Here is a 48,967-nt window from a genome sequence, read left to right as displayed (position 1 = left end):
AAAAGCGGCGCGCCCGTCGGGACGCGCCGCCAATCTGTCGGCAATGTGACGATGAGATCAGTTACGAACCGGAATTGTCCGTTTCGGTTTCCTCGTCCGTTTCGTCGTCATTGTAGTCGTCGTCGCTGAGCGGATATTCGCTCGCCGCGTCTTCATTGAAGTCCGGAAGGGCTTCAAATTCGGCCAGGGTGTAGCCCAGTTCCAGGCGGGTTTCGCCATCGACTTCGGCGACCATATAGTCACCGGCCTCGATCAGGACTTCACGGCCGCCAATATCGAGCGTGCCGCCATGTTCGACGACAATGGCCTCGACCTCTCCCTCGGCAGTCAGGCGCACGCGCTCGACTTCACCGAGGTCCGAACCGTCCGCGCCATAGACGCTGGTTTCGATCCAGGCGTGGTCGTCGGTGTAGGGCGAGCGGTCCAAATCGGCATTGTCGACCGTCTCGGTGATCGAGTCGCCAAGATCGCTGCCGTCGGACATCCCGGCACCATCGGTCATGGCGAGGTCACCGGAATGATCGACTTCGACGATACGGGAGTCGGCAACAACGCCGGTTTCCGCATCCGGCTCGAATTCAACCGCCGTCATAGCGACGTCACCGGTCTCCGGCTTGTCGGTCATGCCGGTCTCGATTTCGTCGTCCATTTCGTCGTCATTGTAGTCATCGTCGCTGAGCGGATATTCGCTTGCCGCGTCTTCATTGAAGTCCGGAAGGGCTTCAAATTCGGCCAGCGAATAGGTCAGTTCCAGGCGGTTCTCGCCCTCGACCGTGGCGACCATGTAGTCACCAGCTTCGATCAGGACTTCGCGGCCGCCAATGTCGAGCGTGCCGCCATGTTCAACGACGATGGCCTCAACCTCGCCGTCCGCCGACAGGCGAACGCGTTCGACTTCACCCAGCTCGGCACCATCAGAGCCATAGACCGAGGTTTCGATCCAGGCGTGGTCGTCCGTGTAGGGCGAACGGTCCAGATCGGCATTGTCATAGGTATCGGTCAGGGCCTGGCCGAGCGTTTCGTCATCGGTCGTCTGCACCGGGTCATCCGCCCAGGCGGACGAAGCAGCGACCAGCATGGTGGTGGCAATCAGGAAGCGTTTCATTGGATCATCTCCAGTGATCTACTAAAGGTATCCCCGTCCGAATGTCCGTGACATTCAATCGATAAACGCGGCGGTGCCTGCGCCGGTTCCAAAAACAAACGCATTAAAATCAGTGGCTTGTAGAAATTCGTCAGTCGCAGGCCACTTTGGGCCGCGAACAGGTCAGCCGACGACCAGGCGTTCCAGGTCACGCGTCTCGGCCGATTCCCGGCGCATCTGGAGCAGCGGCTCGGCAATGGCATGAAGAGCCAGATCCGGGGCATCGGTCGAGTCCGGATTGATCCGCAAATCGACCCGCATCCGGAAATGCTCGTGCCGGACCGTCCGGCGCGGCGTGAAGTCCATCAAATCGGCGCAGCCGATCTTTTCCAGGGTCGCGCTCAGGGCATCCTGCTCCGGACCGTCAGGCTCGCCCTGAAGCGGCACAAGAAGACGCTGAAGCAGGAACTGGCTTTGGGGACCCAGCTCGCTGGAGGTCTCGGTGCCGTCCGCCCGGGACTGGCCGACGACTTTCGGCAGATTGATCCGGCCCGGATTGGAATCCGCCCAGTCGGCGACGGCATCACAGGTTTCAAGGCCGCGCGGAATGAAATGGGCCGCCGCGATCCGCAACAGGTCGATCATCGTGTCAGGCAGGCCATAGGCCCGGCGGTATCCGCCGTGTTCAGGGCTGCCCGGTCCATTCACCGCACTCAGCCAGGAATAGACGCGGGGGCTATCGAAGATCTTCCGGGCATGGTCAGGCGTGGAATCGCGCAAGGCAGTCAGTGCGGCCGCGATGGCAAAATCGGCGATGCAGGGCCGGTCGCCCAACAGGAAGATTGACCGTTCCAGGTGCCGTTCCAGACCGGACAGGAAAATCGCCAGCTGCCGTTCGGTATCCTCACGGGCTTCCTTGGAGAAACCGCGGCGGGCCAGCTTGGCCCGGACCCGCGTGCCGAGCGTGCGGGCGATCCGTTCGCTCTGCTCGCCGCCGAGTTCGGGATAGAGCGTGCGCGCCATGCGGCTCGCGGCCGACGTATCGGCACTGGTCCAGATCAACTGCGACACCGCCGATGACAGCCATTCGTCGGCATAGGCTTCCAGGAGCCGGCTGGCGAAAGTCAGCTCGGCGCGTTCCGGGACCAGCGCTTCGCCCCGCTCGCGGGTTTCGAGAAAGTCGATGATCGAGCGGGTATCCTGATAGGTTTCGTTTGAGGGTGTGACCAGCAGAGGCACGTCAACGCCCTTAATGCGCGGCGTGATTTCACTCTTGATCACCTGACGCGTGGCGACAGTTTCCCGGAAGGGAATGTTCTTCCAGCGCAGATAGAGGCGCAGTTTCGAACTCGCGATGGAATCCGGTGCAGCGATCAAACGGTAATTGCGCATGGCAGCAGCCTTTGTCAGTCCGTACTTCGTCAGTGCGGAGCCCCCTCCGCACACCGTTATCCTTCGGCTTCGAGTTCGATCGTCTGGTCGCCGATCGAGAATTCCACCCGTTCGGTCCGCGATTCCTGCCACAGCAGGACGCCCAGGATGATCACGGCGACAGCCAGAACGCCGATTACGACGTGTTGGGGTTTGATGCGGCTTGTCTGTGTCATACTGAAATCCTCCGGATAAGGTTCAGCGGGAACGCGCGGGGTCTTCATTCGTTCCCGTGGTGATATCAAAGCGGGATCGGCCTGTGGCCCCGATGCCACGGACACGGAAATCGGGCGGCAGGAAACCGGGAGGGACGCGGGATGGATGCTTTCTTCAATCGGCTGGAACACTATGCCCGCCTGTCAGCCCCGGCGCGGAGCCGGATCGAGAATGCCGTCCATCAGACGCGCCATTATCAGCCGCGCACGGCCCTGATCCGGCAGGGCGACCGGCTGGGGCGCATTTTCGTCCTGGAGCAGGGGTGGGCGATCCGGAAGAAGGAACTCGAAGACGGCCGCCGGCAAATTCTCAATTTTCTGGTGCCGGGCGATATCTTCGACCTTCAGGCCCTCATCAATTCGCCTGCCGACCATGGTGTCGAGACCATTACACCCTGTCAGGTCAGGTCGTTCGAGACCGCCGCCTTTATTGACGCCGCCGGAACCGATTTCACCATACTGTCTTCGCTCTGGTGGGCGACGGTACAGGAAGAAGCCATCCTGCGCGAGCAGATTGTCAGGGTCGGCCGGATGACGGCGATCGAACGGATTGCCCACCTGATCCTCGAATTGCAACGCCGCACCCGTATTGCCGGGCTGGGGCATGCCCGGGGCGGTGCGGCCCTGCCGATTACCCGCGGCCAGATTGCCGATGCGCTCGGCCTCTCGCCTGTTCACGTGTCGCGAACCATCACGGTGATGCGCAGAATGGGGCTCATCGCCACCGACCACGTGCTGGAAATCCTCGATCCTGAAAGCCTGGTCAGTGTGGCCGGTTTTGACGACCATTATCTGCACCTGGACGCCTCGCCCCTGCCGGCCGATCTGTTCTCTCGGCAAAAACCAATGACAGCCGGACTCTAACATAGGTTAGGGCCGGTCTGCGCCTGGAGGCCTATTGCGTCTGTCCTCGATAACGACAGACGGGTGACACCATTCTTTCATATGCCATTGCACTGATACCGCGCCTGCGCCGTTTCGGTCGCCTCATGATTGCGGACGCCGACAGGGCCGATGCCTTGCTGCTGGAGGCGCTGAAGACCTGCCGCGACCGCTTGTTCGAATGCGGCAATGATCCCGATTGCACGTCGCGCATTTTGTTCGGTGCCGCGATCTGCAGCCTGGAATCCGATGCGCGCACCTATCGTGGCATGGGAATTCTGCCCAAGGCCCCTGATCACGCCATTCCGCTGCTGCCGGCCTTCTGGGCTCTGCCCTACGACGAGCGTCTCGCGATCAACCTGTTGCATGTCGAGTGCCTTCCACCGGACCTCGCCGCGGTCATCCGCGGAGTGACGCCCGACAGGATGAGGTGCCTCGCTGACGCCGGCGTCAGCCGCCTGGCGGGGCAATGCGCCTTTCACTCGCCAAACTGATCCCCTCACCGGAACCAAGAGACAATGAGCAACGACAAGACTGACGGCCAAAGACCGGCCGCGACGCCCGTTCGCGGACGCATTCGCAAGGACATCAGAAAAATGGCGCGTGATCTGCTCGGCGGCCTTCCGCCGGACGATCGCATGATCGACGTCCTGAAGGGGCGTAAGGGCGGCAAATCTGAAGAGGATAAGTCCGGCTGACGAGGCAGGACGGAGGGATCCTAAGGGGAGGGAAGGACGCCCCGTCAGCCGGATGCCAGAAGAACGCCCGGTATTCCGCTTCGGTTCCCGCCCGTCGCAAAAAAAATTCAGCAACGCGAAAAAAACGCCCGGCAGCTGGGCTGCCGGGCGCGTTCGCGCGTGTTTACCAGGCGCGGCTCAGAGCGGGGCACGTCCGCGCACTGCATCCATGACGCCGCGAGCGACGATGAAGATGAGGGCGAGGACAAACAGCACTTTGGCGATCAGGGCAGCGGTCCCGGCCAGGGCAAAGAAGCCGAAATAGCCGGCGACCAGGGCAATGAGGATGAACAACAGCATATAGCCAAGCATGGGATGTCCTTTCGAGGATCAGTCGGGCATGGACCGCTAGAACGGTTGCCGGCCTTGGCCGGTTCCCCCGCCCCGCGCGGGCTCGCGTCATTGTTCAACGGGCCATGTATGAGCTCGTGGCCGCCTCAGATGAAATTCATGGAACCGGATCTCGTAGTGGGGCGTTGTCCCCTGCAAATGCAACCGGAGTGAATTTCCCATGGAACGCCTTGGTCTTGCGAGTGCCGCACTGGTTTCCGCCGCCCTTCTGGGTGCGTCCGCCCCGTCCATTAGCGGGAATGACGATGCGGCCCAGGTTTCGGCCCACGCCCTGACTGGCAATCAGCTGGTTGAAGCCCGCCTGACCGATGTGAACGGCCGTGCGTCGGGCCATATCGAACGGGTGTTTCTCGACGAGTCCGGCGATGTCGCCGCTCTGCGTGTCCGCTGGCGGGCCGGTCTGACCGAAGACACGGTCCTGCTTGAACAACCCATTGAACGTTTTTCCTACAATCCCGCCGCCAATCACCTGGTGACCGACGCCGGTTTCGAGACGCTGCGCCGCTGGTCCCATGAGGACCGGACGGGTGGCCGCGCCGCGGATGGCGTTGCTGTGGCGGCGGTGGGACCCGGCCTCCTGAACGGAGCCGTTGTGAATTCCCGGAATGGCGAGCGGCTGGGCCGCGTCGTCGAAGTGATCGAGTCTGAAGCGGGTGAGCCCGCTACGCTCGTCATCGCCAGCCGTTCCGGGTGGCTAGATCAGCGCGTGACCCGACGTGCTGTACCGGCGAACGGAGCCATGTGGATCGCGGCGGAACGCGCCGTGACCATCTCCGACAATGCCGGTGCCTGAGTTTCCGGGCTGTCTTTCACCCTCCCTCCCACCCCAACAGGAGATTTCCAATGCTTAGCTGGGCCCTTCTCTTTTTGATCCTTGCGCTGGTCGCCGCCGTCTTCGGCTTCGGTGGCATCGCGTCCGCTTTTGGCGGCATCGCGCAGATCCTTTTCGTCCTCTTCCTCGTCCTGTTCGTGGTTTCGCTGATCTTCCGGCTGGTCCGGGGCGGCTCACCGCGAGTGTGACGCCACACGCTTCTGCGACCCACACCGACCCGAAAGGATATTCGACATGAAACGTCTGTTTATGCTCTTCCCGGCCGCTTTCCTCGCCCTGGCGGCTTGTGACACCAATGATGGCCCCGCCGAGGAACTCGGCGAGGAAGTCGATGAAGTCACCGATGAGGCCGAAGACGCGGTGGACTAGGCTCCCCGCGCCATCGACCGGCAACATAAGGCCCCGTCCGGAATTCCCGGGCGGGGCTTTTTGCTGTGCGTTGACCGTACATGACGAAAAACCCCGTCCCGGAATTCCGGGACGGGGTTTCATCATTTCGCGTGCGGTAGTTGCCGGCTAGTTGGCGGCGTCCTGAACCGTCTCGCCCGCGTCCTCGATGTCCTGGCCGGCACCGCGAACGGTATTGCAGGCCGTTACCGAAAGCGCCATCAGGGCAATGATCAGGCCATTGATCAGGGTCTTCATGTCCGTCTCCATTCTACATCCAGACCCCGCATAAACGCGCCCGCACCGTCCCGGTTCCATCTCACGGTCTATTCAGCGGGGTCGTCCTGCTCGTAGGGGAAGACCAGAGAGATCCGCATGCCCTCTCCGGGTGCCGAGACGACCTCGCTTTCACCATCGAGCTGCATGGCAAACGCTTCAAACAGGGAGGATCCAACGCCGCGGCGGCGCGGAGCCGACATGTCGAAGCCCGGTCCGTTGTCGGCGATGGCGGCCTCGATCCAGGTCTTGCCATCGCGCTCCACGGCATTGACCGAAACGGTCAGCGTGTGGCCGTCCTTCAGGTCGTTGAAGGCGTGCTTGTAGGCATTGGTCATCGCCTCGGTCACGAACATGGCAAGCGGTACCGCCTGATCGGTCGAGATCACCTCGTCGCCAAGATTGGTCTGGAAGTCGAGCTTGATCCCGCCATCCTCGCCCGGACCGGCCTGGTGGGTCAGGCGGCACAGCTCGCTGAAGAAGGGCGCGATAACGATGTATCGAAGGTCTTCGGCCTCATAGAGATTGCGGTGGACCATCGCCAGGGCGTTGATACGCGACTGGGCTTCCTTCAGCGCCCGGACCGCCTGCTCCTCTTTGACATTGCCGAGCTGCAGATTGAGCAGGCTGGTGATAATCTGGAGATTGTTCTTCACCCGGTGATGGACTTCACGGATCAGGATCTGCTGGTGTTCGACCGCGTCAGTCAGCTCCTCGTCGCGTTCCGCAATCCGTTCGGCCATCCACTGGAAGGAATCGGCCAGTTCGCGCAGTTCGCGCGGCGCATTCTGTGCGCGCATCGGGACGACATCATAGCGTCCATGGCCGTACAGGCGGGCTATCCGTGTGAGATAAGAGACCCAGCGAAGGACGAGGAAATCTGCTGCAATCCAGATGGCGATCAGGGCAATTGCCCACATCAGGAGCGGCAGGACGATCGTGCCCCAGACACTGATGGATCGCCAGGACAGGAATGACGGGCGCGGTGCCGACAGAAGGACAAACACATCGTCTTCGATGAGGGAGGCCAGGGCAAGGATGCGTCGTCCCGAGCGAGGGTTTTCCCGTTCAAAGACATGCACTTCACCTTCGGCGGCGGCTCGAAGGTGTTGCGGGCTGATGATATCGACACTGAGCTCGCGCCGCTCGGTGACGACCTGCCCGGCACTGTCGACAATACCCGCTATCAGCCCCGAACGGTCATCCTCGTCGATCCCCAATTGTTGAATGACCGAGACGCGGATACCGGTAATCATGGCACCGGCCAGCTCGCCATTCTGGTAAAAGGGCACGGCTGCGGTAATGACGGATTCCCCGGTCACGACACCAATCTGGGAACGACCGATGACGAAGCGCTCCTCGGCAATGACCTGTTGAAACCACTCCCGATTGGACACGTTCAGCGTGTCGGTAACCGGTATGCCCGAACACAGTGTCCGGCCGTCGAGGCCCATAATCGCGAAATTGGTGTAGGCCCGGTTTTGCGCCGGCAAGAGCCGCATCACGGCCGGACAGTCCGATGTCAGGTTTGCGACCGCCGGGACTCCGGACAGTACGCGCATGATGTCAGCCGAACTTCGCAGCAGGACTTCCTGGTCATGGGCCAGAAGCCGCGCGGTGGCCACCAGTTCCAGTTCGAGATTCTCACGTTCCTCGCCCACATCGATCCAGGTCTGGATGCCGGCCAGAATGAAAATTGGCGAGAGCGATAGCGCGACGAGAACGAGCAACCGCAGACGCAGGCCGAACCTGCGCCGGGGCAACTCGGAAACGTCAATCACGCGTGCTCGCCAAAGCGTGAGCTTCGGCGATAATGTCTTCCGCAGCCGTCAGCGCTTCTTCCCGGTTGCTCTTCGGGGTGGTCTGGCGCTCCATCAGCCGGGCCAGCGCAATACGCGCCCGGTTCACCCGGCTCTTGATGGTTCCTACTGCACAGCCGCAGACATCAGCGGCTTCCTCGTAGGAAAACCCGCCGGCACCGACCAGGATCAGCGCTTCGCGTTGCTCATCGGGCAGTTCGGACAGGGCGTGCTTGATGTCGGCCAGTTCGATCATCGAATCCTGACCGGCCGCCATCGGGGACATCTCGTCGATATGCTCGCCGCTGGTCTCGTTCTTCCGCCAGGCCTTGCGCCGCTCCGAATAGAAATGGTTGCGCAGGATCATGAAGACCCACGCTTTCAAATTGGTGCCGGGTTCAAAGCGGTCACGCGCGCGCCAGGCCTTGACCAGGGCTTCCTGGGCCAGGTCGTCCGCTTCGCTGGCGTCATTGCACAGGCTGCGCGCGAACGCCCGCAGGTGCGGAATGAGCTTGGTCAGTTCGGAGCGGAATTCGGCGCTGTCGGCATCCTTGCCCTGCGCACTAGCGGCTGTCATCTCCGCCATCCTCCGGCTTGTCGTCCAGTTTTGCGAGAAGGTCCATGAACTCGTCGGGCACGGGTTCGTTGACGACATCATCATACATGTCGCGCAACCGGCGCCCGATGGCCTCGGGGGCGTCCTTGTCGTTCAAAACGGCGAGATTTTTCGCCTTCGAGGGCCTGAAAGATGAACCCAATTTCGTCATGTCCTACTCGCTGCAAACTCTCGGACGGACACAGTTATACACTGGTCGCGTTCGGATGATAAACGGGCCGTTCCCAATTAGGTTCCATAAAAACTCACATTTTTCCCTTACAACCGGATCGGGTGGAACTAAATTGGCGGTGAAGCGTTTATCGCGCCCGGACACACCGTCTGTTAGTGAAATCCTTTTGGGGAAAAATTATATGAGCTATGTCGACGAACTGGCGCCGCACCTTGCCTTCCTGCGGCGCTATGCACGGGCCCTGACCGGATCACAGTCCAGCGGCGACGCACATGTGCGTGCCGCGCTGGAAGCCGCGATCGCGGATCGCAGCGCGCTTGACTCCGGCTTGCCCAGCCGAGTCGCCCTCTACAAGCTGTTTCACACCGTCTGGGGATCGTCCTCGGCAACGCTGGAAACACCCGATGACGGATCCGGGGGGGACGGTGCCGAAGCGCGGTTGCGCCGGCTGTCGCCGAAAAGCCGTCAGGCCCTTCTGCTGACGTCGATGGAAGGATTTACCCCGACCGAGGCGGCCGCTGTCCTGGGTGTCGAGCCGGAAGAAGTCGGCGGTCTGGTCGCGGAAGCGCGGACCGAAATTGATGCCGTGCTGAAAACCGGGGTCTTCATCATCGAGGACGAGCCTATCATTTCCGCAGACCTTCAGAATATCGTCCGCAGTCTCGGCCACGACGTTGTCGGGCTGGCGCGGACCCGTACCGAAGCGCTGGAACGGGCACCGGACGCCAAGCCGGGCCTGATCCTGGCGGACATTCAACTCGCCGATAACAGCTCGGGCATCGACGCGGTCCACGACATCATGAAGGTGCACAACTGTCCGGTGATTTTCATTACGGCCTTCCCGGAGCGCCTTCTGACCGGCGAGCGCCCGGAGCCGACCTACCTGATCACCAAGCCCTTCCTATCGGAAGCCGTGAAGGCCGCGATCGGTCAGGCGCTATTCTTCGCCTGACCGACCTGTCGGGGCCGTAGCCCTACAGATATTTGGAGACACGCTCGATCAGCAGCGCGGCGGCCCCGGGCCGCCGCGCGGCCAGGAAACCGAGCGTGCTGACCAGTGCCATGGCCTGAACCGGGTTTTCCCTTATGGCGGTTCGCGCGAGTGTCAGAGCGGTGCCGGCCGCGTCGTTCGCGGGCGACTCTTCTTCTTGCGTATCGGTCTTCGCCACAATGCGCTCGGCGATGACCAGGGCAAAGGCGACCAGCAGCAACACGCCGGCAATCAGGCCGGCTGCGGCCAGCGGGCCCACGGCATCAGCGGCGGCGATATATCCCGCCGCCGCCGCAAAACCGAGCCCCGTTACGGCGATCAGAACCGCCGTAACGATGAGGATGGCTCGCGTTGCCATGACTAGCGCTTCATCAGCAGGCCGGCCAGGAAGCCGACGCCAAGCGCCGCACCGCAGGCGGTCAGCGGGTTCTCGCGGACATAGTCCTTCGAGCGGTCGAACACTTCTTCGCCGCGTTCGATCGCATAGTCCGCGCTGGCCTTGGTGGCGTCAACGCCGACCTTGGCTTCGGCACGCGCAAGCTTGCCGATATCGCTCAGCAGCTTGTCGACATCCTCGCGCAGCGCCTTGATATCATCTCCAACGCTTTCCGCGGTCGTCTCGACTTTCGAGGCGGCCTTGGACGCACGGGCTTTGGTGGTCGTCGCCATGTGTAAAATCTCCATCGGGTTATCCTGCGGGGACAACGCGGCACACGGCGAAAAGTTCAATGAGCCCGGGGGATTCCCCGATTGGGACCGGCAGTGGTGTTGCAGTGCAACACCAGGCCCGTCAGCCGTCCTGCCGCGGGCGGCGCGGCTTGCGGCGGAACTTCACCCCGTCAGCGCCAGCTTCGGGCTTGCGCGGTTTTGCCTTGCGCGCGTCACCCTGTCTCCGTTCGGTCTTGAAGGGTCTTTCCCGCCGCTTCGGAGGTTTTCCGCCCATGCCCGGCTTGAACCGTCCGCCTTTCGCCCCGTCCCCTTTGCCGTCCCCTTTGCCGTGTGCGCGGGCCGGTGAGGCCGGCTCACTTGGCGCTATTGGAGACGTGTCACCGTCGGCAGAGACGCGGATCGAACCCTCGCCCCCGCCATTGGCCTTCACGGCGGACAGGAAGCGGCCTGCCGCGGCGGAGTCGATCTCGAAGCGGGTTTCTTCGTCCTCAATGCGGATCGACCCGACTTCGCGGCGGGTGACATCACCCAGGCGGCAGATCAGCGGCAACAGCCAGCGCGGTTCGGCGCGCTGATTGCGGCCTGCGGTCAGGCGGAACCATGTGCCACCATTAAACGCATCGCGCGGTGTGGGCTTGCGGTCCCGCGGTGCGTCGACATTTGCCAACTCCTCTGCCGGCGGGGCTTCTGCGGCGAGATGGGCGAGAAAGGCCGCCGCCACCTGTTCGGCACCATAGCGACCGATCAGGCCGCGCGCTTCAGCGAGGTCTGCGCTGCCGTAAGTAGCTGACAAAGCAGGCAAGGAGAGCAGGCGTTCCCGGTCGCGAGCCTTGATCTCATCAGGGCCCGGCGCTTCGCCCCATTCGGCTTCGACATGGGCAAAGCGCAACAGGCGCTGGGCCTTTCCGCGCTGGTTGGCGGGTACAATCAGCACGCATACGCCGCGCTGACCGGCGCGCCCGGTTCGGCCCGAGCGGTGTTTCAGCGTATCGCCATTGACTGGCAGATCGGCGTGGATGACGAGTTCGAGGCCCGGCAGGTCGATCCCGCGAGCCGCGACATCGGTCGCGATACAGATGCGGGCGCGGCCATCACGCAGCGACTGCAGCGCGTGGGTGCGTTCCTTCTGACTGAGTTCACCCGACAGGGCGACGACCGAGAATCCGCGATTGCCGAACCGGCTCGCCATGCGGTTCACGCCTTCGCGCGTGGCGCAAAAGACGATGGCGCGTTCGGCCTCGTAATAGCGCAGCACGTTGATGATGGCATTTTCCCGGTCGCTCGGCGCGACGGTCAGCGCCCGGTAATCGATATCGGCATGCTGGGACCGTTCGCCCGCCGTCGACAGGCGCAGGGCGTCGTTCTGATACCGCCGGGCGATATCGGCGATAGCCTTCGGAACGGTCGCGGAGAAGAGAAGGGTGCGCTGGCTGCCTGGGGCACCGTCGAGGATGAATTCAAGGTCTTCCCGGAATCCGAAATCGAGCATCTCGTCAGCCTCGTCGAGGACGACAGCCTTCAGCTCCGACAGGTCGAGCGCGCCGCGCTCGATATGGTCTCGCAGCCGGCCCGGCGTCCCGACCGCGATGTGACAGCCGCGCTCCAGCGCCCGGCGCTCTGCGCGCGGGTCCATCCCGCCGACGCAGGAGGCAAGGCGCGCCCCGGTCTCGGCGTAAAGCCAGGTCAGTTCACGCTGGACCTGCAGGGCCAGTTCGCGCGTCGGCGCGACGATCAGCGCCAGCGGCGCGGCAGCGTGTTCGAAACGCTCTTTATCGCCGAGCAGTGTCGGCGCGATGGCCATGCCGAAGGCGACAGTCTTGCCCGAGCCGGTCTGGGCGGAAACCAGGAGATCTCGGCCCCTTGCCTCCGGGGCGATCACCGCCTCCTGGACTTCGGTCAGCGTGTCATAGCCTTTCGCGGCGAGGGCGCGCGCCAGGGCTGGCGCGATACGGGTATCGGTGGTCATGGAAGGTAAATAGTCCAATAGCGCGCGAGGCCGGGATCAGGGGTGATCCGGGCTCCGGCAGGTTTCATCAGGTGCGCTGTCGAAGCGTCACCCCATACCGAAGCTCTCTCGCGCGGCGCGGCATGTAGCACACCTGATCTGAAAGCGCGATGGACTTGTATCACCTAGCCAGACCGTCTTTTGCCGCGTTAGGCTGCTGGACAAGAACCGGCGATGTCCGGTCGATCAGACGAGGTGGGGCTTGTTCTTCGACGAAATGCTCGACGAGAATGGCGAGGCGCGCGAGCCCTACACGGCCTATTGCGACTGGCTGAAGGACATGGATAGCACGGCCTTGCGCCGCAAGGCGCGTGAGGCCGACGCCTTCTTCCGGCGCACAGGAATTACGTTCAACGTTTACTCGGACGCCAAGGCTGACGAGCGACTCATTCCATTCGACCAGATCCCCCGCATTATCTCGGCGCGCGAATGGGCAAAGCTGACCAAGGGCATCGAGCAACGCGTTCAGGCGCTCAATGCCTTCCTGCACGACATCTATCACGATCAGGACATCATCCGGGCTGGCAAGGTCCCTCAAAGCCTGATCGCCCGCAACGCGGCGCTGTTGCCGAAAATGTTCGGTGTCGAACCGCCCGGCGGGGTCTATACCCATATCGTCGGGGTCGACCTGGTCCGTACCGGCAAGGACGAGTTCTTTGTCCTGGAAGACAATGCCCGCACGCCGTCCGGCGTCTCCTACATGCTGGAAAACCGGGAAACCATGCTCAACATGTTTCCCGAGCTCTTCTCAGGAATAAGGGTCGAAGCGGTCAGCGACTATCCGCTTAAACTGCGCCGGTCATTGTCGGCGAGTGCGCCGCCAGCCTGCGACGGCCGGCCTGTGATCGGCGTGTTGACGCCGGGCCTGCACAATTCGGCATATTACGAGCACGCTTTCCTGGCTGAACAGATGGGTGCCGAACTCGTTGAGGGCCACGATCTCAGGGTCGCCGACGGGCGTGTGGCGATGCGAACGACTCAAGGCTACACGCCGATCGATGTCCTCTACCGGCGCGTCGACGACGATTATCTCGATCCCCTGAATTTCAAGCCAGAGTCCATGTTGGGCGTGCCAGGCATTTTCGACGTCTACCGCGCAGGCGGCATCACCATCGCCAACGCGCCCGGCACAGGCATCGCCGACGACAAGGCGCTCTACTCCTACATGCCGGACATCGTCGAGTTCTACACCGGCAAGACCGCGATCCTGCAGAACGTGCCGACCTGGCGTTGTGCGGACGCGGACTCGCTTTCCCACGTGCTCGACAATCTCGCCGATCTCGTCGTCAAGGAGGTTCATGGTTCGGGCGGTTACGGCATGTTGGTCGGTCCCGCCGCCAGCAAAAAGGAAATCGCCGCCTTCCGCGAAAAGCTGAAGGCCAATCCGGAAGGCTATATCGCCCAGCCGACGCTGGCGCTGTCGACCGTGCCGGTGCTCGCCAAATCGGGCCTCGCGCCGCGCCATGTCGACTTGCGGCCTTTCGTTCTCGTTTCGCCAGACGGGATCGACATCACGCCGGGCGGGCTGACGCGCGTGGCGATGAAGGAAGGCTCGCTGGTCGTCAATTCCAGCCAGGGCGGCGGCACCAAAGACACCTGGGTGCTGGAGGACTGATGCTTGGACGCACTGCCAGTGGCCTATTCTGGATGTTTCGCCAGCTAGAGCGGAGCGAGAATACCGCGCGCCTTGTCGAGGCCGGTATGCGCATGGCGCTGACCCGCGCCGCCTCTGGCGAGAACGAATGGGCATCCGTGGTGACGACGGCCGGGGCCGGCGATGCCTATCGCGAAACCCATGACGGGTATGACGCCGACCGTGTGATCGACTTCCTCCTGCGCGACAAGCGCAATCCTTCGAGCGTGCTCAACCTGTTTGAAGCCGCGCGGAACAATGCCCGCATGGTGCGCACCGCCCTGACCCGCGAGGTCTGGGAAAACGTTAATGAAGGCTGGCTGATCTTGAAGGACGCGCTGGCGCGTCCGGTGCCAAGCAGTCACCTGCCTGACGTGCTCAGCCTGATCCGCCGCCGCAGCGCGCTGGTGAGGGGCTCGTGGAATGGCACGGCGCTGCGCAACGACATCTATTGCTTCGCACGCCTCGGGACCCGGATCGAGCGGGCCGACAACACGGCGCGGATTCTCGACGTGAAATACTATGTCCTGTTGCCTTCGACCTCGAATGTCGGGTCCTCGCTCGACAATGTGCAGTGGGAGTCCATCCTGCGGTCCGCGTCTGCGGCGCGGTCCTTCAACTGGCTCTTCGGCGGCGAGACGACACCGATGAAGATCGCCGAGTTCCTCACGCTCAACGCACAGATGCCGCGCTCGCTGCGCTTCTGTACGTCGGACTATGTCCGCGCCCTCGACACGCTGTGCGAGCTTTACGGTGAGCGATCCGACAGCCGCTTGTTGGCGCACGCGCTGAACGAGGACCTGGCCGGGCAGACGATCGAGGCCGTTTTCAAGACGGGCCTGCACGAATTCCTCGGCGGCTTCATCATGCGCAACAACGCGCTCAGCCTGCAGATTGAAAACGATTACAGGTTCAATGCGTGACGGATATGCGGCTCACCATTTCCCACAACACCGGCTACGCCTACGACCATCCGGTCACCGACGGGCTCCAGCAATTGCGCCTGCGTCCGTCGAACTCGCTGCTCCAGACAGTACACAGCTGGACGGTCGGCATTGAGGGCGGCCGGGTCGAGGCACAGTTCACCGATCAACATGGCAATACAGTCGACCTGATTTCCATCATCCCCGGTGTGACAGAGATCAAGGTGACCTGTTCGGGCGATGTCGAAACCCATGACCAATCCGGTGTGGCCGGCCTCCACAGTAGTCCCACGCCGCTTTGGCATTTTTGCCGTCAGACGGCGCTGACGAAGCCGGGACCGGCCATGAAAGCCCTCCTGAAATCCTTCTCTCCGCACGCGGACGACGATGTCGCCCGCCTGCATGCGCTGTCGAACCATATCTTGGCGGCGGTTCGTTATAACGCGGACGCGACCCATGCCGCGACCACTGCCGAGGAAGCGGTGAAAGAGGAGCATGGTGTCTGTCAGGACCATGCCCATGTCTTTCTCAGTCTGGCCCGCGAGCTGGGTTATCCGGCCCGCTACGTATCGGGTTATCTGATGATGAATGACCGGGTCGAACAGGATGCCACCCACGCCTGGGCAGAGGCCCATGTCGACGGGTTGGGCTGGGTCGGCTTTGACGTGTCAAACGCGATATCGCCTGACGGGCGATATGTGACGGTCGCCACCGGGCTCGATTATTCGGAGGCAGCACCGGTGTCCGGTCTCGTTGTCGGCGGGACTGCGGAATCGATGATTGTCTCGGTGCAGGTCCAGCAGTAACCCTTCCGCATCGAACAGCGGCGTGTTGGAGCTTAATCAATGACCTATTGTGTAGGCATGCGCCTGGACCGGGGCCTGGTCTTCATGGCCGACACGCGCACCAATGCCGGCGTCGACAACGTCTTCACCTTCCGCAAGATGTTCAACTGGTCCAAGCCGGGCGAGCGGGTGATCACCATCCTGACCGCTGGAAACCTGGCGACGACGCAGGCCGTGGTCAGCCTCCTTAGTGAGCGCATGAAAGCCCCAGAGGATCGTAGTCCCAGCATTCTGGAAGTCCCGACCATGTTTCAGGTCGCCAAGCTTGTGGGCGATACGCTGAAGGAAACCGTGCAGTCCCAATCTGGCAATGGCCCTGTGGCGGACTCGACGTTCAGCGCGACACTCATTGTCGGCGGGCAGATCGCGGGCTCCGAGCCGCGCCTCTTCCTGGTCTATCCGGAAGGCAATTTCATCGAGGCGAGCGATGAAAATCCCTTCTTCCAGATTGGTGAGACCAAATACGGACGCCCGATCCTGTTGCGCGGCTACGATCCGGCGATGAGTTTCGAGGACGCAGTGCGCATTCTCTGCCTGTCCTTCGATTCCACGCTGAAGGCCAATCTCTCGGTCGGCATGCCGCTCGACCTGATGACCTATGAGAAAGACAGTTTCCGAGTAGGGCGCGAGCGAAGGATCGAGTCCGACGACCTCGCCTTCAACGCCCTGTCTGATGCCTGGGGGCAGGCGCTGAAAACGGCCATTCACTCCCTGCCGCCCTACGCGTTCGACGATGACTAACGCTCTCCATGCCGGCGAATGAGTTCGGCGAGAGTGCACGCGATGTCATCCGCGGCATCGCGGGCTTCCGGGGCCTTGGCCACGGTCTGACCGGAAGCATGCAGACCCACGCTCGCGGCCCCGGCCCGGGTGATAGCCGTCCGGCCCGCCCTTGACGGGCCCGGTCCGGATATGTTGGGTCGGGCGACATTTCGCCCGCGCGTTCTCCGCGCGCCTCGCACAGCAAACAAACTGGATACTTCGGGTATGGAAATCGGAACAGGCGTTTCGCTCGCCCTGTATTTCATCGTCATGATCGCCATCGGGCTTTATGGCTTCAAGGAATCCACCAGTGACACATCGGGCTATCTGCTCGGTGGCCGGCGGCTCGGCCCAGCCGTCACCAGCCTTTCGGCCGGTGCGTCGGACATGTCGGGCTGGATGCTGCTTGGGCTGCCTGGCGCGATGTATGTGTCCGGCCTGTCAGCGGCCTGGATTGCCTTCGGCCTCTTGCTGGGTGCGCTCGCCAACTATCTGCTCGTGGCCCCGAAACTGCGTGTCTATACCGAGGTCGCCAACGACGCGATCACGATTCCGGACTATTTCGAGAAGCGTTTCGAGGACCGCTCCCGCCTGCTGCGCGTGATCTCGTCCATCGTCATCGTCATCTTCTTCACGCTTTACACCTCGTCCGGCGTGGTTGCAGGCGGCAAGCTGTTCGAAAGCGCCTTTGGCCTCTCCTACTATTGGGGCCTGTACGTTACCGCGGGCGTGGTCGTGCTCTACACCCTGCTCGGCGGGTTCATGGCCGTATCAATGACCGACTTCGTTCAGGGCTGCATCATGTTCGTCGCCCTTATCCTGGTGCCGGTCGTCGCCTTCACCGGTGTCGGCGGCGGCAGTGAATTCGTCGCCACGATCGAGGGTATCGATCCGGCTCTGCTCGATCTCTTCTCCGGCATGACGCTGGTCGGCATCATTTCGGCCATGTCCTGGGGACTGGGCTATTTCGGCCAGCCGCACATCATTGTGCGCTTCATGGCGATCCGCTCGGTCAAGGACGTCGCGACGGCGCGCAATATCGGCATGAGCTGGATGTTCGTCACGCTGGTCGGTGCGCTCGCGACGGGACTGGTGGGCCTGGCCTATGTGACCCAGCGCGGCATACCGCTCGATGACCCGGAGACGATCTTCATCGTCCTGTCGTCGGACCTGCTCTTCAATCCCTTCATCGGCGGCTTCCTGCTGGCGGCGATCCTGGCCGCGATCATGTCGACGATTTCCTCCCAGCTGCTGGTCTCGTCGAGCTCGCTGACCGAAGATTTCTACAAGATTTTCCTGCGCCGGAAGGCCAAGCAGAAAGAGCTGGTCCTGGTCGGCCGGATCTCGGTGGTCGCCGTAGCGGCCGTGGCCATCCTGCTGGCCTATGACCGCTCGAGCTCGGTGCTCGGCCTCGTCTCGAACGCCTGGGCCGGGTTTGGCGCAGCCTTTGGTCCGGTCGTCCTGCTCAGCCTGTTCTGGAAGAAGATGACTCGATGGGGCGCACTCGCGGGCATGATCGCCGGGGCGGTCACGGTCCTCCTCTGGGTCTATGTCTTCCAGCTTTCGTCCGTGATGTACGAGATCGTGCCGGGCTTCCTGGTCTGTCTTGTAACCATCATCGTCGGCAGCCTGCTGACGCCGGGTCCGAAAGCATCCGTCGAGGACACCTTTGACGAAATGAAAAGCGAGATGACCGACCGGCTCGGCTAGCCGCCGGAGAAGGGCGGGCAGAACGCGACCGTATCGCCGTCATTGATCGCCTGCTCGCGCGTGACGATGGCGTTATTGACGATGAGACGGAGGGCCGGGCTGGTGAACCAGTCGACCTCCGGTTCGCGTTCGGCCATGGCGGCGATCAATGCGTGGCCGTCGGAGATAGGTCTGTGGAATTCGGCATCCTCTTCGGACCGGCCCATCGCATCGCGCAGGGCAGCGACATAGCGCAGTCTCAGCCGCATCAGCCGCCCGTCCGTGCCATGTCGCGGTTCGCGCCTGAAGAGGCACCGCGTTCGATCCGGAAGTCATGGGCTTCCGGCTTCAAGTCCATCGCCCGGTCGAGCAGGGCGTCGACCGCGTCACGTCCGCCGGCCCGCAATGCTTCGCGCAGGTCGAGCTTGCCGTCGCGCCCGAGGCACATGAAGAGCTCGCCGGTACAGGTGACGCGGACGCGGTTGCACCCCGCGCAGAAATTCCCGGTCAGCGGCGTGATGAAGCCCACACGTCCGCCCGTCTCCTCGACACGGACATAGCGCGCCGGTCCGCCGGTCCGGTCGGGTAAGTCGGTCAATGTCCAGCGCACTGCGAGCTGGTCGCGCACCACGCCCAGCGAAAGGAACTGGTCAGCCCGGTCCGCCTCGACCTCGCCCATCGGCATGACCTCGATGAGGGTCAGGTCCATGGCCCGCCCGTGCGCCCAGGTGATCATGTCCGGGATTTCGGTCTCGTTGGCGCCTGTCAGCGCCACCGCATTGATCTTTACGTTGAGGCCTGCGGCCTGCGCGGCATCGATCCCGGCGAGCGTATCGGTGAGCTTTCCGCCTCGCGTCAGGTCTGAAAACCGACCCGGGTCGAGCGTATCCAGGGAAACGTTGATCCGCTTCACTCCGGCATCGGCAAGACGCTGGGCAAAGCGGGGCAACTGGGTCGCGTTCGTGGACAGGCAGACCTCTTCCAGGCCCGCCCTGCCGATCCGCGCGCCGAGGTTTTCGATCAGCGTCATCACGTCCCGGCGCACCAGCGGTTCGCCGCCCGTGACGCGGATCTTGGTGACGCCACGCGCGATAAAGGCATCGCAAATCGTGGTGAGCTCTTCGAGCGACAGCAGATCAGCCTTCGGAAGGAACTCAGGCCTTGCCTTCATGCAGTAGACACAGCGCAGATCGCACCGGTCGGTTACTGACAGGCGCAGATAGGTGATCTGCCGCCCGAACGTGTCGACGAGCGGAGCCTTGAAACCTATCTCAAATCCCCGATCCAAGAGTCTTCCCGTTAGCGGCTCGCGGCCAAGCCTAACCCGGGTCGGGGGGAAGGGAGAAGAGACTTCGCTGAAATGTCAGCGGGTCAACAGCCGGCGATATCGACCATCGCGGACCGGCCGGACCGCTCGGCGGTGTCCCGCGAGATGACGCTCAATTCCGCGTCCGTTTCGAGAACCACCCATTTGATCTCTTCCAGTGCGGCATGGCCGGACTGGCGCACGGCGGCCCTGATTTCAGCCTCGGTGACGCGCTCGCGGCGCATGGCGTCGGGAAGAAACTGCCCGTCCTTCACCAGCAGGCGCGGCTTGGCCTTGACGGTTCGCGAGACGGCCGGGATGGCGAAAACCAGTCGCGTCAGCCCCCATTGCAGACTGAACAGCAGGCCCATGGCGAGCAACGTCTCGCCGAGCGTGACGTCATCCAGCAGCGTCGCCGAGGCCATCAGCGACCCCATCGCCACGATCACCACCCAGTCGAAATTATTGAACTGGGCGACAGACCGCTTTCCTGTCAGGCGGACCAAGGCGATCATCGCCCCGTACATCAACAGGACAGAGAGGGCGGCACGCCCGAGGTCAAATATCCCGTCAAAAAAGATCGGGTGGGGCATCGCGGACTCCTTCGGCGCGGGACGGCAGGGGACGGCGTAACAGCGCACTTCCCCCCGTCTTCGTTCCACGGCTAAGCTGGCCGTCCAGCGGGGAGAGGGGAGAAACATGGCCGCAGAGCGGACCGCGCCGGAACGCGCCGACATTGAAAAGGCGATGATGCACATCATCGCGCACGAGCCGGTTTTTGCCATCGGTGAGGCCGAGATCCGGGGCAATCGCTATCGCGCCTTCGTCAATGCTCCGGGTGATTTGCGGGGATTGATCGCCCTCTGCGACGCGCATGGCGCAGCTACGGCGGTCGTCTGTGGTGAGGATCGCTGGACCTATGCCGACCTGGCTGCGAAGTCCCGCGCCGTGGCGTCCGGATTGGCTCAGGAGGGTGTGGCGAAAGGCGATCACGTCGCTCTCGCCATGCGCAACAGCCCGGAGTGGATGGCCTGCTACCTCGGCATCGCCGCACTCGGCGCGGTCGTCGTACCGCTTAATGGCTGGTGGACGGCCGACGAGATGGCCTTCGCCCTCGAACACTGTGGCGCGTCATTTGTCATCGCCGATCCTGAACAGGGGCTCCGCATCACCCCGTCAAAAGCGAAGCTTGGCTTCCGGCTCGCCGCGGCGGGTGGTGATCTCGACGGAGCCGACACCACGCTTCAGGCGATCATGGATGCAGGTGCCAACACCTCGCCGCCCGCGGTCGAGATCGCCCCGGATGACGATCTGGCGGTGATGTACACCTCCGGGTCGACCGGCAAGCCAAAGGGCGTTGTCCTGACCCATCGTGCCGCATGGTCGTCCATTCTGTCCTTTGCGCTCGTCGCGGCGTCGGTCAAAGCGACACCGGCCGGGGCGGCAATGGTGCCGGAAAACCCGTCCATCCTCGTCGCGCTTCCTTTTTTCCATGTCACCGGCTCGCATCCCATCTTCATGCTGTCGGTGCTGATTGGCCGGAAAATGGTGCTGATGCGCAAGTGGTCGCCGGACGAGGCGATCCGCCTGATCAAGGCCGAAGCCATCACCAATTTCGTCGGCGTTCCGACCATGTCCTACGAGCTGATGCTCAAGGCCCGTGAAATGGGTGAGCCGCTCGACAGTCTGCTTGATCTCGGTTCGGGCGGGGCCAAGCGCCCCGCCTCCCATGTTGCCCGACTGAGCGAGCAATTTCCCCGGGCTTGGTCATCATCCGGGTACGGACTGACCGAATCGAGCGCGCTTGGAACCTATGCCGGCATGGCCGACTACCAGAGAAAGCCGGGCGCTGCCGGCCGCCCGCTGCCGCCACTGACTGATGTGAAGACCGTCGCCGAAGACGGCCAGGATTGCGCGCCGGGTGAGCCAGGCGAAGTCTGGATTCGGACCCCGGGGAATTTCCGCTGCTACCTCCATGACCCGGACTCGACTGATGCCGCCCTGACGCCGGACGGCTGGCTGAAGACGGGCGACATGGGCGAGTTCGACGAGGAGGGATTCCTCTCAATCGTCGACCGGCTGAAGGATATGATCGTACGCGGCGGCGAGAATGTCGCCTGTCTCGAAGTCGAGGCTGCGCTCTGTGAACACACGGCAATCCGCGAGGCTGCCGTGTTTTCGGTGCCGGACGAACGCCTCGGGGAAACAGTGGGTGCCGCCATCGTCGCCGACCCGGCCGCGGGACTAGAGGCGAGCGATATCGCCGAGTTTCTGAAAGACCGGCTCGCGGCCTTCAAACGGCCTGAACATGTCTGGATCGTCCACGATCCTCTGCCGCGGATCGGCTCGGAAAAGTTCGACAAACGCTCCATCCGGAAACGCTGTCTCGCGGGGGATTTCTAGCGTCTCGCGATCAATATCCGTGTACGGAATGATGAAAATTCCGCGATGGCCCTTGCCAAGCCCGGAATTCATATTTCCTTATCCCGCATCACCGGAGTTTACCGGTGCTGTGAACGGCCCCGCAATTCCGGTGGCCGGTAGAGAAGGTAGACGACACATATGACACCCGCAGACGCAATCCTGGCCCGGTCCGAAGCCGTCATCAAATCCTGGCGCACGCTGGACTGGACCAGCGCCTTTTCCGCCGTGATCTATCCTGCGCTCGGAGTCCTGGCGCTGGTCGGCGCGATCATCGCCGGCCTGGCTTTCGACGCTGTGACTTTGCGCTGGTGGTATGCGCCCATCGCGATCGCGACCGTCCTTGGCGCAATTTTCGTCTGCAACATGGGGATCGGACCGCTTCACCGGATTCTCCAGCACCGGGCCGGCTATCTCAGCCCGCCCGCCCAGCTGGTGGTGGCGCTCAACTGCATCATTGCCATGCAGGGCAAGCTGAAGGACTGGGTGAATTATCACTCCCAGCATCACCGTCTCGCTGACCAGCCGGGTGATCCGCACAATCCGGCAGAAGGGAAATTCTGGGCCTGGATCGGCTGGATCCTGTGGCGCGACGAACGCGACATGGACCGGCCGATGGCGCGCTGGCTCTCCAAGCTGCCGGTTGTGCGCTGGGCGGACCAGTTCCACCTGTCGCTGTCGCTGGTGTTCCACCTCATCCTCCCGGCGCTGATCTATGGCATCGTTGCCCTCGCTGGCGGTTCGCTTGTCCTGACGATGATCATTCACGCCAGCGCCATCATTGGCCGCGGCCTGCAATTCCACGCCACCACCCTCGGGGTGAATGTCTTCGGCCACATGAAAACCCCGAAATGGCTCGACTATGTGCTTGCCCTGCTGACGGGCGGCGAGGCGCTCCACAACCATCACCATGATTTCCCGCGCAGCGCGCTGCACCTGCCGCGCCGGGGCATCTGGAACCGGATTGTCGATTATAACGGAACCATGATCCTGATCCTGTCCAAGCTGCGTCTGGCGCGCGACCTTCACATCGCGCCGCAATTCCTGGCCATTCCGGTCCGGAAATCCTGACCGGGGCGGGCGGAGTCCGTTTTTCTGACACTTTTCCGGGTCTATAGCCGGGTTTGCCGGGCGCCCATGGGCGTCCGGATCGGCTATGGATTGTGTCATGAACCGGTTTTCAACGCTGTTGTGCGGAGGCGCTGCGGCTGTCGTGCTCGCCGCGACGGCCCAGGCCGAACCTTACGCCCGCATCCGCGGCGTTGAAGACGCGGAACTTCTTGAAAGCCTCTATGCCGTGATCGGCGACCAGACGAGCGTCCCGGCCGGCCCGCGCGAGGCTCATGACCGGGCGGTCGAGGCCGCTGATCGCGTGACGCGCGCCCTGCGCTCGCAGGGCTATTACGCCGCCCGTGCCGAGACTGTACAGAATGACAACCCGCTGCGCCCGACGATCCGGGTGCGGCCCGGCCCCCTGTACAATTTTTCTCAACTCTCGATCGACTTCACGGCGGCACCCCGCCCCGATGCCCGCGAGGCCGCCGAAGCCGCTTTCACCTTGAGTAGTGGCGACCCGGTCCGCGCCGAGGCGGTTATACTGGCCGAGACCGGGCTTGTCGAAGCGCTGCAGGAACGCGGCTATCCCGATGCCCGGGCTTTGGATCGCGAAATCATTGTCGATCATGCCGTCCGGTCAGCGACCGGTGCCTTCCAATTCGATCCCGGGACGTTTGCCCGCTTTGGTGAGCTGCGTGTGCCCGACGACAGCCCGGTGCGGGCCAGCCTCGTTCAGCGCCTCGCGCCCTTCGCCCCTGGCGAACCGGTTACACGGTCCGAGCTGGGTGAATTTTCAAGCCGCCTGCGCGGCCTGGAAGGGATCGCCTCGGCCGAGGTTACGCTGGGCGACGGGAGCGGCGGCGAGAACCGCGCCGTCGACGTTCAGATCGAGGCCGGTCCGCGCCACGTCCTTGAGCTCGGCGGCGGCTATTCGACGTCGGACGGAGCCGGTGTCGAAGGCGAGCTGACGCGGCACAATCTCTATCGGGGTGCCGAAACCCTGACCCTGTCCGCCAGGCTCGCCGAGATCGACAGTTACGCCGGCGCACGGCTCGATATCCCCCACTGGCGGCGCTACGGCCAGACGTTGACCGCCGGTATCCGCGCGGAGGCGGAACGGACCGACGCCTATGACCGCGACGCGCTGGAAGCCTCTGTTTCCGTGACCCGTGAAATCACGCCGCAGCTCGCCGTGACGCTGGGCCTCCGGGCCGAATCCGCCCGGATCGATGAAGCCGCAGCAACGGTTCTGGCCACGACATCGGGTGCGCTCAATATCGCGTCGGCCTCGCTTGGTGCGGTCTGGGATACGCGCAATGACGCACTCGACCCCAGCGATGGCTACCGGATCGAAGGGGTGATCGAACCCGCGGTGCTGCTCGATGATGGCGTGTCGACCTTCTACAAGGGCGTGGTTCAGGCCTCGGGCTATCACTCTTTCAGCGATCGGTGGGTGTTGGCCGCGCGGGCTGCGGTCGGAACCATCCTCAACGCCGATGCCGGGGAGATCCCGGCTGACCGTCGCTTTTACGCTGGCGGGGGCGGGTCGGCGCGCGGCTTTGACTATCAGGCCTTGAGCCCGGTCGGTCCCACGGGCGCGCCCTTTGGCGGCGTCTCCCTGCTCGAACTCTCCACCGAATTGCGCTGGCGCTATTCGCCACGCCTGGGATTTGCCGCTTTCGTCGATGCGGCGTCGGCGGGCGGCAATCCGGATGTCGACTTCGGGGCCTTACGCGCCGGTATAGGGGCCGGTGTGCGCTACTACACCGGCTTCGGACCGATCCGGCTGGACGTCGCGACACCGGTCGACCGGCGCAGCGGCGAGACGCCGGTGCAGATATACATCTCCATCGGACAGTCCTTCTGACCTGATGCCAGCCGCACTCCCCCGCCTCCTGACACTCGCCCTGGCCATCCTCGCAGGATTGACCAGTCTGGTTCTCGGCGCACGCCTTCTGGTGGCCAGCCCCGTGGGCGCGATGGCCATTGCGTCCTGGGTGGATGGTGCCCGTTTCGGCAGCGCCGGGGAGGCCTCGCTGGACGGGCTGCGCGGCGATGTGCTCTCCGGTTTCGCATTCGACCGGTTCAGCCTCGAAGCCGCCGAGGGCGAGTGGCTGGTGATCGAGGACCTGTCATTGGACTGGCGGCCCCTGCGCTACCTGACATCCGGCCGTCTTGTCATTCGCGAACTCACTGCACGCCGCGTTGCCGTCCTGTCCGAGCCGCCCTCCGGAGAGTCCGGGGGTGGCAGTCCGGATATCCCCGAATTCGTCGTTGGCCGTCTCGACATTGCCGCGCTTGAACTCGCCGAAGGTCTGGCCGGACCGGAGGTCATTCTCGCGGTCAACAGCGCGCTGGAATCCCGGGCGGGCGGTGGTCTGTCCCTGACGGCGCGCCTGGAACGGATCGACCAGCCCGGTGACCTCGCCTGGATTGACGCTGCCCTGGACGCGGAAGGGCGTGTCGAGGCGAGTGTACGCGCAGAAGGCGCGGCGGGCGGCCCCTTCGCCGCTCTCTTGCGCGCGCCAGACAGCACGGTCGCGCTGACCGCCGATGTCTCTGGCGGACGCGAGGCCGGTGAAGGTTCAGGGGCGTTACGTCTCGATGGCCAGCCCGTCGCGGAATTTACCGGTGAATGGGGTGCGGGCCGGTTTGCCGCGTCCGCCGGGATCGACGCAGCCACCTGGCCGCACCGTCTCCTGCGCCGCTATATCGGCGGCGACGCATATATCGAAGTCGACGGCGATTTCGGTGACAGCGTGACGCTCACCAATCTGCGGGCACGCATGGACGGAGCGGAGATCACCGCGCGGCGCGCAGGCGAGGGCTGGGACGCCGACGCTGAATTCTCTGCCGCCCGCCTGTCGGCCTGGAGCGGTGAAACCATCACCGCATCGTCCATCACATGGTCGGGACAGGTGACGACCGGCGAGACTCTGTCCGGAACAGGCCAGATGCGAGCGCTTGAGGTCGGCTATCGCGGCTTTACGGCGCGCGTGCTCGAAGGCCCGCTCTCGATTGTCCGCGAGCCGGACCAATACGCCATCTCTGTTGAGGCCGCCTCGGACGGCATGACCTACCCCGCCGAGGCTCTCGGCGAACTGCTGGGGCCGGACCCGGATATTGCCGCCCGGTTTGACTGGATTTCGGCTGAACGCCGCCTCGCCTTTCACGACATCACCATTGCCGGTCGGTCTGGAGGACTGGACGCAGCCGGCGCGGTCAGCCTGGCAGACCGGTCCTACACTTTTGACGGCGAAGCCACGCTGCCCGATCTGTCCGCATTGGCTGATGTCACCGGCGAAGCGCGCTCCAGCCTGGTGCTGACCGGCGATTTCGATGGGGCAGTGGCGTTGTCTGTGGATGGACGTGCGAGCGAGCTGGGTGGTCACCCGGCGTTCGAGCGGCTCGGCCGTCAGGTCACGCTGACCGCCAACGTAAACAGGACGGCCCAGGGCCAGTGGCGGATCGAGCGGGCGCGGGCGCGCGGCGACGGGCTGATTGCGCGCTGGACGGCAGAACAGGACCGGCAGGGCCGGTGGTCCGCAAACGGTGAACTGGCACTCGAAGCCGCACTTGATTTCGGCTCGGTCCAGATGGCGGGCGGTGCCGCAGCCGCCTTCGATGCCCGCACGGGTGAGGATGGCGCGTTGGTCTGGCGGCTGGATGCGACCTCGCCGGGACTGGCCGCCGGTCCGGTGCAGTTTGCCGAGCCGCGCCTGCGGGTCGAGGGAAGGGGCGGTCCAGCCGCGTTTTCCGCCGACATGCGCGTCACCGCGGAAAGCCCTTATGGCCCTATCGATGTCGGGGGCGAAATCATTCGCGGTGAGGGCTGGCAGGTAAACGGGATCGCCGGGGCCGCCGGACCCGCAGATCTGAGCGGATCGGCCCGATTTGGCGATGCGGACGCGGAAGGCCGTCTTGTCGCGTCAGGCAGTCTGCCGGACGGCGGTCCGGTGTCCCTGACCCTGACGCTGGGCGGGGCCGAGACCTTGCAGATTGACGCAAGGCTGCTGGCTGAGGGCTGGCGTAATGGAGAGGTCGAGCTCGATCGCCTTGAGGCGCGTTTGCAGGGGCCTCTGGACCGGCTCGCACTGACAGCGACCGCGCGCGGCTCCTATGGCTATGAGTGGCGGATCAATGCCGACGGGACGATCACCAATGAAGAGGACGGCTTTCAGGCTGACGTGACGAGCACGGGCGATGTCGGTCCCTATACGCTGTCCAGCACGGAACCCGTCCGTCTCCGCAATGTGGAAGCCGGTCAGCACCTGTCGGCCGCCTGGTCGCTGGGGCCGATGTCACTGTCGTTTGATTCCGTCTTTGGCGACGCGGCAGACACGGTGTCGGTTCGCTTCGCCGACATGCCGGCAGAGCTTCTCTCGCAGGTGCGTGGCCGCAGCCTGACCGAGGGGTCGGTATCGGGTGAGCTCAGCTATCGCCGCGCCGCGTCGGGTCTTACAGGTGCCGCCTGGGTCGAAGCCGCCGACATTTATCCGGCCAATGGCAATCCGGAGCAGGCGATTACGGCGCGTCTCGAAGCCGCCATGCCCGGTGATGTCTTCACGGCCACATTCGAAGCGGGCGGGGCGGATCTCGCCGCCACCGCCGATTTGCAGATTGAAACCGGCGTGATCGCGAACTGGGGCGAGATCAGGGACCGCAGCAGTGCGCCGGTGTCCGGGTCGGCCAGGCTGACCGGCCCGGTCGGCACGTTGGCGCGCTTCTATCTGCCCGAATCCCAGACCCTGACCGGAATAATCAACGCCGAAGCGGTAGTCAGCGGAACGGTCGGCGGGCCGGAGTTCGCAGGCGATATCGGCTTCTCGGGCGGGACTTTCACCGACATCCGGCAGGGCGTCCACATCGTCGATGTTGCCGCGTCGGGTACATTTTCCGGCGACGGAGCGACCCTGGATTCTGTGACCGCAACAGATGGAGATCGCGGTACGCTGTCGGGCTCGGGCGCAATCAGTTTCGCCGATGCCCGTCCGGACGGCGAATTCAATGTCGAGTTCCGCAATTTCTCGGCGGTCGACAAGCGCACCCTGTCGGTCATGGCGACCGGCGATGCCCGGTTCGAGATTTCCGAGACCGGTGTGCATGTCACCGGCGAAGCCCGTCTCGACGAGGTCGAGGCCCGGCCGCCCGAGGGCGGGCGTGATCCGATCGTCGAGATCGAGGTCACCGAGATCAATCGCCCGGATTCGCTGGCACCGGCTCCCCAAAGGCGAACATCGCCCTTCACGCTCGACTACCACGTCACCGCGCCGGGCCGCGTCTATATCCGCGGGCCGTCCTTTGATTCCGAATGGTCGCTCGATATCCAGGCGAGGGGGCCGCTGACCGCACTGAAACTGATCGGTGTGGCCGACCTTCAGCGCGGGTCCGCCTCCCTCATTGGCCGGCCGTTCGACCTGCAATCAGGCCAGGTCCGGTTCGATGGCGGTGTGGATGAGGCGACGGTCCAGATCCGGGCGCAGCGCGAGACCGAAGGCCTGACCGCCATTGTCGAAGTGTCCGGCCCGATGACCGCCCCGCGGATCGCCCTGACGAGCCGTCCCCAATTGCCCGATGACGAAGTCCTGTCACGGGTCCTTTTCGGCCGTTCGGTCTCGGAATTGTCGACCCTGGAAGCCGCACAGCTCGCTGCGGCCCTGTCGAGCGCCGCCACCGGCGGAGGCGGTTTCGATGCCTTCGACAGGCTTCGCAATCTCACGGGCGTTGATCGCCTCTCGATCCGGACCGGTGCCAGTGGCGCACCGATCGTCACCGGCGGCCGCTATATCGACGAAGATGTGTATCTGGAGATCGAAGCGGGCACCGGGGCAGACATGACGACGGCCGCGCGGATCGAGTGGGAGTTGCGTCCGGACCTGCGGCTTCTGTCGCGCGTGACCGGGACAGCGGATGCCTCCATCGCGCTGCGCTGGCGCAAGGAATTCGACTAGGCGACCGCGCGCCCGCTGCTGCGTTCGGACCGGGCCACCGGCAAGCTGAAATAGAAGGTGGACCCTTCTCCCGGGGTGGATTCGACCCAGACCTCTCCGCCATGGCGTTCGACCGCCTGCTGTACAATTGCCAGGCCGATCCCATTTCCGGGATATTCACCGCGCGCATGCAGGCGCTGAAACGGCGCGAACACCTTTTCGGCGAAGCGCGGGTCAAACCCGACCCCGTTGTCGATGACCGAGAAGGTCGCCTTGTCGCCATCCGTCTCGCACTGGATCCGGATACGGGGACTGGCAGAACTGCGGTACTTCACCGCGTTCGAGAGCAGGTTTTGCAGGATCTGGACGATAACCCCGTGATCGCCTTCGACCGGGGCAAGCTCGCCAACGCAAACCCATCCGCCTGTTTCGGCCAGGGCGGAGTCCAGCCGGTTCATGGCGTCCGCGACCACGTGCGACATGTCGATCGACGTGGTCTTGATGGGCTGGTTGGATAGCCGCGAATAGGTCAGCAGCTCGTCGATCAGCGTTTGCATGCGCAGGGCGGCATCCAGCATGAAATGCAGCGCCCGCCGCGCATCTTCGTCAAACGTGTCCTTGTGACGGCGGTTCAGCAGGCTCGCGAAGGCCGCGATCTTGCGCAGGGGTTCCTGCAAGTCATGCGAGGCGATGGCCGCAAACCGGTCGAGTTCGCGGTTCGAGCGTTTCAGGTCGTCATAGGCCCGGCGCAGCGCAGTGACGTCGGACACGACCGCATAGCTGGCTTTGGGTGTGCCGTCGTCATGCCGCTCGAGGAACGAGCTGAGCAGCACATCCATTGTTTCGCCATTCTTGCGGATGAAGCGGTAAGGGATGTTGGTGTTGCTGCCCGTGGCAAACAGCGAGGGCAACGTGTCGGTCAGGGCCCGCTCGCGGGACTCCGCATCCAGGAAGTCGATGGATTTGCGGCCGATCACCTCGTCGCGTGAATAGCCCATCACCGCGAGCCAGTAGTCACTGACCTGCACAATACGCCCGTCCGCCGAGATCGTGTGCATCATGGCCGGTGAGGCCTGGTAGACGCGTTCGAAGCGGTTTTTCTCCTCGCGCAGGGCGGCTTCCAGGGCATTTCGTTCCGTGACGTCCACCAGCACGGCGTGCGAACGGAAGGGGGCACCATCGTCCCCGGTTTCGACCACGGCGGAAAGCAGGGTCTCGACCCGCTCACCGGACTTCTTGACGAATGTATAGGGGACATTTTCGCAACGCCCGGTACGCCAGTGTTCGGCCAGGCCGACAGTCCGGGAGCGTTCCCGGCCCTCCGGGGTCAGGAAATCTGTCGGGGGCCGGCCGACGACTTCACTGCGGTCATAACCCAGAATGCTCAGCCAATAATCGCTGACATCAACGATGCGGCCTTCAGCGTCGATGGTGTGCATCATGGCGGGAGTGGCGCGGTAGACCGACTCATACCGGTCCTTTTCGTCCTTCAACGCCATTTCCAGGCGAATGCGCCTGGTCTCGTCCTTCAGGACGCCGGCAGCGATCCAGGGCTTGCCGTCCGCATCGCGCTGGATCAGGCGTCCGGTCGATCGGATCCAGCGCCATTCCCCGGACAGGGATTTCGCGCGATAGAGGACATTGAATGTTTCGGTTTCGCCGTTTGCAACGGCCATTGTACCGGAGACTACCGCCTGGGCGTCCTCCGGGTGCACGCGGTCCATCCAAACCGGTCCCGGGATCTCCGGCAGGTCCTGGTTGACGCCCAGCTGTCCCGCCAGGTCGCCGCGAATGGTCGAATAGTGTTTTTTCAGATCGTGTCGCCATGCGGCGAGGTCCGCGGCCTTGAGCGCATCGGCGAGTTGCCGGTCGGATTGCTCGATCTGGCGTTCCAGCGTCTTCTTCTGATGAACATCGATGATCAGCCCGCTGGCCGTGTTCCGGCGTGTCTCATGGGAGTTGAGACGCCCGCGCGCATGCATCCAGCGGTATTGGCCATCCTTGCCCTTCATCCGCAGTTCGGCAGACATCATCCGGCCGCGATAGACGGCGCTGAGTGCCTTGAGCGTTGCCCCCTGGTCTTCGGGATGGATCATGGCGCGCCATTCCGCCAATGGAATGACTGCGTCTTCGTCCGCATATCCCAGGAAGGTCGCCAGCGGTCCCGTCACTTCAACAATGCGTTCGGCGAGGCTCAATCGCCAGGCACCGTGATTGCCTGAACCAAGCCCGTCCCGCAGCAGTCGCTCGCCGTCCTCGATACGGCGTTCGAGCGTCCGCCGGCCTGTCACATCCCGGATAATGCCCAGCAATTCCTTGCCGTTCTGCATCGGGATGAGGCGCAGCGTCCCCCAGAACGTGCTGCCCGACCGTGTCCGGTAGAGCAGGTCCGGCGCACCGGCATCGCCGTCGCTGGCGTCGAACACGCTCTTCTCGGCGTAGAGCGCGGACAGACCCACGCCGGCGATCTCGTCACGGCTATATCCGAACAGGCTGGTGAAGGCCGGATTCACATGCCGGATACGCCGGTTCGCGCCCGTTACGAAGACCGCGTCAGAAGTCTGTTCGTATAACGAATACAGCAGTGTATCGGGCAGATCGGGCATGAAACGAATCACCTGTCAGGAATTTAATTTACCCGTCCGTCCGGCTTGCGGCACCGTCCGTCTGTTCTCAGGGCTGGTGAAACGCGGCTGGGCCGTTATCTTTCGCCCGCCCGGAATTGACACAGGAATTACGCCGCGTGACGTCCCCATCCGCCAATACCCCCATTCTCGCCGTCGAAGATCTTCATGTTCGTTTCGCCACGCCTGATGGCGAGGTGAACGCTGTCAGGGGCGTCAGTCTCGAGATCAATGCCGGCGAATGCCTGGCGGTGGTGGGCGAATCCGGGTCGGGGAAAAGCCAGACATTCCTTGCTGCCATGGGCCTGCTCGCCTCGAACGGCCGGGCGGAAGGCGCGATCCGCTATCGCGGAGAAAGCATCCTGAATGTGCCGCTGCGCAAGCTCAACAAGGTGCGCGGCAAGTCGATGACGATGATCTTCCAGGATCCGCTGACGTCGCTGACGCCGCACATGCGCGTTGGCGACCAGATGAACGAAGTGCTCGCCAAGCACATGAACCTGTCCGGCGGTGCGGCGCGCAAGCGCGCCCTGGAATGGCTGGAACGGGTCCGGATCCCCGAAGCCAAGCGCCGCCTGAAACAGTATCCGCACGAATTGTCGGGCGGCATGCGCCAGCGCGTGATGATCGCGATGTCGATGTTGTGCGAGCCCGATCTGCTGATCGCCGACGAACCGACGACCGCGCTGGATGTGACCGTCCAGGCCCAGGTCCTCGACATCATGGACGAGCTCAAGCGCGAAACCGGTGCGGCCATCGCGCTGATCACCCACGACATGGGCGTAGTCGCGCGCATGGCGGACCGCGTCGAAGTCATGAAGAACGGCGTCTATGTCGAGGGCGGCACGGCCGACCAGATATTCGGCGCGCCGAAAGACCCCTATACGCGCATGCTGCTCGACGCGATGCCGCGCATCGACCAGCCCGACAAGCCGGGCCATGCCGTCCTGCCGCCTTATGAGGACATTGACGGCGAAGGCCCCGTCCTGTCGGCGGAAGACATCAAGGTCTATTTCCCCGTCACCGTTTCGGGCGGGCTGTTTCCCAAGACCAAGCCGCTGAAGGCTGTCGACGGAGTCTCCTTCGACCTGCGTTCCGGCGAGACGCTGGGCGTGGTCGGCGAATCCGGTTGCGGCAAGTCGACCCTGGCCCGTGCTGTGCTGCAACTCGTCCCGACCCAGGGCGAGGTAACCTGGATGGGCCGCGATCTGGTTGATATGGAACGCAAGGCGCTGCGCGATGTGCGCAAGGACCTCCAGATCGTGTTCCAGGATCCGCTGGCCTCGCTCAACCCGCGCATGACGATTGGCGCGTCCATCGCCGAGCCGCTGAAGACACACCGTCCGGGCATGAAGCATGCCGACCGCCAGAACGCGGTCCGCCAGATGATGCGCAAGGTCGGGCTCGATCCGAACATGATCAACCGTTACCCGCACGAACTGTCCGGTGGACAAAATCAGCGTGTCGGCATTGCCCGGGCGATGATCCTGGGGCCGAAACTGGTGATCTGCGACGAGGCCGTGTCGGCGCTGGACGTGTCGATTCAGGCCCAGATCATTGACCTCCTCATCTCGCTGCAGAAGGAGATGGGCCTGTCGATGATCTTCATCTCCCACGATTTGTCGGTTGTTCGGGAAGTGTCCCATCGGGTCATGGTGCTCTACCTAGGACGAATCGTGGAATTCGCCGACCGCGGCCAGATCTATGACGATGCCCGCCACCCCTACACGAAAGCCCTGATTTCCGCGGTGCCGATCCCCGATCCGGCGGTGGAACGGGCACGGGCCCGTGTAAAACTGGATGGTGACCTGCCCTCGCCGATGGATCCGCGCGCGCAGCTCCGCTTCATGAAATCCAAACTGATCGATGATCCCGACGCGGAACAGTACCGCCCGCAACTGATCGAGGTGTCGCCTGGTCACTGGGTCGCCGAGCACGATCCGGCTGAAGACGTGCTGGTGACGGACTAGCCATCGCCCGGCCTGACCCGGATTGCACGACTTTCACTTACTATTTGCGGCCTCGCGGGCTAACCTTCCCGCCTGCCTGAAACCCGAGGATTTTCACACGATGATTTCAACGCTCTTCGCGCGCACCGCCCTTGCTGCCCTTTTCTGCCTGTCGCTCGCAGCCTGCAACGCTCCGCAACGTGGCGAGGCCGGACCGGATGCATTGGCCGAAACCGGTCAGGTCAGCGCCGCCGACGTTGATTTCGTCCATGAGGCCAGCGACCTCGACCCCGATCCGGCGGTCCGTTACGGCCGTCTGGAAAACGGGATGCGCTACGCCATCCTGCACAACGAAACCCCGCCGAATACCGCCGCGATCCGCATGGTGTTCAATGTCGGTTCTCTGGCCGAAGCCGACGATCAGCGCGGACTGGCCCACTTCATTGAACACATGGCGTTCAACGGCTCGACCAATGTGCCGGAAGGCGAAATGGTGCCCCTGCTCGAGCGCTTCGGTCTGGCTTTCGGCCCGGACACAAATGCCTTCACGGGTCTCGAAACGGTCGGTTATCAACTGGACCTGCCCGAAGTCGACGACGAGACCCTGCGCACGGGCCTGTTCCTGATGCGTGAAACAGCGTCCGAACTCCTGCTTGACGCTGACGCGCTGGACCGCGAACGCGGCGTCATCCTGGGTGAAGAGCGCGTGCGCAACACGCCCTTCCGCCGCTGGAACCAGGCCCGCAACCGGTTCCTTTTCCCCGACATGATCATCGCCGACCGGGATTCGCTACTCGGCGCGCAGGAGATTATTCGGACGGCTCCGCAGGAGCGCTTTGCTGATTTCTACGAGAATTTCTACGTCCCAGAACGCGCCATCGTGACGGTGGTCGGCGACATCGATGTCGATGATGTGGAAAACCGCATCATCGCCCAGTTCGCCGACTGGGAGCAGCCCGCGGATGCGCGTCCTGACCCCGAACTCGGCACGCTGGACGCTGACCGCGGTTTCGACACCGGCTATTTCGAGGATTCCGAGATTGTTCCGATCATCACGATCGACATGCTCGACCCTGGCCCGCCGCCGGCCGACACGGTTGCGAACCGCCGCGAAAACCTGGTGCGTGGCATCGCGGACGCGATTCTCAATCGCCGCCTCAGCACGCTGATCAACACCGGAACCTCGCCGCTGGTTCAGGCCTCGGCCTCGTCCACCCATGCCTTTGACCGGGTGGAGCGGTCCTCGCTTTTGGGCGCGTCGACGCCGGAGCGCTGGCGTGAAGCGGTCGGTGTGCTGGAGCAGGAACTGCGCCGTGCCGTCGAGTTCGGCTTCACCCAGGCCGAACTCAATGAGCAGCTGGCCAATATCCGCACGTCCCTGGTCAACAATGCCGACGGTGCCGCGACCCGGTCCAGCACCAGCCTGGCTGATGGCCTGTGGCAGTCCTGGCGGGGCGACAGCGTCTTCACCCATCCGTCCGACTCGCTCGCCCGCTTTGAAGCCTATGCCGACGGCATCACGGTCGAGGAGGTCAGCGCCGCTTTCCGCGAAGACTGGACGAGCGGCGAGCCGCTGGTCTTCGTGACGGCGACAGAAAGCCTCGAAAACCCCGAAGCCGAAATCGCGGCGCTCTGGACCGAGTCCCAGGCCGTGGCGGTCGAGCCGCCTGTCGAGGCTGACGAGGCCGGCTGGGCTTATACCGATTTCGGAACGCCGGGCGAGGTCGCGTCCCGGACCGAGGTCGAGGATCTGGACTTCACGCAAATCGCCTTTGAAAACGGCGTTCGCCTGAATGTGAAGTCGACCGACTTCCGGGCCCAGCGCGTCAGCATCAACATCCAGTTCGGACGCGGTGATCTTGAACCGCGCACCGAAGCGGTGGTTGGCACGGTCGCCTCATCGGTCTTCACCTCCAGCGGTCTGGAAGCGCACAGCGCGGACGATCTTTCCCGCGTTCTGGCCGGCCGGGCCGTCAGTGCCAATTTCAATGTCGGCGGGGACGCTTTCACCTTTGGATCGACAACCACGCCGACCGACCTGGAAACCCAGCTCCAGCTCTATGCGGCATATCTCACGGCCCCGGGCTGGCGTCCCGAAGGCCTGGCCCAGTTCGAGGCGTCGATCGAGGAGTTCCGCCGCATCAGCTATTCCTCGCCGGCCGGTGTGCTGAGCGCGGAAGGTGCGCGGATGATCCGGTCCGGCGATCCGCGGTTTGGCTTCCCCACCCGCGAGGAGTTCGCCGCCATTGATCTCGATGACATCCGCGCTTTCCTGACCGATGCGCTCGAGCAGTCACCGGTTGAGATCACCATTGTCGGGGATGTCAGCGTCGACGATGCGATTGCCGCCGTGGCGGCGACGTTCGGAGCCTTGCCCGAGCGCGCTGGTGAGTGGCCGGATTATGACGACGCCCGCAATGTCGTCTTCCCGGATCCGACGCCCGAGCCCATCGTCCTGACCCACCGCGGCGAACCCAACCAGGCCTACGCGAATGTCTACTGGCCGACGGTCGACTTCTCCGATGTTCGCCGCTCCCGGGCCCTGTCCATGCTCAATGCCGTGATTGACCTGAAACTGACCGAGCGTCTGCGCGAGGGAGAGGGTCTGACCTACTCGACCGCGAACTCGAATCTCGAGAGCGACATCTATCCCGGCTATGGCTATTTCTGGATCGGCATCAATATCGAGCCGCAGGAAGCCGAACGGGTCTATGACATCATCGATCAGATTGTTGCGGCCACGGCGGATGGCGAGATTTCCGAGGACGAGATGCTCCGCGCCCGCCGTCCCATCCTGGAATCCATCGAGGATGCCCGCGAGGACAATGGCTACTGGCTCAACGTCCTGTCCGGGTCGCAGGAAGACCCCGAACGGCTCGACAATGCCCGCTCACTGGTGGACGATCTCAATTCCATCACGCGCGAGGAGCTGATGGACCTCGCCAACGAATATCTGCGCGACGAGACGGCCTATCGTCTCACCATTGTGTCGCAGAACTGGCAGCCCTGACCGGTTCGATAGCGGCCAAACCTAAAGCAATGCCGGTCCTTATGGGGCCGGCGTTGTCGTATCAGCCCGCGGTTAGTGCTTCGAGTTTCGTCCGAACATCAGATCGACCAAGCGGGCGTTGGCCGCGGCGTTGAGCCGGGCCGCGTCCAGTCGGTCAAAGCGCGATTTCACACGTCCTGAATTCCACAGCGCGGCGAGGCCGTGCACCATGGACCAGGCGATGACAGTATAGGTTTCCGCATCCTCCGGGTCGGCGAAGCCTTCGTCGATACAGCGCTGGATCGTCTCGCTGAGAAAGACCCAGGCGTTTTCGCCTGCGCCGACATAGCCGTCGTCCTGCGTGTCGTAGAGGTCGCGGCGGAACATCACATCGAACTGGCCGGGATTGGCCATGGCAAAGGCGACATAGGCCTTGCCCACGGTTTCGAGCAATTCCGGCCCATTGTCCGGAGAGTCCGTGCCGATGCCTTCGCCAATGGCGGCGATCATGCGTGACCAGCCTTCCTGTGCGAAAGCCAGCATCAGCCCGGTCTTGTTGTTGAAGTGGTGGGCCGGCGCGCCATGACTGACGCCGGCCACCCGCGAAACTTCACGCAGAGAGACCGCGTCGGCTCCCTTGTCGGCCACCAGTGTCTCGGTCGCGCGCAAAAGGGCATTGCGAAGATCTCCGTGATGATAGCGGCCTTTCGGCTTGGCGAGGTCTTCGGTCCCTGTCACGTCAAACTCCGGCATTGACTCATTAAACTAGACAGTGTCTAGATGCACTTGTTCGGGCCCGGGATCAAGCGGGCTGGCTGTTTCAGCAAGGGGAGGTTTCCATGCGCTTCGGTGCGACGTTTCTGACATTCTTCATCGTCAGCTTTCTGCTCAGCGGGCTGACGGCGTCTTTCGTGATCGTCCCGCTCTTCGGCGAAGGGCTGGGCGAGATGCTCCGGTCCGCCGACGACGCATCGGCCTTCCCGTCGATGATTGCCGGCTTCGCGCTTTATTCACTCGCCGCGGCCTGGTTCCTGCTGAACACCAGGGCCGCAGACAGCTGGCTGATGAATGGCCTTCTCGTCGGCGCGGCCTTCGTCGTCTTCATCACGGGCCAGTACGCCATCCTGCCGGGCTGGTCGGTCCTGCCCGTCAATCCGACGATCGGGTCCGGTATCGTCAGCGGGCTACCGGCTATTCCTGCCGCCATTGCCGCAGCCTTCGTGGCGGCACGGCTTGGACGCTCCGGCGCAGCGGTGTCGGCATGATGCGTGTTCTGCTCGCCGCGGCCCTGTTGATCACGCCTGCCGCCTTTGCCTCGGCGCAAGACACCGCACCCGGCCCGATCACGGCGACCATCGAGATCGACGCCCCCGTCAGCGAGGCCTGGGAATTGTGGACAACCGAGGAAGGCCTGTCCTTTTTTGCTCCGGCGTCGCGGATCGAACTGGAGCCGGGCGGGATATACGAGGTCTATTTCCTGCCCGATGCTCCGGCAGGCCAGCGCGGCTCGGAGGGCACCCATGTACTCGGCTTCCAGACCGAGCGCATGCTGACCATCACCTGGGGCTTGCCGCCCTACATGCCCGAGGTTCGTCCGTATCTTACGGCTATTACAATTCTGTTCGAGGACCTCGGCGAGGACCGTACCCGGGTCACACTGACCCACTCCGGCTGGGGCTGGGATGGTGAGTGGGATGCGGCACGGGCCTATTTCGTCACCAATTGGCCGGCTGTGCTTGACTTGATGAAAACGGCGGCAGAAGGCGAATAGCCGACCACGCGTCATCCCCTATTCGGCGCGGCGCGAATCCGGGTTAAAACAGGCCTGACTGTCCCATTCAGGAGTGTTCACCATGCGCCGTGTCTTTCTTCTTCCCTCGATTGCCATCCTGACCGCCGCCTGCTCGTCGGGTCCGGCTGAACCGCCTGTTCCGGCCGACCCGGAAGACGCGGCGTCGGTGGTTGAAGCGGCGCGCGGCTGTGCGGCACTGGGGCTCGAATATGGGGATGTTCCGGTAGCCGCCGAACCCGAATTCCACGGTGATCCGTCACAGGGCGAGCGCAACACGCTGATCGGCGAGCTTTATCTCGAACAGGTCTCGGAACTGCCCTGTGTCTACACGCTGCCGTCCGGCATGCTGATCCGGGTCGTCGAGGCATCCGGCGAGGACATGCCGACACCGGAAGCGGGCGAAATCGTGCGGGCGCATTATGACGGGCGCTTCCCGAACGGCGAAGGCTTCCAGTCCTCCTATGATGCGGGCGAACCGATCAACCATCCTTCGAACGGTTTCATTGTCGGCTGGAACGAAGCGATGAGCCATATGCGGATCGGTGAAGTCTGGGAGCTCTTCATCCCCTCAAACCTCGCCTATGGCCCGGCAGGGATCGGCCCGATCGGCCCCAACCAGACGCTCTTCTTCCGCATGGAACTGGTCTGCCTTCCGGCCCGTGCCGAACCGTCCTGCGAGGCGCTCGAAGCCGAAGCGGCTGCTGAAGAGGGCTAACGCGACAGGCGCAGATTGGTCAGATCGCCCGCGATCAGCTCGAACGCATTCCGCAGGGCCTCGTTCGACGGCGAGTCGAAATAGAGGCTGGGATGGCTGGCGCAGTCGCGCATTATGTTCCGCGTTGACGTCGAGCTGACCTGAAAGGTGATCGTGTAGACGCGAATGCCGCGCTCGCGGGCATAGGCACAGGCTGCGGCAGTGCGGTCGTCGAGCGCATTGCCAAGCGCGTTCGACGACGCGGTGACGACACCCAGCCGACCCTCGCGGGCATAGCCGTAGCCGGAATAGTCTGACAGATTCACATTCGACCGGCCATTGATGACATTCTCGCCATCGGTGAGGATGACCATGGCCTTGATCGTTTCGTCGTCATCCCAATCCGACCCGCCGGTGAAAGGCTCTTCCGGAGACAGGATACGCACGCCCCAGGACACCCCGATGGGAATATTGGTCGTACCGCTCGCGATCATCTGGTTGATGGCACTATCGATGGTTTGCCGGTGCGATGTCAGCGGTGTGATGGGACGGGCGGTGCAGCCCCAGTTCGACGCCGCGCCGGATGGGTTCACGCCGGCATATTTGTAGCTGTTCATCTGACGCGCCAGCTGGTCATACCCGCCCATTCCGTCGGACATGTAGCTGTTCGAATAGCCGGAAAAATAGCTCGGCTCGTCGGGTGCGAAATAGGGCACGAACAGGGTTTCGGGCCGCGCCGGATCAGGCTCCTCATCTTCGATGTCATAGGGGATCTGCCGGGCTTCGACACAACCGTCCCAGCTTTCGTAATGCATGGAGTCGATGACGTCCCAACGATTGGCGGGCGGATAGAAATTACTCGAATGCAGGGGCGAAATCCCATCGGGATCAAGCCACCAGGCCCGTTCGTATTGGGTTCCGACATTCACGGTGGAGGAAAAGGGCACGAGCCCGATCCGCAGGCGCTCGGGATCATCCGCATTGTCGAACAATATATCGGTGAGCAGTGCGGCGGCATCGCGCAGGGCGGAAATTTTCGAGCCCGACATCGAGCCGGTATTGTCGAGCACCATGGCCAATTCCAGTGTCTGCCGGGCGCGGGCGACTTCGGTCTCCCAGTGAACCGTCAGGGTGTCGATCCCGATCAGCCCCAGGAAGGCCGTCGCGATATGGGATTCGCCGGTCACGGTGACCGTGTCGGCGATGTGGTCGAGCGAAATCGAAATCTGGCCGAGCTGACCGATCGTGTGATCGGGATAGTTGGCGTTGAGGAAATCAACGGCGAGCGCGGCTGCGGTCTGATCATCGATATAGGGTGAGGCACCGACCGCAAGCGCGGCCGCATCGAGCGCGTCGGCCAGCCGCGAGCGCGCGCTCATCGCCTGGTGAAAGTCGACAGCGGCCCCGGATAGACCGGCAATCGGAAACAGCAGAAGCGAGAACAGCATTGCCGCGTGGCCGCGGCGGTCGACGATAAAGCGCCCCATGGCGCGCTTCCAGAATGCCCTCATGCGTCCCTCCCGGAGTCGGCACGGGGTATTCAAGTCCCGTCCAGTGCGGTCGGGCATCCGATTTCGGAAATCATGGCGAAGGGCGGGTTAAGGCCCGTCGCCGAACTTCCTAACGCGACAGGCGCAGATTGGAGAGGTCGCCTGCAATCAGGTTGAATGCCTCACGCAGCGCCGAACTCGACGGGCTGTCGAAATAGAGGCTGGGGTGGCTGGCACAATCGCGCATCATGTTCCGGGTCGAACTCGAATTGACCTGGAAGGTGATGGTGTAGACGCGGATCCCCTGTTCGCGGGCATAGCGGCAGGCCGCTGCCGTACGCTCGTCGAGAGCATCCGAGAGTTGGCCGCTGGACGCGGTCCGTCGGCCAAGCCGGCCGTGAACGGCGTAGCCATAGGCCGAATACTCAGACATGAAATACCCGTTATTCCCGCTCATGACATTCTCACCGTCGGTCAGGATGACCATCGCCTTGAGCGTATCGCGGTCACCGAATTCGGCACCGTCGGTAAAAGGTTCCTGGGGTGACAGAACGCGGACTCCCCAGCCGATCCCGTTGGGGATGTTGGTATTGCCGCTCGCGCCCATGTCCCGGATTGCATTCTCGATCGTACGACGCGAATTGGTCAGCGGGGTGATTGGTGTCGTGGTGCAGGCCCGGTTCGGATCGCCGCCGGACGGGCGTCCGCCATCGTATTTCAGCAGGCCGGTGATCCGCTCAACAATGCCATCCGTCCCGCGATCATCATTCAGATAATCATTGTGGAAGTTGCCGATATCGGGTTCGTCCGGCGCAAAATACGGTACGAAAAGCGTTTCCGGACGGCTTGCGTCCGCCGGCTCGTCTTCAATGTCATAAGGCAGCATGCGCGCTTCGACACAGCCTGCCCACGATGTATTACGAAGCGAATCAAAGAGATCCCAGTTGATCGCTTGGATGGTTTCGGTCGTACAAACGCGACGGCGGCCACGGCCCGTACAAGTCCGAACGTCCTGGCCTTCACCGGCCCATTCGGCATGAACCGGGCTCTCTCCGTCCGGATCTAGCCACCACACACGTTCATAATCCCGTCCGACATTCACGGTCGCCGCAAACGGCACCAGGCTGATACGCAACCGGTCCGGATCACCATTGGAATAAAGGACGTCAGTCAAAAGCAGGGCAGCGTCGCGCAGCGCACTGATCTTGGAGCCGCGCATGGAGCCGGTATTGTCAAGCACCATGGCCAATTCCAGCGCCTGGCGGCTCTGCTGGACTTCGCTTTCCCAGTGAACGGTAATGTCATCCATGCCCATCAGGCCGAGGAGCGTTGTCTGGACACGGGATTCGCCGGTCACGGTTACAACGCCGTTGTCACGGTCGATATGCACGTTGATCGCCTGAACCGAACCGACCTCCCGCTCGGGATAGTTGGCATTGATATAGTCCCAGGCGACCCGGCTGGCTTCAGCGTCGGTCAGATTGATTTGTCCACCAACGGCCAGCGCTGCGGCGTCCATGGCCTCGGCTAAGCGCGCCCGCGAATTCATGGCCTGGCTGACGTCGATGGCACCACCCGAGAGGATCGCAATCGGGGTCAGTGTCAGCGCGAAGATCGTCGCGACATTACCGCCCGTGTCGGAGAAAAAGCGGCGAATTTTATCAAAAATTTTCATGCCGGCCTCCGGTGAAAATTCACCATTCGAGCGGCGTTATCGCGCGCGACGCGTTAAAACGACGTTCGCGAGGGCAGTAAATTTTGGGTTAAAGCGTTGTCCCGGCGGCCGATTATCCGGGCACGTCAACGCGTCCGTGATCCAGCCAACCGGTAATGGAATAGCGGCCGGCCCCGGCAAAGGGCGCGACATAGGTTACCGCATGCCACCGCGGGACCTTGAAGAAAGTGACGACGTTAAAACGGGGCTGGAAGGCGCGCTCGATCACGGCGTCGCCATCGTAGAAAACCAGCTGCCCGCCCCAGTCCGATTTCCATTCCCGGGTGAATCCAATGACGAACGCAGCCCGCCGGTCCACGACATCGCCATAGCTGTCGTCATGGCGGGTCAGGAAATCTCCGGGCGCATAGAGCGTGGCCTGCGCATCCGACCGGTTGACGGTATCGCAGCCGATAATCTCGCGTCCGAAATCGAGCCATTCGCTCATGTTGAGGAACTGGACCATCTGGTGCAGCGGGTGCCCTGCATCCTCACCCGTCTGCAGCGTCTCGATCATGGGATAATAGTGGTAGAGAAAGGCAAAGCCTTCACGGGCCTTGCGGAAAATGCCCTGCTGCAATTGCTGGGATTGCTGGACCGGCAGGGCCGCCATTTCATGAGGGCGGTATTTGCGAACCTGGCCGTTATTGTCGGTGAAGATGGTGCGCCAGGGTGTCCGGTTGGCGAGTACGGCCTCCATGGCGTTGGCAACGTCGTCGGGAAACAGGTTTTCAATCTGTACGAAACCATCCCGCGCGAACGCTTCGGCCAGGGCCTTGCGGTCGAGCGCCGGGTTGAGGCGGAGGACATTGCCGCCTCCGTCGGGTTTCCAAGCCTGTTGCGTCATGCGGGGCAACATGCCATCCGCTTGGAGAACGGAGTAATTGCGACACCATGACGATTGAGACAGCTTTTCGTAAGGCGCAGAACCTGCTCACCGAGATGGTCGGGTTCGACACGACGTCGCGCAATTCAAACCTGGCGATAATCGATTATCTTGAGGCCCGCCTGACGGCCCTGGGGGCCCGGTGCGAGCGCACGGTCGACGCAACCGGGACCAAGGCGAACCTGCATGCGGTGATCGGCCCGGATGTCGAAGGCGGCGTGGTCCTCTCCGGTCATACCGATGTCGTGCCGGTTGACGGCCAGGACTGGTCGAGCGACCCGTTCCGGGTCGAGGAGCGCGGTGGCCGCCTCTACGGGCGCGGCACCTGCGACATGAAGGGCTTTATCGCCTGCGCACTGGCCGCCTCCCCTGACTTCGCTGCCGCGAACCTGAATAGGCCGGTCCATTTCGCCTTCTCCCACGACGAGGAGGTCGGCTGCCTCGGAGCGCCCGCCATGATCGCAAGGATGATGGAGGGCCACCCGAAACCGGCGCTGGCGATCATTGGCGAGCCGACCGAGATGAAGGTCGTGACAGGGCACAAGGGCCTGTATTCGCTCCGCGTCGAGATTGACGGTCACGAAGCCCATTCCTCACGCGTGGACGATGGGGCCTGCGCGGTGACGAACGCGATCCCGCTCCTGGCATTCCTGCACGCCAAGGCCGCCGATTGGCGCGCGGCGGCTCCGGCAGATTCGCCCTTCGATCCGCCGTTCGGGACGCTGACGGTGGGCCAGATGGGCGGCGGCACGGCGACCAACATCCTCGCCCGCCACGCCTGGTTTGAAACCCTGATGCGTCCCGCGCCCTGGGACGATGCCCGCGCGGTCGGGGCGGAGTTGCGTGCGTTGGCAACAGAAATAGAGGCGCAGATGCGTGTGCATGCGCCGGACGCCCGCATTCGCGTGATGACACGCTCGGATGCGCCGCCCCTGGTCCCGGAAACCGATGGCGCGGCTGAACAGCTGGCGCGGGCATTGACCGGTGACAATGCGACCCGGACGGTCTCCTTCGGGTCAGAAGCCGGACAATTCCAGAGCGCGGGCCTCTCGGTCGTGGTGTGCGGGCCGGGTTCGATCGAGCAGGCCCACAAGCCCGATGAATTCATCGCCCTGTCCGAACTGGAGGCCTGCTGCGCCTTCATGGACCGCCTCCGCGATCACCTGGCGGGATAGGAGGATCCAGACATGTATGAGCGCTCCGATCCGGTCTACGTCCTCAACGCTCCGGCTGCCGCAGCCGGGCGCGGCGTCTTCGTCTTTGGCGCACCGCGCGGCGGGACGTCCATGGTCGCCGGCGTTTTGCGCCTGGTGGGCATCGACATGGGCGCGCGTCAGGGCCGGGGCAATAACGAGGATCTCGACATCCAGGATGCGCGCGGACCCGCCGGTCCGCTGGGTGAGGCGGGAACGCCAGACTATCTCGCGGCGCTCGACCGAATGCGCCCGAAAATCGCTGAGCGGGCCAAGGCTCAGGGCCCTTGGGGGTGGAAGGACCCGCACGGCATTCTCTATGCGCGCGATGTCACCGACCTGTTGCCGGCACCCCGCCTGATCGCGGTTTTCCGCGATCTCGCCGCCAGCGCCGAACGGGTCCATCGGATCAATGGTGCGGACCGGCTTGATGAGATGCACAGCGCCCTGATGCTGCAGACGCGGGCGCTGGACTTTCTGCGCGAAACGCCACTACCCGCGGCCATCGTCAGCTATGAGAAAGCGCTCGTGCGTCCCGAACGATTCCTCGATCAGATCGCGACGTTCTGCGGTGTTGATGTGGACGCAGCGGAACGCGAGGCCGCCCTGGCCTTCATTTCACCTGAACGCGGCCATGGCGACCCGGACTCGCCGGGCTGGCCACGCGACGGAGCGATCTAGGAAACGGCTTTGAGCGGCGGTTTGCCGGGGCCGGCGGCCTGGTCCTTGTTCCAGTAGGACACGCAGGGGATTTTCGACCGGTCGCAGCGGTCCGCATATTTGCGGGCAATCTCCGTGACTTCTTCCATCAGCCCGGCGGCCAGCGTTGTCGGCTTCAAGCCCAGTGAGAGGAAGGTGTCGTTTTCGACGTGGAGGTCGTTCTCGTCGGCTTCCTTGCGTGGATTGGGGACCATCTCGACCGGCGCGCCGGTCATGTCGGCGATCATGTTCGCCAGATCCCGCACCCGGTGGGTCTCGGTCATCTGATTGATGATACGAACCTTCTCACCGGACTTGGGCGCGTTTTCGATGGCCAGCTGCAGGCAGCGCACCGTGTCCTGGATGTGGATGAAGGCGCGGGTCTGCCCGCCCGTGCCGTGGACCGTCATCGGGTGTCCGACGGCGGCCTGCATCAGGAAGCGGTTCAGCACCGTGCCGTAATCACCGTCATAGTCGAACCGGTTGATCAGGCGCTCGTCGCGGCGGGTCTCTTCGGTCTGGGTGCCCCAGACGATGCCCTGGTGGAGATCGGTGATCTTCACCCCGTCATTCTTGTTGTAGAAGTGGAAGAAGAGCTGATCCTGCGTCTTCGTCATGTGATAGATGGAGCCCGGATTGGCGGGGTAAAGGATTTCCTGGTCCTTCAACCCTTCCGAAGTTTCCACTTTCACCTTCAGATAGCCTTCCGGGATTTTCATCCCGGCCGTGCCATAGCCATAGACGCCCATCGTGCCGAGATGGACGAGGTGGATGTCGAGGCCGGAGTCAACGATCGCGGCCAGCACGTCATTGGTGGCGTTGAGATTGTTGTCGACCGTGTAGCGCTTGTGGCGCGCGCTCTTCATCGAATAGGGCGCGGCGCGCTGCTCGGCGAAATGGATGATGGCGTCCGGCTTCTCGGCCAGGATGAGATCAAGAAATTCTTGGTAGTCGCGGCCGATACGCAGATTGACGAAGTCGATCGTGCGTCCGCTGACCGCTTGCCAGGCCGCGAGCCGTTCGCCCATCGGCCGGATCGGGGTGAGCGAGTCCACTTCGAGCTCGATATCAATCTCGCGGCGCGACAGATTGTCGACGATCACGATGTCATGGCCGAGATTGGACAGATGCAGCGCCGTCGGCCAGCCGCAGAACCCGTCACCGCCCAGAATAATGACTTTCATGTTGCGTCACGCCCTTCTCAAGATTGGCATTCATGTGGAGAGTTTTCCTTATTTCGCAAGCGGGACAGGGCAAGACAACCCTGTTGCCGCATCCGACCCTCGACAGGGCGCAGCCGGGCGGCTAGTCCGGGGCCAGCAAAAAAGGCCTGAAATGTCTGAAACACTTGCTCCCTTTTTCGATGCCTATGTGCTTGAGCCCGCTCGCCATTCCGATGAACGCGGCTGGTTCTCCGTCACCTGGAGTGCTGACGGGTTCCGCCAGGAGACGGGCGTGGACACCGTCTTCGTGCAGGACAACCTGTCCCGCTCTCTGAAAGCGGGAACGGTGCGCGGGCTGCACTATCAGCGTGAACCGCATGCCCAGGGCAAGCTGGTCCGATGTGCCCGCGGCGCGCTTTATGACGTCATTGTCGATATCCGCGAAGGCTCACCCACCTATGGCCAGTGGGGCGGTGTTGAGCTGACTGCCGAAAATGGCCGCCAGCTCTGGGTGCCGCGCGGCTATGCCCACGGCTTTGTCGCGCTCACCGATGGCACCGAGATCGCCTACAAGGTCGATGGCCAATACGCCCGGGACCTTGAAGGTACGGTTCTGTGGAGCGACCCGGACCTTGCCATCGACTGGCCTTTTGACCGGTCCACCGCGCTGTTGAAGGCCGCCGACCGTGAAGCGCCGCGTTTGAAGGACGCTTCGCCCGGCTTCGTCTGGAAGGGCTGAGGCAATGCGGATCCTCGTCATCGGTTCGACGGGGCAACTCGCCCGCGCTCTGGCTGCCCTCGGGCCGGGAGCCGGTCATGACATCATCCGCGCCGGGCGTCCGCAGATCGACCTGGAACGCCCGACCGGCCTCGCCGACCTTTTCGCGAGCGCCCGGGCTGACGCGGTAATCAATGCCGCCGCCTATACCGCCGTCGATGCGGCCGAGGACGATGTGGCGCGCGCCGAAGCCGTCAATGCCACCGCGCCCGCTTCGCTCGCGCGTACGGCCGAGGCGCTGAGTCTGCCCTTCATCCATGTCTCGACCGACTACGTCTTCGACGGGACCAAGGGCGCGCTCTACACCGAGGACGATCCGGTTTCCCCGCTCAACATGTACGGACGCACCAAGGCGGCAGGCGAGGCCGGCGTGCTGGCCGCTCATACCGGCGCGCTGGTGGTGCGGACCTCCTGGGTCTATGCGCCGGAGGGCAAGAATTTCGTGCGCACCATGCTGGGCCTCGCCGAAAAACACCCCCGCCTGAGGGTTGTCGACGATCAGATTGGCCGCCCGACCGAGGCCAGCGCACTGGCGCAGAGCCTTATGTCGCTGGCGGAAAGCCTGCGCTCTGGCGCGCCGGGCGGACGGCTCCACGTCGCCAATGCCGGTTCGGCCAGCTGGCGCGATTTCGCTGAAGCGGCGTTGCGCGGTGCCGGCAAGGATAATCCCGTCGACGGGATCAACACCGAAGAGGCAATGCGTACGCTGGGCCTGCGCGCGCCGCGCCCGGCGGATACACGGCTCGATCTGACCCGAGCCGATCAGGACTATGGTGTGCGCCTGCCGGACTGGCGCGAGTCGCTAGAACGCTGCCTTGCCGCGATGGGTGCCGGTGGACGCGGCGGCTAAGAGCGGCTAAACGGCGCGGCAAATCAGACAAGCGGCGCATCGGCGAAGTCCGGTGCCTTTCATCACACGGAGTACGGACATGGCGGTTCGGGTTGCGATTACGGGTTTCGGGCGGATCGGACGGCTGGCGCTGCGTGCCGTGCTGGAAGAGCAGCGCTGGGGCGAGGTCGAGGTCGTGGCGATCAACGACTCCTCCACCCCGGAAACCAATGCGCACCTTCTGACCTATGACAGCGTCCATGGCCGTTATCCCGGCAAGATCACGGTCGGCGAGGACTGGATCGACGGCGGCTTCGGCAAGATCAAGAAAGTCTCCAACCGCGACCCGAGCCAGCTGCCCTGGGGCGATCTGGGGATCGATATCGTTCTGGAATGCACCGGCAAGTTCAATTCCAAGGAAGCCTCGATGGCCCACATCGAGTCGGGCGCAAAGCGCGTTCTGTGCTCGGCCCCGGCCAAGAATGCCGACAAGACAATCGTCTATGGCGTCAATCACGCCGACCTGACCGCCGACGACATCATCGTGTCGAACGCGTCCTGCACCACGAACGGTCTCGCGCCGGTGGCAAAAGTGCTCAACGATTCGGTTGGCATCGAACGCGGTCATGTCACGACCATCCACGCCTATACGGGCGACCAGCCGACCCTCGACCGCAATCACAAAGATCTGCACAGGGCCCGGGCGGCTGCGATGTCGATGATCCCGACCTCGACCGGCGCGGCCAAGGCCGTCGGCCTGGTCCTGCCCGAACTCGCCGGCAAGCTTGACGGCGCGGCGGTCCGCGTCCCGACCCCGAACGTGTCGCTGATCGACATGGTCTTCACGCCGGGCAAGGACACCAGCGCCGAAGAAATCAACGCCGCCATCCGCGCCGCCGCCGACGGTCCGATGAAGGGCGTCCTGGGCTATGACGACATCCCGCTGGTCTCGATCGACTATAATCATGACAGCCGGTCGTCGATTGTCGCCATCGACAAGACGAATGTCATCGACGGCCGTCTCGCGCGTGTCATGACCTGGTATGATAATGAGTGGGGCTTTGCCTGCCGCATGATCGACACCACGGTCGCCATGGGCAAATTCCTTTAAGGGAAATGCCTTTCTCCCTCCCCTTTTAGGGGAGGGCCGGGGTG

At 63.4% G+C, this 48,967-nt stretch carries 46 protein-coding genes; 26 read left to right on the top strand and 20 right to left on the bottom strand.

The features are described from left to right. Positions 1–61 precede the first annotated feature (61 nt). From V0U35_RS13575 to V0U35_RS13565, 3 genes are all read right to left on the bottom strand, one after another. Positions 62–1,105: a PRC-barrel domain-containing protein gene (locus tag V0U35_RS13575; protein ID WP_330197291.1), complete on the bottom strand. Its 1,044-nt coding sequence runs from the start codon at positions 1,103–1,105 to the stop codon at positions 62–64. Between the two features lie 162 nt (positions 1,106–1,267). Beyond that, a complete protein-coding gene (locus V0U35_RS13570; protein WP_330197290.1) occupies positions 1,268–2,476 on the bottom strand; it encodes a glutathione S-transferase family protein in 1,209 nt (402 codons plus the stop codon). A 56-nt stretch (positions 2,477–2,532) separates the two neighbouring features. After that, entirely contained in the window at positions 2,533–2,691 is a 159-nt protein-coding gene (locus tag V0U35_RS13565) for a hypothetical protein (protein WP_330197288.1), read from the bottom strand. 141 nt (positions 2,692–2,832) lie between these two features. Between V0U35_RS13565 and V0U35_RS13560 the strand changes: the two genes are divergently transcribed. The 3 genes from V0U35_RS13560 (at position 2,833) to V0U35_RS13550 (ending at position 4,310) form a co-directional block, all read left to right on the top strand. After that, positions 2,833–3,594, top strand: coding sequence for a Crp/Fnr family transcriptional regulator (locus V0U35_RS13560; RefSeq protein WP_330197287.1), 762 nt, complete (start codon positions 2,833–2,835; stop codon positions 3,592–3,594). A 125-nt stretch (positions 3,595–3,719) separates the two neighbouring features. Beyond that, positions 3,720–4,106 carry a hypothetical protein gene (locus V0U35_RS13555; RefSeq protein WP_330197286.1) on the top strand — a complete coding sequence of 129 codons (387 nt, stop codon included), beginning with the start codon at positions 3,720–3,722 and terminating at the stop codon, positions 4,104–4,106. 24 nt (positions 4,107–4,130) lie between these two features. Beyond that, the gene (locus V0U35_RS13550) at positions 4,131–4,310 is read left to right on the top strand and encodes a hypothetical protein (RefSeq protein WP_330197285.1); all 180 of its coding nucleotides are present in this window, start codon (positions 4,131–4,133) and stop codon (positions 4,308–4,310) included. A gap of 177 nt (positions 4,311–4,487) precedes the next feature. Here V0U35_RS13550 and V0U35_RS13545 read toward each other — a convergent pair whose 3' ends face one another. Next, a complete protein-coding gene (locus tag V0U35_RS13545; protein WP_330197284.1) occupies positions 4,488–4,661 on the bottom strand; it encodes a DUF1328 domain-containing protein in 174 nt (57 codons plus the stop codon). Between the two features lie 199 nt (positions 4,662–4,860). On the opposite strand from V0U35_RS13545, the gene V0U35_RS13540 reads away from it, so the two are divergent. From V0U35_RS13540 to V0U35_RS13530, 3 genes are read left to right on the top strand one after another with little or no spacing between them, the layout of a single operon-like run. After that, positions 4,861–5,493 (top strand): hypothetical protein, encoded by a 633-nt coding sequence (locus V0U35_RS13540; RefSeq protein ID WP_330197283.1) that lies wholly within the window; start codon positions 4,861–4,863, stop codon positions 5,491–5,493. A 50-nt stretch (positions 5,494–5,543) separates the two neighbouring features. After that, entirely contained in the window at positions 5,544–5,720 is a 177-nt protein-coding gene (locus V0U35_RS13535) for a DUF1328 domain-containing protein (protein ID WP_330197282.1), read from the top strand. A 46-nt stretch (positions 5,721–5,766) separates the two neighbouring features. Beyond that, positions 5,767–5,901 (top strand): hypothetical protein, encoded by a 135-nt coding sequence (locus V0U35_RS13530; RefSeq protein WP_330197281.1) that lies wholly within the window; start codon positions 5,767–5,769, stop codon positions 5,899–5,901. Positions 5,902–6,048: 147 nt separating this feature from the next. Here the strand turns inward: V0U35_RS13530 and V0U35_RS13525 are convergent, their stop codons facing one another. The 4 genes from V0U35_RS13525 to V0U35_RS13510 all read right to left on the bottom strand — a co-directional run bounded on the left by V0U35_RS13525 (position 6,049) and on the right by V0U35_RS13510 (position 8,761). Further along, on the bottom strand, positions 6,049–6,177 hold the full coding sequence (locus V0U35_RS13525) for an entericidin A/B family lipoprotein (protein ID WP_330197280.1): 129 nt from the start codon (positions 6,175–6,177) through the stop codon (positions 6,049–6,051). 68 nt (positions 6,178–6,245) lie between these two features. After that, positions 6,246–7,976: a sensor histidine kinase gene (locus V0U35_RS13520; RefSeq protein WP_330197279.1), complete on the bottom strand. Its 1,731-nt coding sequence runs from the start codon at positions 7,974–7,976 to the stop codon at positions 6,246–6,248. Beyond that, positions 7,969–8,571: a sigma-70 family RNA polymerase sigma factor gene (locus tag V0U35_RS13515; protein WP_330197278.1), complete on the bottom strand. Its 603-nt coding sequence runs from the start codon at positions 8,569–8,571 to the stop codon at positions 7,969–7,971. The genes V0U35_RS13520 and V0U35_RS13515 overlap by 8 nt, the downstream gene beginning before the upstream one ends. Continuing rightward, on the bottom strand, positions 8,558–8,761 hold the full coding sequence (locus V0U35_RS13510) for a NepR family anti-sigma factor (protein WP_330197277.1): 204 nt from the start codon (positions 8,759–8,761) through the stop codon (positions 8,558–8,560). Before V0U35_RS13510 ends, V0U35_RS13515 begins: the two co-directional genes overlap by 14 nt. Positions 8,762–8,963: 202 nt before the next feature. Here V0U35_RS13510 and V0U35_RS13505 point away from each other — a divergent pair, with 202 nt between their 5' ends. Next, positions 8,964–9,734 carry a response regulator gene (locus V0U35_RS13505; RefSeq protein WP_330197276.1) on the top strand — a complete coding sequence of 257 codons (771 nt, stop codon included), beginning with the start codon at positions 8,964–8,966 and terminating at the stop codon, positions 9,732–9,734. Between the two features lie 22 nt (positions 9,735–9,756). Here the strand turns inward: V0U35_RS13505 and V0U35_RS13500 are convergent, their stop codons facing one another. From V0U35_RS13500 to V0U35_RS13490, 3 genes are all read right to left on the bottom strand, one after another. Continuing rightward, entirely contained in the window at positions 9,757–10,131 is a 375-nt protein-coding gene (locus tag V0U35_RS13500; protein ID WP_330197275.1) for a hypothetical protein, read from the bottom strand. A 2-nt stretch (positions 10,132–10,133) separates the two neighbouring features. Beyond that, complete coding sequence (locus V0U35_RS13495; protein WP_330197274.1) at positions 10,134–10,442, bottom strand: ElaB/YgaM/YqjD family protein; 309 nt, start codon at positions 10,440–10,442, stop codon at positions 10,134–10,136. A gap of 121 nt (positions 10,443–10,563) precedes the next feature. Continuing rightward, complete coding sequence (locus V0U35_RS13490; RefSeq protein WP_330197273.1) at positions 10,564–12,408, bottom strand: DEAD/DEAH box helicase; 1,845 nt, start codon at positions 12,406–12,408, stop codon at positions 10,564–10,566. A 256-nt stretch (positions 12,409–12,664) separates the two neighbouring features. Between V0U35_RS13490 and V0U35_RS13485 the strand changes: the two genes are divergently transcribed. The 5 genes from V0U35_RS13485 to putP all read left to right on the top strand — a co-directional run bounded on the left by V0U35_RS13485 (position 12,665) and on the right by putP (position 18,320). Beyond that, positions 12,665–14,062 (top strand): circularly permuted type 2 ATP-grasp protein, encoded by a 1,398-nt coding sequence (locus tag V0U35_RS13485; RefSeq protein ID WP_373696412.1) that lies wholly within the window; start codon positions 12,665–12,667, stop codon positions 14,060–14,062. Continuing rightward, positions 14,062–15,003: an alpha-E domain-containing protein gene (locus tag V0U35_RS13480; RefSeq protein ID WP_330197271.1), complete on the top strand. Its 942-nt coding sequence runs from the start codon at positions 14,062–14,064 to the stop codon at positions 15,001–15,003. Before V0U35_RS13485 ends, V0U35_RS13480 begins: the two co-directional genes overlap by 1 nt. A gap of 5 nt (positions 15,004–15,008) precedes the next feature. Further along, positions 15,009–15,809 (top strand): transglutaminase family protein, encoded by an 801-nt coding sequence (locus V0U35_RS13475; protein ID WP_330197269.1) that lies wholly within the window; start codon positions 15,009–15,011, stop codon positions 15,807–15,809. 39 nt (positions 15,810–15,848) lie between these two features. Then, positions 15,849–16,589 carry a proteasome-type protease gene (locus tag V0U35_RS13470; RefSeq protein ID WP_330197267.1) on the top strand — a complete coding sequence of 247 codons (741 nt, stop codon included), beginning with the start codon at positions 15,849–15,851 and terminating at the stop codon, positions 16,587–16,589. Positions 16,590–16,835: 246 nt separating this feature from the next. Further along, entirely contained in the window at positions 16,836–18,320 is a 1,485-nt protein-coding gene (gene putP, locus V0U35_RS13465; protein WP_330197266.1) for a sodium/proline symporter PutP, read from the top strand. Here the strand turns inward: putP and V0U35_RS13460 are convergent. The 3 genes from V0U35_RS13460 to V0U35_RS13450 all read right to left on the bottom strand — a co-directional run bounded on the left by V0U35_RS13460 (position 18,317) and on the right by V0U35_RS13450 (position 20,198). Next, the gene (locus tag V0U35_RS13460; RefSeq protein ID WP_330197264.1) at positions 18,317–18,568 is read right to left on the bottom strand and encodes a MoaD/ThiS family protein; all 252 of its coding nucleotides are present in this window, start codon (positions 18,566–18,568) and stop codon (positions 18,317–18,319) included. The genes putP and V0U35_RS13460 overlap by 4 nt on opposite strands. Further along, positions 18,568–19,587, bottom strand: coding sequence for a GTP 3',8-cyclase MoaA (moaA, locus tag V0U35_RS13455; RefSeq protein ID WP_330197263.1), 1,020 nt, complete (start codon positions 19,585–19,587; stop codon positions 18,568–18,570). Before moaA ends, V0U35_RS13460 begins: the two co-directional genes overlap by 1 nt. Positions 19,588–19,670: 83 nt before the next feature. After that, on the bottom strand, positions 19,671–20,198 hold the full coding sequence (locus tag V0U35_RS13450) for a DUF421 domain-containing protein (protein WP_330197261.1): 528 nt from the start codon (positions 20,196–20,198) through the stop codon (positions 19,671–19,673). Between the two features lie 106 nt (positions 20,199–20,304). Here V0U35_RS13450 and V0U35_RS13445 point away from each other — a divergent pair, with 106 nt between their 5' ends. The 4 genes from V0U35_RS13445 (at position 20,305) to V0U35_RS13430 (ending at position 29,033) form a co-directional block, all read left to right on the top strand. After that, positions 20,305–22,008, top strand: a complete 1,704-nt coding sequence (locus V0U35_RS13445) for a class I adenylate-forming enzyme family protein (RefSeq protein WP_330197260.1) — start codon at positions 20,305–20,307, stop codon at positions 22,006–22,008. Positions 22,009–22,167: 159 nt separating this feature from the next. After that, positions 22,168–23,097 (top strand): acyl-CoA desaturase, encoded by a 930-nt coding sequence (locus V0U35_RS13440; protein WP_330197259.1) that lies wholly within the window; start codon positions 22,168–22,170, stop codon positions 23,095–23,097. 97 nt (positions 23,098–23,194) lie between these two features. Next, positions 23,195–24,949, top strand: a complete 1,755-nt coding sequence (locus V0U35_RS13435; RefSeq protein ID WP_330197258.1) for an autotransporter assembly complex protein TamA — start codon at positions 23,195–23,197, stop codon at positions 24,947–24,949. 4 nt (positions 24,950–24,953) lie between these two features. Then, the gene (locus V0U35_RS13430) at positions 24,954–29,033 is read left to right on the top strand and encodes a translocation/assembly module TamB domain-containing protein (protein ID WP_330197257.1); all 4,080 of its coding nucleotides are present in this window, start codon (positions 24,954–24,956) and stop codon (positions 29,031–29,033) included. Here V0U35_RS13430 and V0U35_RS13425 read toward each other — a convergent pair. Beyond that, positions 29,030–31,618: a PAS domain S-box protein gene (locus tag V0U35_RS13425; protein WP_330197256.1), complete on the bottom strand. Its 2,589-nt coding sequence runs from the start codon at positions 31,616–31,618 to the stop codon at positions 29,030–29,032. The two genes, V0U35_RS13430 and V0U35_RS13425, sit on opposite strands and share 4 nt — an antisense overlap. 137 nt (positions 31,619–31,755) lie before the next feature. Here V0U35_RS13425 and V0U35_RS13420 point away from each other — a divergent pair, with 137 nt between their 5' ends. Both V0U35_RS13420 and V0U35_RS13415 read left to right on the top strand, forming a co-directional pair. Then, complete coding sequence (locus tag V0U35_RS13420; protein ID WP_330197254.1) at positions 31,756–33,606, top strand: ABC transporter ATP-binding protein; 1,851 nt, start codon at positions 31,756–31,758, stop codon at positions 33,604–33,606. Positions 33,607–33,706: 100 nt separating this feature from the next. Further along, on the top strand, positions 33,707–36,595 hold the full coding sequence (locus tag V0U35_RS13415) for a M16 family metallopeptidase (protein WP_330197252.1): 2,889 nt from the start codon (positions 33,707–33,709) through the stop codon (positions 36,593–36,595). 72 nt (positions 36,596–36,667) lie between these two features. Here V0U35_RS13415 and V0U35_RS13410 read toward each other — a convergent pair whose 3' ends face one another. After that, positions 36,668–37,312, bottom strand: coding sequence for a TetR/AcrR family transcriptional regulator (locus tag V0U35_RS13410; protein WP_330197251.1), 645 nt, complete (start codon positions 37,310–37,312; stop codon positions 36,668–36,670). 101 nt (positions 37,313–37,413) lie between these two features. On the opposite strand from V0U35_RS13410, the gene V0U35_RS13405 reads away from it, so the two are divergent. From V0U35_RS13405 to V0U35_RS13395, 3 genes are all read left to right on the top strand, one after another. Then, complete coding sequence (locus V0U35_RS13405; RefSeq protein ID WP_330197249.1) at positions 37,414–37,839, top strand: hypothetical protein; 426 nt, start codon at positions 37,414–37,416, stop codon at positions 37,837–37,839. Continuing rightward, positions 37,836–38,345, top strand: a complete 510-nt coding sequence (locus V0U35_RS13400) for an SRPBCC family protein (protein ID WP_330197248.1) — start codon at positions 37,836–37,838, stop codon at positions 38,343–38,345. The genes V0U35_RS13405 and V0U35_RS13400 overlap by 4 nt, the downstream gene beginning before the upstream one ends. A gap of 82 nt (positions 38,346–38,427) precedes the next feature. Then, the gene (locus V0U35_RS13395) at positions 38,428–39,081 is read left to right on the top strand and encodes an FKBP-type peptidyl-prolyl cis-trans isomerase (RefSeq protein WP_330197247.1); all 654 of its coding nucleotides are present in this window, start codon (positions 38,428–38,430) and stop codon (positions 39,079–39,081) included. Here the strand turns inward: V0U35_RS13395 and V0U35_RS13390 are convergent. From V0U35_RS13390 to V0U35_RS13380, 3 genes are all read right to left on the bottom strand, one after another. Then, a complete protein-coding gene (locus V0U35_RS13390) occupies positions 39,078–40,571 on the bottom strand; it encodes a pilus assembly protein TadG-related protein (RefSeq protein WP_330197245.1) in 1,494 nt (497 codons plus the stop codon). The two genes, V0U35_RS13395 and V0U35_RS13390, sit on opposite strands and share 4 nt — an antisense overlap. Before the next feature lie 109 nt (positions 40,572–40,680). Then, positions 40,681–42,225 carry a pilus assembly protein TadG-related protein gene (locus V0U35_RS13385; RefSeq protein ID WP_330197244.1) on the bottom strand — a complete coding sequence of 515 codons (1,545 nt, stop codon included), beginning with the start codon at positions 42,223–42,225 and terminating at the stop codon, positions 40,681–40,683. Positions 42,226–42,337: 112 nt separating this feature from the next. Continuing rightward, positions 42,338–43,111 carry a 2OG-Fe(II) oxygenase gene (locus V0U35_RS13380; RefSeq protein WP_330197243.1) on the bottom strand — a complete coding sequence of 258 codons (774 nt, stop codon included), beginning with the start codon at positions 43,109–43,111 and terminating at the stop codon, positions 42,338–42,340. Between the two features lie 47 nt (positions 43,112–43,158). On the opposite strand from V0U35_RS13380, the gene argE reads away from it, so the two are divergent. Then, positions 43,159–44,325 carry an acetylornithine deacetylase gene (argE, locus tag V0U35_RS13375; RefSeq protein ID WP_330197242.1) on the top strand — a complete coding sequence of 389 codons (1,167 nt, stop codon included), beginning with the start codon at positions 43,159–43,161 and terminating at the stop codon, positions 44,323–44,325. A gap of 12 nt (positions 44,326–44,337) precedes the next feature. Continuing rightward, positions 44,338–45,024, top strand: a complete 687-nt coding sequence (locus V0U35_RS13370; RefSeq protein ID WP_330197240.1) for a sulfotransferase family protein — start codon at positions 44,338–44,340, stop codon at positions 45,022–45,024. Here V0U35_RS13370 and V0U35_RS13365 read toward each other — a convergent pair. Next, entirely contained in the window at positions 45,021–46,226 is a 1,206-nt protein-coding gene (locus tag V0U35_RS13365; protein WP_330197239.1) for an NAD-dependent epimerase/dehydratase family protein, read from the bottom strand. The two genes, V0U35_RS13370 and V0U35_RS13365, sit on opposite strands and share 4 nt — an antisense overlap. A gap of 151 nt (positions 46,227–46,377) precedes the next feature. Between V0U35_RS13365 and rfbC the strand changes: the two genes are divergently transcribed. From rfbC to gap, 3 genes are all read left to right on the top strand, one after another. Then, positions 46,378–46,944, top strand: a complete 567-nt coding sequence (gene rfbC, locus V0U35_RS13360; RefSeq protein WP_330197238.1) for a dTDP-4-dehydrorhamnose 3,5-epimerase — start codon at positions 46,378–46,380, stop codon at positions 46,942–46,944. A 4-nt stretch (positions 46,945–46,948) separates the two neighbouring features. After that, the gene (rfbD, locus tag V0U35_RS13355) at positions 46,949–47,833 is read left to right on the top strand and encodes a dTDP-4-dehydrorhamnose reductase (protein ID WP_330197237.1); all 885 of its coding nucleotides are present in this window, start codon (positions 46,949–46,951) and stop codon (positions 47,831–47,833) included. Between the two features lie 79 nt (positions 47,834–47,912). Beyond that, a complete protein-coding gene (gene gap, locus V0U35_RS13350) occupies positions 47,913–48,923 on the top strand; it encodes a type I glyceraldehyde-3-phosphate dehydrogenase (protein ID WP_330197236.1) in 1,011 nt (336 codons plus the stop codon). Positions 48,924–48,967: the final 44 nt, after the last annotated feature.

Origin of the sequence: Hyphobacterium marinum, from assembly GCF_036330325.1 — a bacterium.
Taxonomy (GTDB): domain Bacteria; phylum Pseudomonadota; class Alphaproteobacteria; order Caulobacterales; family Maricaulaceae; genus Hyphobacterium; species Hyphobacterium marinum.
This window is presented reverse-complemented; position numbering and strand designations above follow the sequence as displayed.

Coding starts and splice junctions, on each gene's coding strand:
- V0U35_RS13440 (WP_330197259.1), top strand. CDS start 22,168: ATGACACCCGCAGACGCAATCCTGGCCCGGTCCGAAGCCGTCATCAAA.
- V0U35_RS13395 (WP_330197247.1), top strand. CDS start 38,428: ATGCGCCGTGTCTTTCTTCTTCCCTCGATTGCCATCCTGACCGCCGCC.
- V0U35_RS13510 (WP_330197277.1), bottom strand. CDS start 8,761: ATGACGAAATTGGGTTCATCTTTCAGGCCCTCGAAGGCGAAAAATCTC.
- V0U35_RS13495 (WP_330197274.1), bottom strand. CDS start 10,442: ATGGCGACGACCACCAAAGCCCGTGCGTCCAAGGCCGCCTCGAAAGTC.
- V0U35_RS13545 (WP_330197284.1), bottom strand. CDS start 4,661: ATGCTTGGCTATATGCTGTTGTTCATCCTCATTGCCCTGGTCGCCGGC.
- V0U35_RS13530 (WP_330197281.1), top strand. CDS start 5,767: ATGAAACGTCTGTTTATGCTCTTCCCGGCCGCTTTCCTCGCCCTGGCG.
- V0U35_RS13380 (WP_330197243.1), bottom strand. CDS start 43,111: ATGACGCAACAGGCTTGGAAACCCGACGGAGGCGGCAATGTCCTCCGC.
- V0U35_RS13390 (WP_330197245.1), bottom strand. CDS start 40,571: ATGAGGGCATTCTGGAAGCGCGCCATGGGGCGCTTTATCGTCGACCGC.
- V0U35_RS13550 (WP_330197285.1), top strand. CDS start 4,131: ATGAGCAACGACAAGACTGACGGCCAAAGACCGGCCGCGACGCCCGTT.
- V0U35_RS13450 (WP_330197261.1), bottom strand. CDS start 20,198: ATGCCCCACCCGATCTTTTTTGACGGGATATTTGACCTCGGGCGTGCC.
- V0U35_RS13575 (WP_330197291.1), bottom strand. CDS start 1,105: ATGAAACGCTTCCTGATTGCCACCACCATGCTGGTCGCTGCTTCGTCC.
- V0U35_RS13385 (WP_330197244.1), bottom strand. CDS start 42,225: ATGAAAATTTTTGATAAAATTCGCCGCTTTTTCTCCGACACGGGCGGT.
- V0U35_RS13565 (WP_330197288.1), bottom strand. CDS start 2,691: ATGACACAGACAAGCCGCATCAAACCCCAACACGTCGTAATCGGCGTT.
- V0U35_RS13570 (WP_330197290.1), bottom strand. CDS start 2,476: ATGCGCAATTACCGTTTGATCGCTGCACCGGATTCCATCGCGAGTTCG.
- V0U35_RS13555 (WP_330197286.1), top strand. CDS start 3,720: ATGATTGCGGACGCCGACAGGGCCGATGCCTTGCTGCTGGAGGCGCTG.
- V0U35_RS13485 (WP_373696412.1), top strand. CDS start 12,665: ATGCTCGACGAGAATGGCGAGGCGCGCGAGCCCTACACGGCCTATTGC.
- gap (WP_330197236.1), top strand. CDS start 47,913: ATGGCGGTTCGGGTTGCGATTACGGGTTTCGGGCGGATCGGACGGCTG.
- V0U35_RS13400 (WP_330197248.1), top strand. CDS start 37,836: ATGATGCGTGTTCTGCTCGCCGCGGCCCTGTTGATCACGCCTGCCGCC.
- V0U35_RS13560 (WP_330197287.1), top strand. CDS start 2,833: ATGGATGCTTTCTTCAATCGGCTGGAACACTATGCCCGCCTGTCAGCC.
- V0U35_RS13370 (WP_330197240.1), top strand. CDS start 44,338: ATGTATGAGCGCTCCGATCCGGTCTACGTCCTCAACGCTCCGGCTGCC.
- V0U35_RS13535 (WP_330197282.1), top strand. CDS start 5,544: ATGCTTAGCTGGGCCCTTCTCTTTTTGATCCTTGCGCTGGTCGCCGCC.
- argE (WP_330197242.1), top strand. CDS start 43,159: ATGACGATTGAGACAGCTTTTCGTAAGGCGCAGAACCTGCTCACCGAG.
- V0U35_RS13475 (WP_330197269.1), top strand. CDS start 15,009: ATGCGGCTCACCATTTCCCACAACACCGGCTACGCCTACGACCATCCG.
- V0U35_RS13425 (WP_330197256.1), bottom strand. CDS start 31,618: ATGCCCGATCTGCCCGATACACTGCTGTATTCGTTATACGAACAGACT.
- V0U35_RS13460 (WP_330197264.1), bottom strand. CDS start 18,568: ATGCGGCTGAGACTGCGCTATGTCGCTGCCCTGCGCGATGCGATGGGC.
- V0U35_RS13470 (WP_330197267.1), top strand. CDS start 15,849: ATGACCTATTGTGTAGGCATGCGCCTGGACCGGGGCCTGGTCTTCATG.
- V0U35_RS13415 (WP_330197252.1), top strand. CDS start 33,707: ATGATTTCAACGCTCTTCGCGCGCACCGCCCTTGCTGCCCTTTTCTGC.
- V0U35_RS13540 (WP_330197283.1), top strand. CDS start 4,861: ATGGAACGCCTTGGTCTTGCGAGTGCCGCACTGGTTTCCGCCGCCCTT.
- putP (WP_330197266.1), top strand. CDS start 16,836: ATGGAAATCGGAACAGGCGTTTCGCTCGCCCTGTATTTCATCGTCATG.
- V0U35_RS13515 (WP_330197278.1), bottom strand. CDS start 8,571: ATGACAGCCGCTAGTGCGCAGGGCAAGGATGCCGACAGCGCCGAATTC.
- V0U35_RS13525 (WP_330197280.1), bottom strand. CDS start 6,177: ATGAAGACCCTGATCAATGGCCTGATCATTGCCCTGATGGCGCTTTCG.
- V0U35_RS13505 (WP_330197276.1), top strand. CDS start 8,964: ATGAGCTATGTCGACGAACTGGCGCCGCACCTTGCCTTCCTGCGGCGC.
- V0U35_RS13435 (WP_330197258.1), top strand. CDS start 23,195: ATGAACCGGTTTTCAACGCTGTTGTGCGGAGGCGCTGCGGCTGTCGTG.
- V0U35_RS13365 (WP_330197239.1), bottom strand. CDS start 46,226: ATGAAAGTCATTATTCTGGGCGGTGACGGGTTCTGCGGCTGGCCGACG.
- V0U35_RS13445 (WP_330197260.1), top strand. CDS start 20,305: ATGGCCGCAGAGCGGACCGCGCCGGAACGCGCCGACATTGAAAAGGCG.
- rfbD (WP_330197237.1), top strand. CDS start 46,949: ATGCGGATCCTCGTCATCGGTTCGACGGGGCAACTCGCCCGCGCTCTG.
- V0U35_RS13430 (WP_330197257.1), top strand. CDS start 24,954: ATGCCAGCCGCACTCCCCCGCCTCCTGACACTCGCCCTGGCCATCCTC.
- V0U35_RS13480 (WP_330197271.1), top strand. CDS start 14,062: ATGCTTGGACGCACTGCCAGTGGCCTATTCTGGATGTTTCGCCAGCTA.
- V0U35_RS13490 (WP_330197273.1), bottom strand. CDS start 12,408: ATGACCACCGATACCCGTATCGCGCCAGCCCTGGCGCGCGCCCTCGCC.
- V0U35_RS13500 (WP_330197275.1), bottom strand. CDS start 10,131: ATGGCAACGCGAGCCATCCTCATCGTTACGGCGGTTCTGATCGCCGTA.
- rfbC (WP_330197238.1), top strand. CDS start 46,378: ATGTCTGAAACACTTGCTCCCTTTTTCGATGCCTATGTGCTTGAGCCC.
- V0U35_RS13405 (WP_330197249.1), top strand. CDS start 37,414: ATGCGCTTCGGTGCGACGTTTCTGACATTCTTCATCGTCAGCTTTCTG.